The organism is Mesorhizobium sp. M0244 (assembly GCF_040321795.1).
GTDB lineage: Bacteria > Pseudomonadota > Alphaproteobacteria > Rhizobiales > Rhizobiaceae > Mesorhizobium.
Genome location: NZ_JAMYSE010000054.1, coordinates 1 through 45454 on the forward strand (window position 1 = coordinate 1; position 45454 = coordinate 45454).

Consider the following 45454-nt stretch of genomic DNA (forward strand, 5'->3'; position numbering starts at 1 on the left):
GTGTCGCGCAGCGTCCGTTCGATCTGGTTGCGCGAGGCGGCAGCCTCAGCCCGTTCGGCGGTCAGCGCGGCGAGCCTGGCCTCGCTCACGGCAAGCGTCGATGCCGCCTGCTCGAAAGCCGCGCGGGTGCTGGCCTCGCGCTCGGCAGCGCCGGCGTTTTCGGCGTTGAGCGCGGCTTCTTCGGCAGCGAGGCGTTCGAGGATATCCGCATTGTCGCGGACCATGCGCTCCTCGCGGGCAAGGTCGCCGTCGAGCTGTTGCAGTCGGCGGTCGAGCTCAGCCTGGCGGGCGCGGATGCGGCCTGCCTCTTCCTCGATCTGCGCCTTGGCGATCGACAGACGCTGGAAGGCGGCGGCGGCGGCGGCTTCCGCATCGCGCAGGTCCGGCAGCCGGTGGGCGTTGATGCCTTGTTCCCTGGCGGCAGCCATCTGGGCGGCGGCACGGTCGCCGACCAGCGCGGTGGCAATCGCCAGCGCCGAACGCGCTTCGCCTTCCTGCGTCTTGGCCAGCGTCCAGCGCAGATGCAGCAGCGTCGCTTCGGCCTTGCGGATATCGGCCGACAGGTTCTTGAAGCGCGAGGCCTGGCGGGCCTGGCGTTTCAGGCTTTCGATCTGGCTTTCCAGTTCGCCGACGACGTCGTCCAGCCGTTCGAGGTTCTGTTCGGCCGCCTTCAGCCGCAGCTCGGCTTCGTGGCGGCGCGTATGCAGGCCGGAAATCCCAGCCGCCTCTTCCAGCAGCGCGCGGCGCGCCTGCGGCTTTGCCTGGATCAGCTCGCCGATGCGGCCCTGGCCGACCATAGAGGGCGAGCGGGCACCGGTCGACTGATCTGCGAACAGCAGCTGCACGTCCTTGGCGCGGGCTTCTTTGCCGTTGATGCGGTAGAGCGAGCCGGCCTCGCGCTCGATGCGGCGCGAGACCTGCAATTCATCGGCGTCATTGAAAGCGGACGGCGCGGTGCGGTCGCTATTGTCGAGGAACAGCGTGACTTCGGCGGTGTTGCGGGCCGCACGCGTTCCCGAACCGGAAAAGATCACGTCGTCCATACCGGACGCACGCATGTTCTTGTAGGAGCTTTCGCCCATAACCCAGCGCAGCGCCTCGACCAGGTTCGACTTGCCGCAGCCGTTCGGCCCAACGATGCCGGTCAGGCCGCGTTCGATGACGAACTCGCCGGGTTCGACGAAGGATTTGAAGCCGAGGAGGCGAAGGCGCGAGAACTTCATTCGCGCCGGCCCATAGCCAAGTTCCGCAAAAGTCTTCCGCGGCTTTGCGACAAGAACCCGCGGCACAACAAAAAGCCGCGCACGCCGAAGCGCAGCTGCTTCGGCGTCGCCGAAACGTCAGAGCAGAGGGTCGATGATGGCCGACATTTCCGCAATCGACATCGCCCCTTTGTAGGTCTTTCCGTTGATGAAAAAGGTCGGTGTGGAATCGACCTTGAATTCGTCGGCGCCGCGCTTCTGGACGGATCTCACATCGTCCAGAAGTTTCTGGTCCGTCAAGCAGGCCTCGAAGGACTCCTGTGTAAAACCGGCAAGCTTGGCGATTTGCAGCAGTGCGTCCTTGGTATTGTTCACACCAACCCAGTTCGCCTGCTGCCTGAACAGCACGTCGACCATCGGGAAATAATTGTCCTTGGAGCAGCGCGCCAGCATGAAACCGGCTTCGGCGCTGGGATCGAACGGAAATTCGCGCAGGATGTAGCGGGCCTTGCCGGTGTCGATATACTTCGTCTTCAGCTCCGGAAAAGTGGTTTCGGCGAAATGCGCGCAGTGCGGGCAGGTCATCGAGGCATATTCGACGATGGTGACCTTTGCATCGTCCTTGCCGAGCTGCATGTCGGGCAGCGCGCCCGGCTTCAACAAGGCCGCCATGTCCACCGTACCCTGAGCTTCCGGCGCCTTGGCGGCGGCTGGAGCGGCCGGCTTCGCAGCGTCGGCGGGTTTCGTCGAATCGGCGGGGGCCGCAGGCGTCACATCCTGCGCCTCGGCTTTCTCGCCCGAGTCGCTGCATGCGGCAAGCAGAGCCACCGCTGGTATGGCGGCCAGCGAAGACAAGAGGTTTCTGCGGGACAAGGAACGGATCATACGAATCACCTGGCAATAGTTAGATTTTGCAATGCAAAGGCTACAAAAAGCGAGAGTTGGCGCGAATTAAGGCATTGCCGTCCCTATTCCAATCGCCAAATTCCAGCATGCCATCACGATAGCGCGAGATCACGGCTTCTTTTGGCCGAGAATGGTGGCGCCAAGCCGCTCCAGCGAGGCGCGCAGCCCGTCGTCCTCGATCAAACCGACCGTGCCTGACAGCTTCGCCTTCTCGGCCACGGTCAGCGGCCGCAAACTGGGTTTCGGCTTTTCCTTGCCCGTCATTACCGGCTTCTGCACGATCCTGATCCGGCCGATCGCATTGAAACCGAGAAACGCATTGACCCGGTTGATGATCTCGCCGGTCTCGTGCTGCAGATGCAGTGCCGCCACACCCTCGCAGGCAATGACCAGCACCGCCGGCTCGAACGGATCGTCCTCATGCATGCGGCGCGGCCACTGGATCTTTTCCGGGCGCGAGCGGCCGGCAAGCCGCGGCCCGGCAATCTCTTCCCACGACTGGACCAGCCCGATCGACATGCCGGCCCGCTTGCGCAGCACCGGGTCGAGTATCTCGGTTGCGAGATCGCTCACCGGAACGGGATTGCCGAAGGGCCTTTTCCCTGCCATGTGCGTTCTCCAGTCACCAGCTTCAGCACCAGTGGATTAGGGCCGACCGTCGATCAATGGCACTGCACGACCAGACCCGCAAGGCCGTATCCGCAGGCGATGGCGAGATCGCGTTCCGGCTGCTTGGCTGGTACGACGCGCATCACCGCGACCTGCCCTGGCGCGTTCCGCCGCGCGCGCTGGCAGGCGGCGCGCGGCCCGATCCCTATCTGGTCTGGCTTTCCGAGGTGATGCTTCAGCAAACCACGGTCGAGGCGGTAAAATCCTATTTCCGGGCTTTCGTGCAGAAATGGCCGACGGTCGAAGCACTGGCGGCGGCACCGACCGAAGACATCATGAAGGCCTGGGCCGGGCTCGGCTATTATTCTCGCGCCCGCAACCTTAAAGCCTGTGCCGATCTCGTCGCGCGGCAAGGCGGTCGCTTTCCGGACAGCGAGACCGGCTTGAAGGAACTGCCCGGGATCGGCGCCTACACGGCGGCGGCAGTCGCGGCGATCGCTTTCGACCGGCCCGCCGCCGTCGTCGACGGCAATGTCGAGCGGGTCGTCTCACGGCTGTTTTCTATCGCCACGCCGCTGGGCGAGGCCAAGGGCGAGATACGCGGCCATGTCGAGCGCATGGTTCCCCGGACAAGGCCGGGTGACTTCGCCCAGGCGATGATGGACCTGGGCGCGACGATCTGCACGCCGCGCCGGCCCCGCTGCATGCTTTGCCCGGTACGGCAGGATTGCAGCGCGACCACCTCAGGCGACCCCGAACGCTTTCCGGTCCGCCTGCCCAAGGCCGAAAAACCCTTGCGCCGCGGCGCCGCCTTCGTTGCCTTCAGGGGCGACGGCGCCATCCTTTTGCGCAAGCGCGTGGATAAAGGCCTGCTCGGCGGCATGACCGAAGTGCCCACGACCAGCTGGACCGCGCGGATCGACGGCGCCACCACCGATGCGGCAGCCCCATTCCCCGGCGACTGGCGGCGGGCCGGGCGCATTGGCCATGTCTTCACCCACTTCGCGCTCGAACTCGACGTGTTCAAGGCGGAGACCGACAGCGCCGCCCCGGCAGGGCATTTCTGGTCGCTGGCGCATGAAATTTCCGGGGAAGCGCTGCCGACCGTCATGAAAAAGGTAATCGAAGCGGCGATACCGGGCGCGACGAAGAAGCAGCGGCCGCATTGAAAGAGAGAAGAATGACTGAAATCCGCCACATCGTTTTCGACATCGGCAAAGTGCTGATCCACTACGATCCGAACCTGCCTTTCAGCCGCTTGATCCCCGATCCCGACGAACGGAAATGGTTCTTCGACAATGTCTGCACGCATGACTGGAATATCGAGCAGGACCGCGGCCGCAGCTGGGAGGAGGCCGAAGCGCTGGCAATCGCGGAGTATCCCGAGCACGCCGAAAACGTCCGCAATTTCCGCCGGCACTGGCACGAGATGGTGCCTCATGCCTATGAGGACAGCGTCGCCATCATGATCGGCCTGATCGAGAGCGGCCATGACGTGACGATGCTGACCAATTTCGCCGCGGACACGCTTGCCGAGGCCCGCGAGCGTTTCGATTTCCTCAATCGGCCGCGCGGCGTGACCGTTTCCGGCGACATCCGCCAGATCAAGCCGGATCGCGCCATCTATGATCACCACGTCGCCGCGTTCGGCCTCGATCCGGCAGCCACGCTGTTCATCGACGACAGCCAGAAGAATGTCGACGGCGCCAAGGCGGCCGGGTGGCAGGCTGTGCTGTTCACCGACGCCCAGACGCTCAAGGCGGATCTTGAGCGTCTTGGGATCATAGTGTTATTTTAATCACTTCCAGTAACTGGCTGAGACTTCGCATTAACGAATCTGTCGCAACTCAGAAGCCGTCAGGCCCCTGCCCGCTCCATGCCCAGCCGCGCAATGCGGCGAAGCTCGTCGATCGGTGTCAGGCCGCCGCTGCGCTCATAATGCCAGAAGGTCCAGCCATTGCAGGCGTCGAGCCCCTGGACTTCCGCACCGATCTTGTGGATCGACCCGGCACTGTCGCCGATCGCCAGAGTGCCGTCGGCGCGCACCTTTGCCGCCCAGCGCTTCTTGGCGTCGTAGAGCGTGGCGCCGGGTGCCACCAGGCCATTGTCGAGAAGAGTGACGAAGGCGACGCGCGGCTCGGCGCGCTTGCCGGTCAGCACCGTCAGATTGGCGCCGTCGAGCGGCCGGACCGCATCGATCCTGTCCATGGCGGCATCGATATAAGCCTGCTCACGCTCGATGCCGACGAAGTGGCGGCCAAGCCGCTTGGCCACCGCGCCGGTAGTGCCTGAACCGAAGAAGGGGTCGAGCACAATGTCGCCGGGCCTGGTCGAGGCCGTCATGACACGGGCAAGCAACGCTTCCGGCTTCTGCGTCGGATGCAATTTGTCGCCATTGTCGTTCTTCAGGCGCTCGCCGCCGGTGCAGATCGGAAACAGCCAGTCGGAGCGCATCTGAATGTCGTCGTTCGACGCCTTCAGCGCCTCGTAGTTGAATGTGTAACCCTTGCCCTTCTGGTCGCGCGATGCCCAGATCATCGTCTCATGCGCGTTCTGGAAACGGCGGCCACGGAAATTGGGCATTGGATTGGTCTTGCGCCAGACGACGTCGTTGAGGATCCAGAAGCCCAGGTCCTGCATTTTGGCGCCGACCCTGAAAATATTGTGGTAGGAGCCGATGACCCAGATCGTGCCGTTGGGCTTCAACACGCGGCGCGCCGCCAGCAGCCAGGCGCGAGTGAAGGCGTCGTAGGCCTCAAAACTGTCGAACTGGTCCCAATGGTCGTCGACGGCATCGACCTTGGATTGGTCGGGCCGATGCAGATCGCCATCGAGCTGCAGATTGTAAGGCGGATCAGCAAAGATCACGTCGATCGACTTTTCCGGCAGCCGTTCGAGCGCGGCGACGCAGTCGCCCTTCAGGATCGTATCCAGCCACTCGGATTGCTGGGGAGCATCGGAAAGCTCGTCGAGAAGACGCACGGCAGACATTGTGACACCCAAGGCACGCGTTACTGTTTACTCCGCGTTATGGTTACCGATCAGCGTAAATATTCAGTGAAGCAGGCCGCTGAATTTGCGAAGCCCGGCCTGTTGGTGTATGCCGCGCCGCCTGAGCCGTTTGGACCAAAGGCCTCTCGGCATTCCCTTCATCCCGCTTCCCGGATCACCATGCCTCAGCCAGACCTTGTCATCTTCGATTGCGACGGCGTGCTCGTCGATTCCGAAATCATCGCCGCGCGCATCGATGCCGAGCTTTTGACCTCGGCCGGCTACGAGATATCGGCCGAGGAGATTTCCGAGGTCTATGCCGGGCTGACCTTCAAGGACATCATGATGCGGGTCGAGGAAAAGTCCCGTATCCCGTTCCAGGCTTCGCTGATCGACAAGGAGGAACAGCTGGTCGATCGCAGGCTGCGCAGCGACGTGCGTGCCATCGACGGGGCGCATGAGGCGGTCGCCGCGGTAACAGTGCCGCGCTGCGTCTGCTCGAATTCGCGTTCCGAGCGGATCGAATTCATGCTGGAGAAGGTGCATCTTTTGCCGTTCTTTGCCGGCCGGATTTTTTCCTCGCTGGAAACCCCGACCGGGAAAACCAAGCCGGCGCCGGACGTGTTTCGGTTCGCCGCGGAAAAGCTCAAGGCCGATCCTGCCAACACCTTCGTCATCGAGGATTCGGTGCATGGCGTCACCGGCGCCAAAATGGCAGGAATGCGCGTCATCGGCTTCACCGGCGCGGCGCACAGCTATCCCGGCCATGCCGACGCGCTGACCGAGGCCGGCGCCGAAACGGTCATCCGCCGCTGGGCGGAACTGAAAAGCGTGATCGCCGCGCTGTCGGAATGGTCGGCGGACGCCTGAGAGGCCGTCTCCAACCGCCGTGGCGCGAATGCAGCGGCTCAGTTGGTCGCGGCGGTTTTCTTCTTCTTCGGCTTGTTTGTCGCTACTTTCGGAGCGCCCTCGTCATAACCGGCATATGCCTGGTAGTCCTGCGCCGTCGGCTCCGGAATGACGACGTTGGAATCGGTGAAGACGAACTGCGTGGCACTCGAAGGATCGGTGACCTGAACCTGATGGGAGTGAAGCTGCGAATAGAGAACTTCGGTGCCGTGCATCACCGCGATACGGATCGGCATGGTGATGGTGCCGGGGGTGAACATCGGGCCAGGCACGACCTTGCCGGCGACGGCTATCTTCATCGACAAGGAGCCGTTGGCGCGGCTGCAGTCGCGGGTCACATCGGTGATCGAAGCCTGATAAATGATCTTGGCGGAATCGTCCGGCTGGTCGGCGCCTACCGCGTCCGGGGCCGTCTGGGTTGCTTGAGCATCCTGGGCGGCGACGTCGGTTTTCTTCTTCGGCTTCGGACCGCTTTTGGCATAGGTGTTGAAGAAGGCAGTGCCGTCACGCAACGTCACTTTCGGACAATAGGCCTGCAATTGGCTGGAAAGCACCTTGGGGTCCGGTGGCGGTGGTGGCGTCGTATCCTTCTTGCCGAAGCCGAGAATGCCAGTGTCGCCTGATTGGCAGCCCGCGGCGGCAAGCATAAAGCCGGTGAGCGCCAGACCCGCGACAAAACGACCGTTGAATGAATGAAACGCCATGAACTGCACTTCCCTCTCGCAAAGCCGGTGACGTATATCAACCGCGCGGCAAAAATGCGACTGAGCCAGCGCAGAAATCCACCACCCTGCGGCGGGCGAAGATTCCCGGCAGCAATGGAAACGTGACGATGCAATATGTGAGTACCCGCGGGGAAGCGCCCGCGCTTGGATTTTCCGGCGCGGTTCTGGCCGGACTGGCGCGCGACGGCGGGCTTTATCTGCCGAGCGCCTGGCCGCATTTTTCCGTAGCCGAGATCCGCGCCATGCGCGGCCTTGCCTATCCCGATCTGGCCATCCGTGTGCTGTCGCCGTTCCTCGGCGGCGAGATCGCGGCGCCGGTGTTCGAACGGCTGGTGCGCGAAGCCTATGCGACCTTCCGCCATGAGGCCGTCTGCCCGCTGGTGCAGACCGGGCCGAACCGGTTCGTGCTCGAGCTCTTCCACGGCCCGACGCTCGCTTTCAAGGACGTGGCGATGCAGCTTCTCGCGCGGCTGATGGACCATGTGCTGGCCGAGCGCGACCAGCACGCCACCATTGTCGGCGCCACCTCCGGCGACACCGGTGGGGCCGCCATCGATGCCTTTGCCGGGCGCAACCGTACCGACATCTTCGTACTTTTCCCGCACGGCCGCGTCTCGCCGGTGCAGCAGCGGCAGATGACGACCTCGACCGCCGCAAACGTCCATGCATTGGCGATCGAAGGCAATTTCGACGACTGCCAGGGCCTGGTGAAGGACATGTTCAACGACCACGGTTTTCGCGACCGGGTGTCGCTGTCCGGCGTCAATTCGATCAACTGGGCCCGCATCATGGCCCAGATCGTCTATTATTTTTCGTCCGCGCTGTCGCTCGGCGCGCCCGACAGGCCGGTTTCCTTCACCGTGCCGACCGGCAATTTCGGCGACATCTTCGCCGGCTACGCCGCCAAGAAGATGGGGCTGCCGATCGAGCGGCTGATCATAGCCACCAACGACAACGACATTCTGGCACGCACCTTGGCGACCGGCGAATACCGCATGAAGGGGGTCTTTTCGACCACCTCGCCATCGATGGACATCCAGATCTCTTCGAACTTTGAACGCTTGCTGTTCGAGGCGGCCGGCCGCGATGCCTCGACCGTGCGGCACTACATGGACGGGCTCAAGCAGTCCGGCGCCTTCACTATCGAGGCCGGCGAAATCGGCAAGATCCGCTCCGAATTCGACGCCGGCCGCGCCACCATGGACGAGGTTGCTGCTACAATCCGCGCCACACTTGCGGCGAGCGGCTATCTGCTCGACCCGCATACGGCCGCAGCCGTGCATGTGGCCGCCGGCAAGGCCGCCGGCGAGGTGCCGATGGTGGTGCTGGGCACTGCGCACCCGGCAAAGTTTCCGGCGGCCGTCGAGGCAGCCAGCGGCGTGTCGCCTGCCCTGCCCGCATGGCTAGACGGGTTGATGACGGCCGAGGAAAAATACACGGTACTTCCATCCGACCTGAAAATGGTGGAAGGTTATGTCGGCCGCCACACGCGGGCGGCGCGTTAGGGAGTAATTGCCATATGGGTGTTGAGGTAAGCCGTCTGTCGAACGGCCTGACAGTCGCCACCGAAACCCTTCCAAGCCTCGAATCCGTTGCCCTTGGCGCCTGGGTCAAGTCGGGCGCACGCAACGAGCGTGACGAAGAGCACGGAATGGCGCACTTGCTCGAGCACATGGCTTTCAAGGGTACCAAACGGCGAAGCGCCTTCGAGATCGCCTCGGAGATCGAGGATGTCGGCGGCGAGATCAACGCCGCTACCAGTGTCGAGACGACCTCCTATTACGCGAGGGTGCTGAGCGACAACGTGCCGCTGGCGGTCGATATCCTTTCCGACATCCTGCAGGAATCCGAATTCGATCCGCAGGAGCTGGAGCGCGAGCAACATGTGATTCTGCAGGAAATCGGCGCCGCTCACGATACGCCCGACGATGTCGTCTTCGATCACTTTACCGAGACCGCCTTCCGCCACCAGACTATTGGCCGCTCGATTCTCGGCACGCCGGAAACCGTCAAATCCTTCACCTCGAAGCAGCTGCACGACTTCATCGAACGGCAGTACGGCGCCGAGAACATGGTGATGGTGGCGGCCGGCGACATCAAGCACGACGATTTCGTGCGCGAGGTCGAAAAGCGTCTCGGCGGCTTCCGCGGCAAGGCCGACGGCACCATCCCGCAATATGCGCAGTATGTCGGCGGCGATTTTCGCGAAGACCGCGACTTGATGGACGCTCAGATCGTGCTGGGTTTCGAGGGTCGTGCCTATCACGTCCGCGACTTCTACGCCTCGCAGGTCCTGTCGATGATCCTCGGCGGCGGCATGTCGTCGCGGCTCTTTCAGGAAATCCGCGAAAAACGCGGCCTGTGCTATTCGGTTTATGCCTTCCACTGGGGGTTCTCCGATACCGGCATCTTCGGCGTCCATGCGGCGACCGGACAAAGCGATATTGCCGAGCTGGTGCCGGTGATCATCGACGAGTTGCAGAAGGCCGGTGAGAACATCCTGCAGGAGGAGCTTGACCGGGCGCGTGCCCAATATCGCGCCGGGCTGATCATGTCGGCCGAAAGCCCGGCAAGCCGCGCCTCGCAGATCGCCAGGCAGTTGCTTCTGTTCGGCAGGCCGATCGCCAAGGAAGAGCTGATGGAGCGGCTGTCGGCGTTGACGGTCGAGCGGCTGACGGACCTGTCGTCGCGGCTGTTTTCGACCAAGCCGACGCTTACAGCTGTCGGGCCGGTGGGTACGCTCGCGCCCTATGAGGCGATCCTCGATTCGCTTTCGGGCACGCAGACCACTGCCCGCAAGCTCGCCGTCTAAGCCTACCCGAGCCTCGTGTTCGCGCTCCCCTTCTTTCGCCGCGACCTGCCGGCACTGAAGGGCGACCTTGTCACGCTGCGCGTGCCGCTGACCAACGACTATCGCGAGTGGTCGGTGCTGCGCGGCGAAAGCCGCGCTTTTCTTGAGCCGTGGGAGCCGCGATGGACGCCGGACGAGCTCGACCGCACCGCGTGGCGGCATCGTATCGGCCGCTACCGGGAGGACTACGCGCAGGGGACGGCCATCGCGTTCTTCATCTTCGAGAAAAGCAGCGGCAAGCTTGCCGGCGGTATCACCCTCGGCAATATCCGCCATGGCGTCGCCCAAAGCGGCCATATCGGCTACTGGATCGGCGAGCGCTTCAGCGGCCGCGGCCTGATGACCGACGCCGTCAAGGTGGTAACGCGTTTCGCCTTCGAAACGCTGCGGTTGCACCGGATCGAAGCTGCCTGTATCCCCGACAACGCCCGGTCGATCCGCGTGCTTGAAAAAGCCGGATTCCGGCGCGAAGGACTGCTACGATCCTATCTCAGGATCAACGGCATCTGGCAGGACCATTACCTATACGCCCGGATCGCGGACGATTCGCCGGGCGTTGGAACAAAGGGCTGATTTTGACGAATTTTCTGCGCAACGGGTCGCTGCTTGCCTTTATGCTGGCGGCAATCGTCACGCTCTGTGCGGCATCCTCGGCCTTTGCGGTCGAACCGATCAAGATTGCCCGCGACGACGTGGCGCTCGACCTTTCGGGCGCGGTCGAAATCTACCGCAATCAGGGCGAGAATTTCCAGGTCTCGACGGCACCCGGGCCGGACGGCATCGTGCGGCGCATCGAGGTCGAAGCCAATGACGCGCGCTCGACCGGCGACTGGGCGGTGTTCGCGCTCGCCAACACCACCGACCAGCAGCTCGACAGGCTGATTGTCGCACCACATTTCCGCTTGGTGAATTCCGGCCTGTTCTGGCCGGATCTCGGCTCGACCCGCATTGCCGCGATCACGCCCAGCGAGGGCTTTGCGCTCGACCGCCAGACCAGCCCCGACGCCGACGTGTTCCGGGTAACGCTGAACCCTGGAACGGTGATCACCTTCATCGCCGAGCTGGCCTCGCCCAAGCTGCCGCAGGTCTATCTGTGGGACCCTGAATCCTACAAGGACTCGGTCAATTCCTACACGCTGTTTCGTGGCATCGTCATCGGCATCGCCGGCCTGCTGGCGCTGTTCCTGACCATTCTTTTCGTCGTCAAGGGGACCTCGATGTTCCCGGCAACGGCGGCCCTTGCCTGGGCGGTGCTTGCCTATATCTGCGTCGATTTCGGCTTTCTCAACAAGATCATAGAAATCTCACCGGGCAATGAGCAGATGTGGCGCGCCGGAACGGAGGTAGCGCTTGCGGCGACCTTCGTGGTGTTCCTGTTTGCCTATCTCAACCTCAACCGGTGGCACGGCCATTTCAGCTACGGCGCACTGGTCTGGATTCTCGGGCTGGTGCTGATCGCCGGCGTCGCCATCGTCGATCCGGCGGTTGCCGCCGGCATTGCCAGGCTGTCCTTCGCCGCCACCGCGCTGACCGGGCTCGGCCTGATCATCTTCCTCGGTATACGCGGTTACGACCGCGCCATCATGCTGGTGCCCAGTTGGGTGATGGTGCTGCTGTGGCTATGTGGATCGTGGATGGCGATCACCGGTATGCTCGACAACGATATCGCCCAGCCGGCGCTGGGCGGCGGGCTGATTCTCATCATTCTGCTGATCGGCTTCACCGTGATGCAACACGCTTTTGCCGGCGGCGCCCTGCATCAGGGCCTGTTCTCCGACCTCGAGCGGCAGGCGCTGGCGGTTGCCGGATCGGGCGATACTGTGTGGGACTGGGACGTGCTGCGCGACCGCGTCGTCACTCGTCCCGACGTCAGCATCCAGCTCGGGCTGGCGCCCAACAGCCTCGGCGGCCCTGCCCGCAACTGGCTGCCGGTGCTGCATGCCGACGACCGCGACACGTTTCGCACGACGCTCGACGTGGTGCTCGAACACCGGCGCGGCCGGGTGTCGCAGAATTTCCGCCTGCGCGGCGCCGACGGGCACTATCACTGGTTTTCGTTGCGCGCCCGGCCGGTGATCGGATCGGACGGCGAGGTGATCCGCTGCGTCGGCACCATGGTCGACGTGACGGAGCAGAAAAAGTCTGAGGAACGGCTGCTGCACGACGCCGTGCACGACAATCTGACCGGCCTGCCGAACCGCGAGCTGTTCATGAACCGGCTGGAGGCGATCATCTCGATCGCGCGGACGGAAGAGAAGGTCCGTCCGACCGTCTTCGTCATCGACATCGACCGCTTCAAGCAGGTCAATGACGGGCTCGGCATCTCGGCCGGCGATACCATCCTGCTCACCATTGCGCGCCGGCTGCACCGGCTGCTCAAACCGAAGGATTCATTGTCGCGCTTTGCCGGCGACCAGTTCGCGCTGATGCTGCTTTCCGACCAGGACCCGGCCCGCATCGCGGCCGTCGCCGACGCCATCAAACATGCGATCAACAACCCGATCACCTTCGCCAAGCGCGAGATCGTGCTGACCGCCTCGATCGGGCTGATCACCTGGACCTCGGCGCAGACTTCTGCCGAGGACATGGTCAAGGACGCCGAGCTCGCCATGCATCAGGCCAAGCGTTTCGGTGGCGACAGGATCGAGCCGTTCCGGCCCGCCTTCCGCACCGTCGGCACCGACCGGCTGCAGTTCGAGTCCGATCTGCGTCGCGCCATCGAACGGCGTGAATTCACGCTCGCCTACCAGCCCATCGTGCGGCTGGAAGACGGCAGCGTTGCCGGATTCGAAGCGCTGCTGCGCTGGGACCATCCGCGCCGCGGCATGATCCCGCCAGCGGATTTCATCCCGGTCGCCGAAAACTGCGGGCTGATCGTGCAGCTTGGCCTGTTTGCCATGCAACAGGCTGCCGAAGACCTGGCGGGGTGGCAAAAGCAGATCGGCGATGCGCCGCTGTCGGTTTCGGTCAATCTGTCCAGCCGTCAACTCATCCGCCGCGACCTGGTCAGCGACGTCCGCTCGGTGATCGCGCGGGCCAATCTGAAGCCGCGCTGCTTCCGGCTCGAACTCACCGAATCGCTGGTGATGGACAATCCCGAGCAGACCGCTCATGTGCTGACCAAGCTGAAGCAGCTTGGCATCGGCCTGTCGCTGGACGATTTCGGCACCGGCTATTCATCGCTGGCCTATCTGACGCGCTTCCCCTTCGACACCATCAAGATCGACAAGAGCTTCGTCGACGACGCGACGCCGAAACGCGCGGTGCTGCTCAAATCCATAGTCAACATGGCGCATGAGCTCGGCCTTTCGGTTGTCGCCGAAGGCATTTCGGACGAGAGCGATGCGCTGGAGCTGCGGCAGATGGGCTGCGAATACGTGCAGAGCTTCATGTTCGGCGCGCCGATGCCGGGCGACCAGGTGCTGAAGACGCTGAAGGAACAGTACCCGCTGACTCAGGCGTGACAAGTTTCGGGACGTGATGAGGTTCAGGCGTGACCGGCAGCCAGGCTGAGATGCGCGAGATCGATGCCGATCGAGGCAAGTATCCGGTCGTATTTGCGGTCGATGTCGGCGTCGAACAGAAGCTCGGCACTTGCCGGGCAAGTCAGCCAACCATTCTCGACGATCTCGTTTTCAAGCTGGCCCGCACCCCAGCCGGCATAGCCGAGCGCCATCAGAGCCCGCCGGGGTCCGCGGCCGGAGGAGATGGCGCGCAATATGTCGACGGTCGCGGTCAGGCAGACGTCGTCGGACACGGCGAGCGAGGATTCCACCCGGTAGTCGCCCGAATGCAGGACGAAGCCGCGGCTGCGATCCACCGGTCCGCCATTGCGCACGACGAAGTCGCGCGCCGGCGCCGGCAGGCGAATTGCCTCCAGCTCGTTCATGATGCCGAGTTGCACGAGCAGGTCCGGAAACAGCATTTGCTGCGTCTGGTTGATGATCAGCCCCATCGCGCCTTCGTCGCTGTGCGCGCAAATGTAGATGACGGAGCGCGTGAAGCGGTCGTCCTTCATGCCGGGCATGGCAATCAGGAACTGGTCGTCGAGAAAGCCGGGTCCTGCGGCCGTCTTTTTATGGCGTAACAAATCCATGACCACAGCGTAACGCGTTTCCAGGGCGCCGAAAAGATGGGCGGCGCCCGATTTGATCAGGCTCATAAGCCGAAGGTCACGCAAATATGATGCCGGCGGCGTCATGAAATCATTGTGCGGCCATCAACAGACGATCAAATCATCGCCATGCAAAGCTTGAAAATCCTGCTGCTTAGCGTGGCCATTGGATCGGCGACCGGCCTCCCCGCCTCAGCCTCCTCGTCGGCCTGGTACAACAGCGAAGGCGGCAGGGTGCGGCTGGTGACGAGCGGCAAAGCCGACGAGGCCGGGCGTCTCCAGGGCGTCCTCGACATTGCGCTGAAGCCCGGCTGGAAGACCTATTGGCGCGACCCGGGCGATGCGGGCGTGCCACCACAGATAGACGTCTCGGCCAGCACCAACATTGCCGACGCGACGCTTTCGTTTCCGCCGCCGCAGCGCCATGATGACGGCTATGGCAAATGGGCCGGCTACGACCACCCGGTTTCGTTGCCGGTGACGTTCACGCTTGCCGCGCCCGGCCAGCCGGCCGTCATCGATGCGGACATCTTCCTCGGCATTTGCGAAACCATCTGCATCCCGGTGCAGACAAGGCTGACCGTCGATCCCGGCGCCGATCCCGACAACGCCGAGGATGCGGCACTGGTCAAGGCAGGCCTTGCAACCCTGCCCGCCACGGCAACGCCCGATTTCGGCATAAACGTACTGCCGGGCGACCACGAAACGCTGATTGTCGAAGCGAGCTTTCCGGGCACTCCCGAGGCCGCCGACTTCTTCGTTGCCGGCGAACGCGACTACATGTTCGGTGCCCCGGCGCGCAGCGAAAAGGATGGCAAGCTGATCTTTACGGTGCCGATCCTCGACAGGCCGTCGACAACGCCAACCGATGGCGGCCTTCACTACACACTGACAAGTGCCGCTGGCGCGGTCGAAGGCCTGCTGCCTTTTCCGTGATGCCAACGTCTGGACGGTTGCCGGGCGCGCCTTAGTTCGCTATCGCAAGGACACTCCCTTTCCATTCTCAAGCGAGGACCATCATGACGATCTCCGTTGGCGACAAACTGCCCAATGCGACGTTCAAGACAATGACCGCCGACGGTGCAAAGCCGATCACGACGGGCGAGATATTCTTAGGAAAGAAGGTCGTGCTGTTTGGCGTTCCAGGCGCCTTCACGCCGACCTGCAGCAACAATCATCTGCCGGGCTACCTGGATAATTACGACGCTATCCTGGCGCGCGGCGTCGATACTATCGCCGTCGTCTCGGTCAACGATGTTCACGTCATGGGGGCCTGGGCCCGCTTCAGCGGCGGTGAAGGCAAAATCCTTTATCTTGCCGATGGCAATGGCGATTTCGCCAAATCGGTCGGTCTCGACGCCGACCTCTCCGGCGGCGGCATGGGGCTGCGCTCGAGGCGTTTTTCGATGATCGTCGATGACGGCAAGGTCACCTCGCTCAATGTCGAGACAAAGCCCGGCGTCGACGAATCCGGCGCTGCTCACATTCTCGGACAGCTTTCCGTCTTGGCGACAGCATAGGCCAGGGACGGCGGCGGTCGCCTTCGAGCGCTGCGCGTCGAAAGGATGCTGCCTTTGCATCGGCGCATGATCCTTCCGAAAGCCGACCCGGTTTTCAGGGCCATGCGTCGGCCCTTCGGGACTGCTTGCTTCTGGGGACCTGGATTATGTCTGACATCTTTTGGCGCGCTGTCGCGATCGGTATCGGCGCAACCGCGCTTATGGATGTCTGGGCGATTTTCCTGAACAGGGCGTTTGCTCAGCCGCGGCCGAACTGGGGGCTGGTCGGCCGCTGGGTCTGGCATCTCAGGGAAGGCAAGGTCTTCCATGACGACATTGGCGAGGCCTCGCCCTATGCGCATGAATCAGCGCTTGGCTGGGCCTTTCATTATGCTGTCGGCATCGTCTACGGCATCATACTGGTCGTGCTGGCCGGAACGGCCTGGCTCGCCGCGCCGACCTTCCTGCCGGCCTTTGTCCTCGGCATCGTCACCGTCGGCGCCGGCTGGTTTCTGCTGGCGCCCGGCATGGGTGCCGGCTGGGCCGCTTCGAAGCGGCCCAATCCGATGCAGGTCCGCGCCCTCAATCTTGTGTCGCACACGGTGTTCGCGCTCGGACTGTTCGGCACCGCCCTGCTGATCCGATAGGTAATTAACCGTCGCGGCGCTGCGTCGGCCTGTCGATCGGCTGCCATCCATGGATAACGCGACGCGCGCTGATATCGTATGCGAAGTAGTTCCCGCCGCCCGCTGGCTGATCCGCCTCGCGGCTGATTTCCCGACCGCTCAAAGAGAGCAGCAGGAGCGTTCCGACACCTCCGTGACCTATGAAAGCAACGTCGACAGCGGCGTCGGTGCCTAGCACAGTGTCCACCTCGCTTAGAATACGACGCTGGGCATCGATAGCTCGCTCCCATCCACGAATGCTGCTGTTTGGATTGGCGAAGAATTGGTCGGCGACCGCTTCGAATTCCGATGGCGGCAGGAAACCGGTTGCCGATCGGTCATTCTCATGCATCCGTTCCCTCACCTCGACTGCAAGGCGGAGATGCCTTCCGAGTATCTCGGCGGTTTCTATCGCCTTGCGTTCACCCGACGACACGATCCGCCGGATCGACCCAACCCACGGCTGGTCGAGCATTGCAGATGTTCTTGCTCGCCCGATATCGGACAGCCCCCATTCGGGCACGGGAATGTTGGCATCGACCTGAACTTGGGGATGGGTGACATAATACAGAACCGGCATGATCGAGGTTCCCTGCCTGAGAGCGAGCCAGCTCCTGGAACTCAATAGCTCTGGGTCGAGCGCCGCGCCTTCGCGACTGCCGGCTGTTTTGCCTGCTCGGCTGGCTTTGGCGGCGTGGCAGGCTTGACCGGACCTTTCTTGAACGGCGCCATGCCTTCACGCGCGAGTTGGTCGGCGCGCTCGTTCTCGACATGGCCGTCATGGCCCTTGACCCAGTTCCAGGTCACCTTGTGACGCTTGTTGGCCTCGTCCAGCGCCTGCCAGAGTTCACCGTTCTTGACCGGCTTCTTGTCGGCGGTCTTCCAGCCGTTCTTCTTCCAACCGTGGATCCACTTGGAAATGCCGTCCATGACGTATTTGCTGTCGGTATGAAGGTCGACCGTGCAGGGTTCCTTCAACGCATTCAGCGCCGAGATGGCAGCGAGCAGCTCCATGCGGTTGTTGGTCGTCTCCGCCTCGCCGCCGGAAAGCTCCTTGGTGGTGCCGTTGAAGCGCAGGATCGCGCCCCAGCCGCCAGGGCCGGGATTGCCCGAACAGGCACCGTCGGTGAAAATCTCAACGTGTTTGCTCATGCCAATCCATATTCCGAGGGAGACCTGATCGCCCGATGGAATCGCATCCTGCGGATATACTCGGTCGGGTCGCGTTTCATCACCAGCCCGCCATCGGGAACGGTCAGCCAGTCATAGAGCCGGGTCAGCATGAAGCGCAGCGCCGAGCCGCGCGCCAGCATCGGCAGCGCAGCTTTCTCGTCGCCGCTCAACGGCCGCACGCTTTGGTAGCCGGCAAGCAGCGCTGTGCCCTTGGTCAGATTGAAGGAGAAATCCTTCTCGAAACACCAGGCGTTGAGGCAGGTGGCGACGTCATAGGCGTAGAGATCGTTGCAGGCGAAATAGAAGTCGATCAGCCCGGACAGTTTTTCGCCGAGGAAAAAGACATTGTCCGGGAAAAGATCGGCATGGATGATGCCTTGCGGCAGACCCTTCGGCCAGTTCCGCTCGAAGTCGGCGAAATCGGCATCGACCTCGGCGGCCAGTCCCGGCTCGACCTCGTCGGCGCGCGCGCGGGCGGCGTTCCATAGCTTGCGCCAGCCATCGATGGCAAGGGCGTTCGGACGGGTCATCGGGAAGTCCGCCCCGGCAAGATGTAGTGCCGCCAGCGCCTTGCCGACCTCTGCGCAATGCGCGGCCGTCGGCCGCCGCAGCGACAGGCCTTCGAGAAAGGTGATGATGACCGCCGGCCGGCCGGCAAGCGTTCCAATCACACCGCCATCATGCGCGGTGACCGGGAGCGGGCACGAAATGCCCTTTCTTGCGAGGTGGGCCATGAGGCCGAGAAAGAACGGCAGGTCAGCCTTGTCGACGCGCTTCTCGTAAAGCGTCAGGATGTAGGAGCCGCTGCTGGTGTGCAGTAAAAAATTCGAGTTTTCGGTGCCTTCGGCGATGCCCTTGTAGGACAAGAGATCGCCGACCGGATAGTTCTTGAGGAAGGCGCCGAGCTCGCCCTCATTGACGTCGGTATAGACGGCCATGGTCCCTACGCGGCCCCATTGACGAAGGCCATGTCGGCCGCCGTCAGTTCGACATCGCGCAGCACCCGCATCACTGGAAAATCCTCCGTTTCCGTCGCAGTCACCGCCAGCTCGATGGTTACGTCGAAGCGCTGCCGGAAGGCATCGACGATCTCGTCGACGATGATCTCCGGAGCTGACGCACCGGCCGACAGTCCGAGCGTCGAAATGCCGGCAATGTCAGTCCACGGGATTTCCGAGGCGCGCTGCACGAGAAGCGACATCGAGGCGCCGGCGCGCTCGGCCACTTCGACAAGACGCCGCGAATTGGACGAGTTGGGGGCGCCGACGACCAGGAAGAGATCGGCGCCGGCCGCGGTCTCCTTGACCGCCTCCTGGCGGTTGGTGGTGGCGTAGCAGATCGATTCCGCCGCCGCTGCATGCAACTCGGGAAAACGTTGCTGCAGGGCGCGGATGATGCCGGCGGTGTCCTCGACCGACAGCGTCGTCTGGGTAACGAAGCCGAGCGCTTGCGGGTCGGCGGGCACGAAGCTTGCGGCGTCGGCTTCCGTCTCGATCAGCGTGACCGCACCATCCGGCAACTGGCCCATCGTGCCGATCACCTCCGGATGCCCTGCGTGGCCGATCAAAAGCACGTGGCGGCCAAGCCGCTGATGGCGCATCGCCTGCTTGTGAACTTTTGAGACCAGTGGGCAAGTCGCGTCGAGATAGAACAGGTTGCGGGCCTGGGCGTCGGCCGGCACCGATTTCGGCACGCCATGCGCCGAAAAGACGACTGGGCTCTGGCGATGCTCGGGCGGAATCTCGGAGAGCTCCTCGATGAACACCGCACCGAGGCTTTGCAGCCCTTCGACGACGTAGCGGTTGTGCACGATCTCGTGGCGGACATAAACCGGCGCGCCGTATTTCTTCAGCGCCAGCACGACGATCTGAATGGCACGGTCGACGCCGGCACAAAAGCCGCGCGGCTGGCAGAGCCGGATGGTCAGCGGTGGCTTTGTCTGAAGCATGATTGCGGGCCGGTTGATCGGATCGTGACTGAACTCAAGGCGCGAAATGAAGTGTGCTGCCCTGCCCTGTCAAGGGTAGTGGCGGCGATCATTGGTCTTTCGCCGGACGGCGGAACCAGGAGATGAGGACGCCAGCAAGCGCCGCGGCAAGGCCGTACCAGGTTATCGCATATTGCAGATGGCTGTTCGGCAGGTCGATGACGGTGACGCCGCCGACCGGCAGCCCGCCGGGGTTGGACGTGGCGTTCGCATCGATGAAGATCGGCACCAACCCGGCGCCGGCCGGCAGGCCGGCGCTCGAGGCCATCGCGTCACGATCCTTCCAGTAGAAGATGTTCTTCCCAGGATCATTGTCGGGAAGCATCATCGAGGGCTTGGCCGGCAGTGGGTTGCGGGCGAGCCCAGTCACCGTCACTTTGCCCGTCACCTGTCCCCGCGGCCGCTTGGCGGGGGCTTTAAAATCGTAAGGCACGAAGCCGCGGTTGATCAGCACGAAACGGCCATCATCGAGCTGCAGCGGCGTGAAGACATCGAAGCCGGACTGGCCTTCCCAGGTAGCGAGGAAATGCCGTTCGCCTCGATGCAGGAAAGCGCCGGTCACCGTCACCGGCGTGTAGTCCACGTCGCCGGTGGCGCCAAACCGCTTTTCGACTTCGGCCAGCGGCACAGGCGCCGAATGCGTGCGCTGGTCGATCGTCTGCAAAAGACCCTCTTTCCAGTGCAGGCGCTGAACCTGCCAGGTGCCGAGCGCCAGCAGGATCAAAAACAGGACGATACCCAAGCCGAGCGCCAATGCGCGCTTCGGCCGCGAATGGCCGACCACCGAATCGAAGGCCTCGCTCATTCGCCGCGGTCCAGCCGGCCCTCGGCCGCCTGGTTGCGGTATTGCAGCGTCAGCAGCACGCCCTTGATCAGCCTGAGCGCCGCCAGGCAAAGCACCAGCGTCAACGGAATCCATAGCAACAGGTGCAGCCAGAGCGGCGGATTGAGCGTCACCTCCATCCACAGCGCCAGGCCGACGACGATGAAGCCGATGATCAGGATAACGAACACCGCCGGCCCGTCACCGGCATCGGCGAAGGAATAATCGAGGCCGCAATTGGTGCAGCGATTGCCGACCGTGAGGAACCCGGAGAACAGCTTGCCCTCGCCACAGCGGGGGCAGCGGCCATGCAGGCCGGCCGAGATCGGATCGATTGGTGGCCAGATTGCCTTGTCGTCGCTCATGCAATTCCTTGAAGCATGACCTCGTCCGAAAACCGGTCCGCTTTTTGCTACGCTGACCTTCGGTTCGGGATCACGCTTATGCAATCTTACTGCGGTTAGCCGCAAAAGATAAGGCGGCCACGTCGCCGCAGCCGCCTTGTCGATTACCCTCAAGCAGTTGTCAGTGCGGTTCGATCATCGCGCCGTTCGAGGCCCAGACATAGATCGAGGCGAACAGGAACAGCCACACCACGTCGACGAAGTGCCAGTACCAGGCGGCCGCCTCGAAGCCGAAATGCTGCTTGGGCGTGAAGTCGCCCTTCACGGCGCGGATCAGGCAGACAGCCAAGAAGATAGTGCCGATGATGACGTGGAAACCATGGAAGCCGGTCGCCATGAAGAAGGTGGCGCCGTAGATCGAATCCCTGAAGCCGAACGGCGCGTGCATGTATTCGTAGGCCTGCACCATGGTGAACAGCATGCCGAGGCCGACGGTCAGCACCAGGCCGTTGATCAGCCCCTTGCGGTCGCCGTGGATGAGCGAGTGATGCGCCCAGGTCACCGTGGTGCCCGACAGAAGCAGGATGACGGTGTTGTAAAGCGGCAGGTGGAACGGGTCGAGAACTTCGATGCCCTTGGGCGGCCAGACGCCGCCGGTGAAGGCGGTGCGGGCGTATTGATGGACCTCGCCCGGAAACAGGCTGGCGTCGAAGAAGGCCCAGAACCAGGCGACGAAGAACATCACCTCGGAGGCAATGAACATGATCATGCCGTAGCGCAGATGCAGCGACACGACGCGGGTGTGGCGACCCTCATGCGCCTCCTTGATGGTGTCAGACCACCAGGCGAACATTGTGTAGATGACGATCAAAAGGCCAATGAAGAACAGCCACGGATTGGCGATGTTGAAGCCGAAAATCGGGAAATCGCCGCCCTTGAGATACTGCATATAACAGACGCCGCCGATCGCGGTCACCAGCGCTCCGACGGAGCCCAGAAAAGGCCACGGGCTCGGGTCGACGAGATGATAGTCATGCTGTGGTTTTGCGTGTGCGTCTGCCATATCAACCCCCGAGGCTTGCTTCGGTATCTGAAATCTTGTTGCGGCGGCCGTCGGCCGGCACCGATGATGCGACCGGCTTGGTCTTGTCGACCGGGAACATCGTGTAGGACAGGGTAATCGTCCTCAAATCCTTCAATTCCGGCGCGTTGACGATGTCGGGATCGACATAGAACACGACCGGCATGTCCAGCGTCTCGCCCGGCTTCAGCGTTGTGTCGGTGAAGCAGAAACACTCGACCTTGTTGAAGTAAGGCCCGGCCAGTTCCGGCTGCACGTTGAAGGTGGCGCGTCCGGTGATGGGCCGGCTGAATTTGTTCGTCGCGCTGTAATGCGCCTCGGCGGTTTCGCCGATCTTGATGGTGATCGAGCGGGCGACCGGCTGGAATTGCCAGGGAACGCCGACGGTGTTGGCATCGAAGCGGATGGTGATGTCGCGGTCGAGCACCCGATCGGCATATTGCTGGGTCGCCCGTTTGACCGTGCCGCCGTAGCCTGTCGCCTGGCAGAACATCGCATAGAGCGGCACCGCGGCGTAGGCCATGCCGATCATGCCGCCGAAGAAGGCGATGCAGACGCCGGCGACAACGCGGTTCGTATTCTTCTTCGCAGGATCGGTGACTGTTTGCCTGGTCATATTCAGCTCACATCGAGCCGGTGAGACTGTGACCAAATTTCACGATGGTCGCGACATAGAATATGACGACCAGCGCCGCCAGCGCGAAACCGATTGCGGCCGAGCGATTGCGGCGGGCCTTCTGCTGACGTTCGGTCAGCGTGACCAGTTCAAGCTTCTTTTCGACCATGCTCATGCTCCACCGATGGTCAGCGCGCGCGCGACGACGCAATCGCCAAGGTAGGCGGCGAAGATGGTGAAGAGATAGAGCAGCGAATAGCCGAACAAGGCCTTGGCCGGCTTCATCGCCCGATCGTCATCGGCCATTTGCAGCACCTTCCACGCATACCAGACGAAGCCGGCGCCGAGGAGCAACGCAACGATGCCATAGGCCGGCGTGGTGAAGCCGAGAACCCAAGGCAGCACGCCAACCGGTGCGAGGACCAGCGCATAGGCGAAGATCTGGCGTCTGGTCGAGGCCTGGCCAGCGACATTCGGCATCATCGGAATGCCTGCCTTCGCATAGTCCTCCGACTTGAAGAGCGCGAGCGCCCAGAAATGCGGTGGCGTCCACAGGAAGATGATCAGGAACAACACAAGGCTTTCGAGACTGACCGATCCGGTTACCGCCGCCCAGCCGATGACCGGCGGAATGGCACCGGCAGCCCCACCGATGACGATGTTCTGCGGCGTCCAGCGCTTCAGCCACATCGTATAGATGACGGCATAGAAAAAGATGGTGAAGGCCAGAAGCGATGCTGCCAACCAGTTGACCAGCACGCCCAGCGTCATCACCGACAGAACCGACAGCACCAACCCGAAACTCAATGCCTCGCCTGGCCGGATGCGGCCGGCCGGCACGGGACGGCTGGCGGTGCGCGTCATCACCGCATCGATGTCTGCGTCATACCACATGTTGAGCGCACCGGAGGCGCCCGCGCCGATGGCGATCGACAGGATCGCGATCACCGCCAGCAGCGGATTGATGGTCACCGGGGCGGCGACCATGCCGACAAACGCAGTGAACACCACCAGCGACATGACGCGCGGCTTCAGCAGGGCGAAGAAATCGCCCGCCGTCGCTTCCGACATGCGGAAGCCCGGCTCGTCAATCAGTCTGTCTTCGGCAAGGGCCATGCGTACTTAAAGTCCATCATTCCGTTGGCCAAAACCACCGGGCGGGCCGGCGGTTCCGTATTAAGGAGGCAACCGCCTACTTGATCTTCGGCAACTGTTCCCACTGGTGGAACGGCGGCGGCGAAGGCAGCTGCCATTCCAGCGTGGTCGCACCCTCGCCCCAAGGATTGGCGCCGGCGACCCGCTTCTTCTGGAACGCCTCGAAGACGCCGAAGAGGAAGATGACGACGCCGACAGCCGAGATGTACGAGCCGTAGGACGACACCATATTCCAGCCGGCGAAGGCATCCGGATAGTCGATATAGCGACGCGGCATACCGGAGAGACCGAGGAAGTGCTGCGGGAAAAAGACCAGGTTGACGCCGACGAAAGTGACCCAGAAGTGGGTGTTGGCGATCACCGGCGAATACATGTACCCGGTCATCTTCGGGAACCAGTAGTACCAGCCGGCAAAGATGGCGAAGACCGCGCCCAGTGACAGCACGTAGTGGAAGTGCGCGACCACGAAATAGGTGTCGTGCAGCGGGCGGTCGAGGCCGGCATTGGCCAATTGCACGCCGGTGACGCCGCCAACGGTGAACAGGAAGATGAAGCCGATTGCCCACAACATCGGGGTCTTGAGCGAAATCGACCCGCCCCACATAGTGGCGATCCACGAGAAGATCTTCACGCCTGTCGGCACCGCGATGACCATGGTGGCGAAGACGAAATAGCGCTGGGTGTCGAGCGACAGGCCCGTTGTGTACATGTGGTGGGCCCAGACGATGAAGCCCACCGCGCCGATGGCAACCATCGCATAGGCCATGCCGAGATAGCCGAACACCGGCTTTCTCGAAAAGGTCGAGATGATATGGCTGATGATGCCGAAGCCCGGCAGGATCAGGATATAGACCTCTGGATGGCCGAAGAACCAGAACAGGTGCTGGAACAGGATCGGATCGCCGCCGCCGTCCGGGGCGAAGAAGGTGGTGCCGAAATTGCGGTCGGTCAAAAGCATGGTGATGCCGCCGGCCAACACCGGCAACGACAGCAGCAGCAGGAAGGCGGTGATCAACACCGACCAGGCGAACAGCGGCATCTTGTGCATGGTCATGCCGGGCGCGCGCATGTTGAAGATGGTGGTGATGAAGTTGATGGCGCCAAGAATCGAGGAGGCGCCGGCGATGTGGATTGAAAGGATCGCAAGGTCCATGGCCGGTCCGGGCTGGCCCGATGTCGACAGCGGCGGATAAAGCGTCCAGCCGCCGCCGACGCCATAGGCGCCAGGCGCACTCGGGACGAAGGCCGAGATAATCAGCAGGATGAAAGCCGGCGGCAGCAGCCAGAACGAGACGTTGTTCATGCGGGGGAACGCCATGTCCGGTGCGCCGATCATGATCGGCACCATCCAGTTGGCAAAGCCGCCGATCAGCGCCGGCATCACCATGAAGAAGATCATGATCAGGGCATGCGCCGTGGTGAAGGCATTGTACATGCTCTTGCCGCCGTCGATGGCGGCGTCACCGTTCATGCCGTAGACCATCTGTGCGAGGCCGGTGAAGATCTGGATGCCCGGCTCCTGCAATTCCATGCGCATGACGACCGACAAGGCGCCACCGATGCAGCCCGCCATGATCGCGAAGATCAGATAAAGCGTACCGATGTCCTTGTGGTTGGTCGAATACACCCACCGGACCCAGCCATGATACGGCTTGTGGTCGTGGTCGTCGTGAGCTGCAGCGTCTGCCATGGTCGGCTCCGTTCCCTGAATCTTTATCTGGTCGCGGCATTAGTTGCCGGCGGCCGCTACCTTGTTCGTGGCATCGACCGCGGCCATCAGCGCCTTGTTGGCGCCAGGAAGGTCGGTCTTAGCTGCCGCCAGCCAGGTCTTGTATTGCGCATCGGAGACGACGCGAATGGCGATCGGCATGAAGGCATGATCCTTGCCGCAGAGTTCCGAGCATTGGCCGTAATAGAGGCCTTCCTTGTCGGCCTTGAACCAGACCTCGTTGATGCGGCCCGGAACCGCGTCGGTCTTGATGCCGAAGGACGGCATGGCAAAGGCGTGAATGACGTCGGTCGCCGTCACCAGCACGCGGGTCATGGTGTTGACCGGCACCACCATCTCATTGTCGACGGCGAGCAAGCGTGGATAGACGGCGCGATCTTCCTTGCCGGCAGCAGCCCTATCGGCATCCTGAAGAATCGCGGAATTGAAGGAAAGCGTGTTATCGATCTGGTATTCGTAATCCCAGTTCCACTGATTGCCCGTCGCCTTGACGGTCAGCTTGGCTTCTTCCGGCGGCGTGTATTGCGCGGTCAGCAGCTGAAACGAGGGAATGGCGAGACAGAGCAGGATAACGACGGGACCGACAGTCCAGATGACCTCGATCAGCGTGTTGTGGCTGGTGCGCGACGGGGTCGGGTTGACGCTCGCCCGGAACCTCAAAATGCAGTAGGCGATCAGAAAAAGCACCAAGGCGGTGATCACAATGATGAACGCGAACGAATAGTTCCCGAACCACTCGATCTGCCTCATAATGTCGGTCGCCGGAGGCTGAAAACTGGTCTCCCAAGGTTGGGGCTGGGCTGCATGAGCGGATGCAGCGGCAAACAACGTGGCGGCGGCACTAGCTATGATTTTGGCGGTTGCCAGGAATTTTCTCATCGCCCTCGTCATCTCCCAGTTCCTCGCGATCGGACCGCAAGAATGTCGAACAATGCCGGGACGGGAATCCCGGACAATTCAAGGGTGGTTCAAACCATACTCTATTTCCCTCCGCAAGAAAGGAGCGCCGGAACTCGTGCGGCATTTTTGCGCGCAAGCGCGGCGGTGGCTTCGTGCGGTGGCCGCTCGTCGCGAATCACCGAAGCGGCATCCGTGCAGAATGAGCCGCGCGGCGCGCGGAGCCGTCGCAATTAGGGCGAAATTGGCACGGAAAAGCGCATTGTCGCCTTTGTCGGGGCAGATCGCCGGGGTCTCGTCCTTTACTTGGGTTTAGCGCGGCTTAAAGTGCCGTGATTCGCAATGGAGCCGTCATGAACGTTTGGCTTTCGAGAACCTTGGCGAAGGTCATCCTTGTTGCCGCCGCAATAGCCTTGTCCGGCGTCGGCCTGGCCAATGCCGCGCAGCCAAGCGGCACGGTGAAGTCGACGCATGGAGCGTGGTCGATCATCTGCGATACGCCGGCCGGCGCTACGTCCGAACAATGCGTGATGATGCAGAATGTCGTCGCCGAGGACCGCCCGGAAATGGGTCTTTCCGTCGTCGTGCTGCGTACAGCCGACAACAAGGCCGAGATCCTGCGCGTGCTGGCGCCGCTCGGCGTGCTGTTACCCAACGGCCTTGGCCTCAATGTCGACGGCAAGGATATCGGCCGCGCCTATTTCGTGCGCTGTTTCCAGGACGGCTGCTATGCCGAGGTCATCCTGGAAAAGCCGCTGCTCGATACGCTGAAGACCGGGACGTCCGCCACCTTCATCGTCTTCCAGACGCCGGAAGAGGGCATCGGCATTCCCGTCGACCTCAAGGGTTTCGCCGACGGCTTCGCCGCCCTGCCTTGAGACTGCACGTTTGACGTTGAAACTGCTCGATCTGGACGACTTCGAGATATTCAAGCGAATTCGCCTGGAGGCTTTGCGCGCTGCGCCCGAAGCCTTCGCCAGCAGCGCAGCGGAATGGGAGAATCTTCCCGACGAAGAATGGCGGCGGCTGATGAACAACCCGGTCGTCGTCAGCTTTCGGGGCGGGGGACCTGTCGGCATAATGGGCCTGATGCGCCAGCAGGCCAGCAAGATGGCGCACCGCGCGACCGTCGTCATGGTCTATTTGCGCGACAGCGAGCGTGGCGGCGGATACGCCGTCGGGATGCTCAATCTGCTGCTCGATCACGCCCGAGCATCGGGCATAAGGCAGGTCGAGTTGGCTGTAAGCTGAAAATCCAGCGGCCATACGATTCTATCAACGAGAAGGTTTTCACGAAATAGGCTGCATACCCGCCGGCTTTCTTCATGGAGGCCGGGAGATCGACGAAATCATGATGGCACGCCGCTTGATTTAGGATCGTAGTGTTCCACCGTGAAGTTGCCGAACGGCGCCCCGGCGCCTACATGCCGTAAAATCAATTATTGAAGGGCCTGCGCCATGAACAGCCTGATCGGCCAATTCGACATTTCCGACGATCGTATCAAGCAGATCGTCGCCGAGACCATCAATGGTGCCGACGACGGCGAACTGTTCCTCGAATACAGCGAAAGCGAAGCGCTGATGTTCGACAATGGCAAGCTGAAGACCGCGAATTTCAACACCGACCAGGGTTTCGGCCTGCGCGCCGTCGCCGGCGAAGCCAGCGGCTACGCCCATTCCAGCGATCTCTCCGAGGCCTCGCTGCTGCGCGCCGCCGATGCCGTTTCGACGGTGAAGAGCGGCTATTCCGGCATGCTTGCCGCGGCGCCCGCCCGCACCAACCGACACCTCTACGGCGAGGAAAATCCGATCCCCTCGCCTTCCTTCGAGACCAAGGCCAAGCTGCTCCAGGAAATCGACGCGTGGCTGCGGTCCGAGGATCCGCGCGTCAGGCAGGTGACGGCATCGCTCGCCGCCTCGTGGCAGCATGTCGAGATCGTGCGCGCCGACGGCCAGATGGTGCGCGACATCCGCCCGCTGGTCAGGATCAACGTGTCGGTGGTGGTCGGCAACGGTGACCGCCAGGAGAGCGGCTCCTACGGCATGGGCGGCCGCAAGGATTTTGGCGAATTCCTGGTCGAGGACAGTTGGAAGCACGCGGCCAAGGAGGCACTGCGGCAAGCGCTGGTCAATCTCGAAGCGGTTCCCGCACCTGCCGGCACTTTCGACATCGTGCTGTCGAGCGGCTGGCCGGGCGTCATGCTGCACGAGGCCGTCGGCCACGGGCTGGAAGGCGATTTCAACCGCAAGAAGACGTCGGCCTTTGCCGGCCTGCTTGGCCAGCAGGTGGCGGCGAAAGGCGTCACCGTCGTTGATGACGGCACCATGCCCGAGCGGCGTGGTTCGCTTACCGTCGACGATGAGGGCACGCCTTCGGCCCATAACGTGCTGATCGACGATGGCAAGCTCGTCGGCTACATGCAGGATCGCCAGAACGCGCGGTTGATGGGCATGAAAGCCACCGGCAACGGGCGACGCCAAGGTTACGCGCACGAGCCGATGCCGCGCATGACCAACACCTACATGACAGCAGGCGACATGGAGCCGGAGGAAATCATTGCCTCGGTCAAGAACGGCATCTATGCCGTGTCGTTCGGCGGCGGCCAGGTCGACATCACTTCGGGCAAGTTCGTGTTCGGCTGCACCGAGGCCTACATGATCGAGAACGGCAAGGTGACGCAACCGATCAAGGGCGCCATGCTGATCGGCAACGGGCCGGACGCCATGCATCGCGTTGCGATGATCGGCAACGACATGAAGCTCGACACCGGCATCGGCATGTGCGGCAAGGCCGGACAGGGTGTGCCGGTCGGCGTCGGCCAGCCGCATCTCAGGATGAACCAGATGACGGTCGGCGGCACCAGGGTTTGATGTGGCTGGCGCGTTCCGGTAACATCGCCTTCCAAACGATGTTTCCGGATGCCGGTGTCTTCGACCATGTCCAAAGCCAAAATCGTGATCCTAACAGGCGCCGGCATTTCGGCGGAATCGGGCGTCGCCACGTTCCGGGATCCCGACGGGGTCTGGGCGAAATACGACCTGCAGGACGTGGCCACGCCGCGAGGTTTTGCGCGCGACCCCGTAAAGGTGCAGGATTTCTACAATATGCGCCGGCGGCAGATGGGCAGCGTCGAGCCGAATGCGGCGCACGCCGCGCTGGCCAAGCTCGAGCAGAAACTCCCAGGCGACGTCCTCGTCGTCACGCAGAACATCGACGACCTGCATGAGCGCGCCGGTTCGCGCAAGCTGATCCATATGCATGGAGAATTGGGCCATGCCCTTTGCCTGAGCTGCGGGCAAAGCAGCGCCTGGGCCGACGACATCGCTGTCCATTCGGCCTGTCCAGCGTGTGGCGCAAAAGGTCAATTGAGGCCTGACGTGGTCTGGTTCGGCGAAATGCCTTACCGCATGGAGGAGATCGGCGAGGCGCTGACGCGCTGCGACCTGTTCGTGGCCATCGGCACCAGCGGGAGTGTCTACCCGGCAGCAGGTTTCGTGGAGGAGGCACGCGCGGCCGGAGCCGTAACAGTCGAACTCAATCTGAAATGCGCCGGCTGGGCCTCCCGTTTCGACGAGCGGATGGAAGGGCCGGCGACACAAGTGGTGCCCACCTTCGTCGAGCGCGTCCTTTCAGGCGCAGGCTAGCGCCGTCTGGCTATGCAGCCTTGAATTCGGCGCGATCAGCATCTTTGTTATGTCGGGAGAGGAAACTGTGATGGGTGCCGGAGACAAGCTAGAAGTCACCAGTTCGACCGACGATCAAGTCACACTGCCTGTTCCAGTCTTGCCCTTAACGCGACCAGAGGATGTGTTCGGTCTCTGCCCAACAGAGGCAAGCCGAAGACCTTGAAGGAAATGGAAAAGGGCGTGCTCGTCGAAGCACGGCGTCGTCACACGCGCGAGTGATCTAGCGTCTTCGCCTCGGCTTCTCCAGCAATGCCACCGCCTCGACATGCGGCGACCACAGGAACTGGTCGATCGGCGTCACGCTCTTCACGACGTAGCCGCCATCGAGGAGGACGCGAAGATCCCGCGCCAGTGTTACCGGATTGCAGGAGACCGCGGCAACGAGCGGCACGTCGGAACGAGCGATCTGCTTCGACTGGTCCTCGGCGCCGGCGCGAGGCGGGTCGAAGACAATGCCGTCGAACGCGTTCAACTCCTTGAATGTCAGTGGTCGCCGGAACAGGTCGCGACGTTCGCTGGTCACCCGCTTTAGGCCGCCGGCGAAACGGAAGGCCCGGTCGAGCGCCGAAAGTGCTGCCGCGTCCCCTTCCACCGCCTGGACTTCCGATCTTGCAGCCAGGCGCAGCGCGAAGCTGCCGCAGCCGGCGAAGAGATCGGCAACCTTTTTGGCGCGCGCGAGATGCTGGCCGACAATGTCGGCCATCGTTTGTTCGGCAGCCTCGGTCGCCTGCAGGAAGGCGCCCGGCGGCACTGCGACAGCGACGCCGCCAAACACCATCACCGGTTTTCTCGGCTCGATGATGATCTCGCCATCGACCGAAAGCCTGGCCAACCCCTCGGCGATGACGAAGTTCGAGGCGACGCGGCGCTGGTTCTCGCCGAGCTTGCCGGATTCGTGAACCGCCACATCGAGGCCGGAACCGGTGACCGTGACCGCCATGCGGAACGATTTGGTCGTCGCGCAGACCAGTCCGGCAAGCGCCTTCAAACGCTCGAGCGCAGCGACGATCTGCGGCAGCGAGATCGGGCATTCCTCGATGGAGATGATTTCGGACGACAGCGCGCGAACGAAGCCGAACTGCATTCCCGCCTCGCTCCGCCGGGCGGTGAAGACGACGCGGCGGCGCGTCTGCGGCGCGCACGCCACCAGCGCGCCGACATCGCAAGCGATGCCCTTGCTCTTCAGCGCGTGCACAACCTTTTCGCGCTTCCATTGGTGATAGGCTTCAGTCTCGAGATGCTGGACGGCGCAGCCGCCGCATTCGCCGAAATGGCGGCAGGGTGGATCGACCCGCAGCGGCGAAGCTTCCAGCACCGACATCAATGTGGCGCGGTCCTTTTCCCGCGCGGCGGTGACAGTCTCTCCTGGCAGCGCGAACGGAATGAAAACCTCGCCGGTTTCCGTCTCGGCGATGCCGTCGCCCTGAGAGCCCAATTTTGCGATCGTGAAACGAGTGCTCATCGCTTCTGGATCCCGGCGTGCCCTATCTTGGCGTACTTGGTCGCGACGTCCTTGATGCCGCCGAGCAGGAACTCGCGGTTGCCATCGCCGCCCTCTATCGGCGACAGATGAAGTCCCAGCGAGCGCCAGCCGGGAATGGTGTCGAGCCAGTCCTGCATCAGGCCGGCAACGCGCGCCGCATCATAGGGGTCCTTCAGCAGGCCGCCCTTGCCGATCGCCTCGCGGCCGGCCTCGAATTGCGGCTTGACCAGAAACACTGCTTTTGCGCCATTCCTGGCCAAGGCAAGCGCCGGCGGCAGCGCCAGTTTCAGCGAGATGAAGCTGACATCCGAGACGATGAAATCCGGCACACGGCCGCCGAGATCGGCACTGGTCAGTTCGCGCGCATTCAGGCCCTCAATTACCGTCACGCGCGGATCGCCGGCAATGTCGGGGTGCATCTGGCCGTGCCCGACATCGATCGCCGTGATATGCGCCGCGCCGCGTTCGAGCAGTATCTGCGTGAAGCCGCCGGTCGAGGCGCCGACATCGAGCGCTTCGCTACCGGTGGGGTCGAGGCCGAAATGGTCGAGACCAGCCTTCAGCTTCAGTGCGGCGCGCGACACGTAACCTTGTGCCGGATCGTCAACGACGATGTTGCACTCAGGCAGAACGGTCTGGCCAGGCTTGTGGGCGACGACGCCATCGACCGTGACGGTGCCGCGCTCGACCGCGTCGCGGGCACGCGAGCGGCTGGCAAACAGGCCGCGCTGGACGAGCAATTCGTCGAGCCGCTGGCGTATGCTGGCTGGCGGAAGGGAAGTCATCGGCCTTCATGGCGAAAGCCAACGATGATGGCAAGGATATTGGCGATGAGACAAGGCATAGTTGGAAAAGCGGGTGAACGCATCAAGCCGCTCCGCTGTTTGTCGAACCTCGCACCAAGCCCGACGCAATGCTAAGGAAGAGATGCCGTTTTGCCGTCGAAACGCGAGGAGGAAAAATGCTGACGGGAACCTGCCACTGCGGCGAAGCCCACTGGACCTTGGAGGGCGATCCCGGTTCGATCACAGCCTGCAATTGTACACTTTGCCGTCGCTATGGCACGCTCTGGGCGTACGACTATGTTGACGAACGCATCCGCCTTGCGGGGTCCGTAAGCGCCTATACGCGCGTTGGAAGGGCTCATCCTTCGCTTGAGATTCTCTTCTGTCCAACGTGCGCTTGCGTCCTGGCCTGGCGCGGTTTGCATCCCGATGCCGCCGGTCGCTACCGCATCGCCGTCAATGTGAGGCTTGCGCCGCCCGAGGCTGTCGCCGACCTCCCAATCGACCATTTCGACGGTCTCGATACATTCGATGATTTGCCGAGGGATGGCCGCTATGTACGGGATATGTGGTTCTAGCTTCTAGAGCCTTTCGGGACCATGCTCTAGAAGATCGTCCGCGAAACCCGCCGCTCGACGGCCGGCGCCAAACCGTCGTTACCGTCGCTGGACGCTTGTGTGCCTGGTTGCTCGGCGGAAACGGATGCCGTGGGCACAATGTCGGGCACGACGACGAATTGCGGCGCCTGCTTGTAGGAGAAGCCGCCGCGGATTTCGCCGATCTTGCCGGCAACGATGCCCATCACCGCCTGTTCGAGTTTGCGGTCGTAGCGCGTTTCGGCCGTAGCCGACGCGGCGAAGATGGCCGTAAGCGCAATGCCACCCAAAAGCGATCTCATTGGTCTTGTTTCCCCTGCCTGGTTGCCTTCCTAGCAGGGCAGCGTTGAAAAACGGCCAAAAGACACGGTAAGCAAATCGCCAAACGGCAGCGTAAACAGCATCTTACGACTGTTCGCCGGCAATTTGATTCAAGCAGTTGAGATTTTGATTCAGGCTACCATTTTGCAGCCAAGCGGAATCTCTTGGCGTTGCTGAAACGCGGCTAAAAAACTAGGCGCGCTGGGCCTGCGCGATATGCCCCAGCGCCACGAACACCGTGCGCACGATGCCAGCGCTGTCGAGCCCGGCATCGGCATACATCTTTTCCGGCTTGGCATGGTCGACGAAAGCGTCGGGCAACACGAGCGGGCGCACCTTGAGGCCGCTCTCCAGCAGCCCTTCATGAGCGAGGAACTGCAGCACGTGGCTGGCGAAACCACCGACAGCGCCCTCTTCCACCGTCACCAGCACCTCATGCGAACGGGCCAGCCGTCGGATCAGATCCTCGTCAAGCGGCTTGGCGAAGCGGGCATCGGCGACCGTGGTCGAAAGCCCGGCCGCGCCAAGCTCCTCGGCCGCGGTCAGGCAATCCTGCAGCCTGGTGCCGAAGGAAAGCAGCGCAACCTTGGTGCCTTCCCTGACGATCCGGCCCCTGCCGATCTCCAGTACCGAGCCGCGTTGCGGCATCTCGACACCAACGCCGTTGCCGCGCGGATAACGGAAGGCTATCGGGCCGTCATCGTAGCTTGCAGCGGTGCGCACCATGTGGCGCAGTTCGGCCTCGTCGGCCGCCGCCATAACGACGAAACCGGGCAGCGTCGCCAGGAAGGTCGTGTCGAAGGCGCCGCAATGGGTGGCGCCATCGGCGCCGACGAAGCCGGCGCGGTCGATCGGAAAACGCACCGGCAATTTCTGGATCGCCACGTCGTGGACGACCTGGTCGTAGGCGCGTTGCAGGAAGGTCGAATAGATCGCGGCGAAAGGTTTGAAGCCCTCGGTGGCCAGGCCGGCGGCGAAGGTCACCGCATGCTGCTCGGCGATGCCGACATCGAAGGTCCTCGTCGGGAACACTTCGCCAAACAGATCCAGCCCGGTGCCGTTCGGCATGGCGGCGGTGATGGCGACGATGCGGTCGTCCTCTCGGGCCTCCTGGATCAGGCTTTCGGCAAACACCTTGGTATAGCTCGGCGCATTGGCGGGCGCCTTGGCCTGGGCGCCGGTAATGACGTCGAATTTGTTGACGCCGTGATATTTGTCGGCGGCCGCTTCGGCCGGGGCGTAGCCCTTGCCCTTCTGGGTCACGACGTGGATCAGCACCGGGCCGTCGGCATTGTCGCGGACGTTCTTCAGCACCGGGATCAGGTGCTCGAGGTTGTGACCGTCGATCGGGCCTATGTGGTAGAAACCCATTTCCTCGAACAACGTGCCGCCGGTGACGTAGCCGCGCGCGTGCTCGACCGCTCGCTTGATGGCGCGATCGGCGCGCTCGCCGAGATAGGAAGTCAGCTTCTTGCCGAAATCGCGCAAGCCCAGATAGGTCTTGCCCGACGCCAGACGGGCCAGATAAGCGCTCATCGCGCCGGTCGGCGGAGCGATCGACATGTCGTTGTCGTTCAAGATGACGATCAGCCGGGCATCGAGCGCGCCGGCATTGTTCATCGCCTCATAAGCCATGCCGGCCGACATGGCGCCGTCGCCGATGACGGCAATGACGTTGTTGCGGCCGCCGGTGAGGTCACGCGCCATTGCCATGCCGAGGCCGGCGGAAATCGAGGTCGAGGAGTGGGCGGCGCCGAACGGATCGTATTCGCTCTCGGCGCTGCGGGTGAAGCCGGACAGCCCGCCCTCCTGCCGCAGCGTGCGGATGCGGTCGCGGCGGCCGGTCAGGATCTTGTGCGGATAGGCCTGGTGGCCGACGTCCCAGATCAGCCGGTCGTCCGGCGTGTTGAAGACGTAGTGCAGCGCGACCGTCAACTCGACCACGCCAAGGCCGGCGCCGAGATGCCCGCCGGTGTGGGAAACGGCGTCGATCAGTTCGGCGCGAAGCTCGGAAGCCAGCTGCGGCAGGTCGCCTTCGGCAAGCGTGCGCAAATCGGCCGGGACGCGGACCTTGTCGAGAAGCGGCGTATCTGGCTTTGCGTTCACTGTTTGCGGGCCTGGTCAGATTTTCTGTTCATCGTGAAATATGCCGCTGGTCGGCGAATGTAAATGTGGCGGTAACGCGCATCAGCTTTCGGGCAGCGGGATGAACTCTTGCTCGTCTCCAGGAACGATATCGAAGCGGCCTGTCTTCCATTCTTCTTTCGCCTGCTCGATGCGTTCCTTTGACGACGACACGAAATTCCACCAGATGTAACGTTTCGAGCCGAGCGAGGCGCCGCCAAACAGCATGAAATGGGCGCCGCCCTCCGATGAAACAACGATTTCGTCACCGGGCCGCAAGACCAGCAGCCGCTCGGCCGGGAAGCGGTCACCGGTGATCGAAACCTCGCCTTCTAGCGTGTAGATGGCGCGCTCCTCGGCATCGGCCGGGATTTTCACGCTGGCACCCGGCGCCAGCCTGAGATCGGCATATAGCGTGTCCGAAGCGGTGGCGACCGGGGAGCGCAGCCCGGAAAACGCACCGATGACGACGCGCCCACTGACGCCCTCGGCATCGATTTCGGGCAGGCGCAAGGCCGCCGTGTTCTCGAAGACCGGCGCGACCTCCTCCTTGCCGTCCGGCAGCGCCAGCCAGGTTTGCAGGCCGGAGACCGACATTGGCGCGCCGCGCAATTCTTCCGGTGTCCGCTCCGAATGGACGATGCCACTGCCGGCGGTCATCAAATTCACGTCGCCGGGCTGGATCACCACCTCGGTGCCGAGCGAATCGCGGTGCCTGATCTTGCCGTCGAACAGGTAAGTCACCGTCGACAGGCCGATATGCGGATGCGGACGGACATCGAGCGCCTGGCCGGCCCGCAAAACGGCCGGACCCATGCGATCGAAGAAGATGAAGGGGCCGACCAGCCGGCGCCTGGCGGTCGGCAAGGCACGGCGAACCTGAAAACCGCCAATGTCCTTGGCGTTCGGAATGACCATCAGCTCGATCTGATCGCTGGCGAAGGCATCGCCCATCTGCGGATCGTTTCCGGGAAAAAAGCTCACACGGTCCCCTCAGGCGAAGCGAAGTGCAGATTTGGCCTTCGCCTTGGCCGCCACCTCTTCGCGATTGCGCCGATGCTGCGTCGTCTCGAGGCTGTCGAGCAATTCGCGCGCCGATGCGGCAATGGCCTCGACGGCATGGTCGAACGCATGCTGGTTCTGTTTCGACGGTCGCGTCGTTCCGCTCAGCTTGCGGACAAACTGAAGTGCGGCATCGCGGACCTCGTCATTGGTTGCCGGCGGATCGAAATTGAACAGGGTCTTGATGTTTCTGCACATCGTTCGCAATCTCCTCTCGTCCTGGAGCCGTTTCAAACGGGATGAGTTTTATCCTCAATCATGGTCATATCCAAAAGCCGGTAAACAAAATTGTCGTTCGAGGCCGTGCCTCAATCCGCATCCAGCGGCTCTGTCCCCACCGGCTTGCCGTCGCGCGACAGCCTGATCTTTTCGACCTTGTCCTCGGCGGCCTTCAGCAGCCGGTCGCAATGCGCCTTCAGCGCCTCGCCGCGCTCGTAGATGCGGATCGACTGGTCGAGCGGCACGTCGCCGCGCTCCAGATCATCGACGATCCTCTCCAGCGCGTCGAGTGCCTGCTCGAAGCTCATCGCCTTGACGTCTTCGTTGGTCTCACCAGCCATAGCTTATCCCTTCATCAGCCGCCCGACATGGGCGGCGACTGAAAATGCCAATCCCTGCAGATCGTAGCCGCCCTCGAGCAGGCTGACGAGCCGGTTGCCGCTATGGCGCCCGGCGCGTTCGAGCAACTGGCCGGTCGCCCAGTCGAAATCATCCTCGGTCAGGTTGATCTCGGCCAGCGGATCGCGGTGGTGGGCGTCGAAACCGGCGGAGATGATGATGAGGTCGGGTGCGAAATCATCGAGCGCCGGCAGGATGCGCGACAGAAAGGCGTCGCGGAAACCGTCGCTGCCGGTCTGCGGCGCCAGCGGCGCGTTGACGATGTTGCCGGCGCCGGTTTCGCTCACGGCTCCGGTGCCGGGGTAAAGCGGCATCTGGTGCGTCGAGCAATAGAGCACCGACGGATCGTCCCAGAAAATGTCCTGCGTGCCGTTGCCGTGATGCACATCCCAGTCGACGACGGCAACGCGATCGACGCCATGGTTCTTCTGCGCGTAGCGTGCCGCGATCGCCGCGGTGTTGAACAGGCAAAAACCCATGGAGGTCGTCTTTTCGGCATGATGACCAGGCGGTCGCGCGGCGACGAAGACATTGTCTGCCCGGCCCGTGAAGACGTCGTCGACAGCGGCGTTGGCGGCGCCGATCGCGGTCACTGCCGCCTGCCAGCTCTTCGGGCTGGCGGTGGTGTCGGCATCGATACGGGCGATGCCGGTGTCCGGTATCGCTGCGCGGACACGTTCGACGAATTCGGGCGGATGTGCGTAAAGGATGGTTGCCTCGTCGCCTTCCGGCGCTTGGACGCGATCGAGTGCCGAGAAAGCCTCATCGTCAAGCACACGCTCTATGGCGCGCAGACGGTCCGGCCGCTCCGGGTGACCGGGCGGAGTTATGTGCTCGAGGAAAATCGGGTGGGTGTAAAGTCTGGTGACCATGCCCCGATATAGGCGCGCCTCGCCGATTTGGCCATGTTTTCGCGCATTGGTGACGCGATGTTCAACAGGGTTTAGGCAGCCGGGGTCGGCTGGGCCTAGCGCGAGCCGCCAGAGATCGGCGAAAAGAATGAGCTCAGGCCGGTAATTGGTCAATCTCGGGCTGCATCGACGACTGTTGATCGGGCTGATGCAGCCTGCCGGTCCGATTGAGCAACCCTTCCAGAAGAACCTTGAACGCCTTCACTGCCTTCTTCGACGTCGCTTCGGGATCGTCCGAATTTGCGATCCATTGCGCGGCATGCAGCGAGGCGCCGCTGACCAGCCTTGCCGCGGTTTCGGGATCGACGGCAAGAATGGTCCCCTCGTCGCTCAGTCTTTGCAGGCTCTCTGTCATCGAGCGGATGCATGCGCTCTGGCTTGGCCACTGCGATGGATCGCCGAGCACCGCCGGCCCGTCGCGAAGCACAATACGCTGGATCTCCGGCTCCAGCGCCATCTCGATATAGGCGGTGCATTCGTCGACAAAGCCCTGCCAGAGGTTGTCCGCCTTGGCCGAAACGACCTTCAGCCGGGCCGACATTTCCGCGTCGATCTCGGCGATGACCGCCTGGAGAAGGCCCTTCTTGTCGCCGAAGTGATGATAGAGCGCACCGCGCGTCAGCCCGGCCGATGCCGTGAAATCATCCATCGAGGCTTCGGCATAGCCGAGCGTGCCGAAGGCCTGGCGCGCCGCGCCGATCAGCTTTGCGCGGGTTTCGGCAATCATCTCCTTGCGTGGTCTGTGCATGCTTTGGCCCTATTAACATACGCTTCGTATGCCCATTGACATACGCGGCGTATGATCTATTCAGACTCATACGTTACGTATGTAATCGCCGAACCGCCCGTTGTCGAGGAGCCAGACCATGCAAAATCCCTATTCCCAGATCTTTCGCGCGCCCGGCGCCAAAGGCTTCGCCGCAGCCGGCTTCGTTGCCCGGCTGCCGATGGCCATGGCTCCGATCGGGATCGTCGCGATGCTGTCGCAGACCGATGGCGAGTACTGGCTGGCCGGCGCCGTCTCCGCGACATATGCACTGGCCAACGCTTTCGTCGCGCCGCAGGTATCGCGACTGGTGGACCGCCTCGGCCAGACGCGGATTGTGGTGCCGACCACCGTGATTTCCACGCTCGCTTTCGCGATCCTGATTGTGGCGGCCAATCAGCACTGGCCGATATGGACACTATTCGTGTCATCGCTGCTGGCTGCCGTTATGCCCAGCATCCCGGCAATGGTGCGCGCGCGCTGGACGGAGATCTTCCGCAACCGCCCCGAGCTGAACACTGCGTTCGCCTTCGAGTCGGCGGCGGACGAGCTGGTCTACATCGCCGGAGCATCGCTGTCGGTCGGCCTGAGTGTCACGCTGTTCCCGGAAGCGGGAGTGCTCGCCAGCACATTGTTCCTCGCCTTCGGTTCGACGGCGTTCATCCTGCAGCGCTCGACCGAGCCGCGAGCCCGACCGGTGGAACATGGTTCGGGCGGCTCGGCAATCCGCCTGCGGCCGGTCCAGATCCTCACCTTCGCCCTGATCTTCATCGGCGCGACCTTCGCAACCACGGAGGTGAGCACGGTGGCGATCACCAAGGAGCTTGGCCAGCCGGGAGCCGCCAGCTTCGTCATCGGCGTCTACGCGCTCGGATCGTTCGTCGTCGGCATCATCATAGGCGGCTTGAATCTGAAGGTGCCGCTGCAAAATCAGCTTGCCATCGCAATCGCCATCATCGCCCTCACCACACTGCCGCTGCTCGTTGCCGACACCGTGCCGCTGCTGGCACTGGCCGTCTTCGTCAGCGGCGTGGCGATCTCGCCGACCTTCATCACCGCATTCGGCCTGATCGAGCGGCGCGTGCCCGAGGCGATGCTGACCGAGGGCGTCACTTGGGTGATGACCGGCATCGGCATCGGCATGGCGCTCGGCTCCTTCGCCGCCGGCTGGGTGGTGGACGCTTTCGGCGCGCAGAACGGGTTCTGGGTATCGGTGGCGTCGGGCACAATCGCATTGGTCATCGTGCTCGCCGGCCAGCGCAGCCTTGCCGCGCCGGACTGCGACATGGCCGCATGCGACGCAGCCGCGGTGGCTGCGGAATAACCTCGATTGCGTCGTCCGGCTCCGGTTTGAAGGGCCGGACGTCCCTCTTTCGAACGCGGAACCGCAAATCAGCCGCGCCACTAAAGCGCGTCGCGTTTGACCGGCCTCATACGACGCGCTTTAGGCTGTTGTTTTTATGCATGTCGTTATCGCAAAACCGCTGCACACTTTTGCGCAACATGCATTAGTCGGCCGCTTCGGGGCCGCTTGCATATTGTTCGTCCGTCACCTGCTCCATCCAGGTGACTGCACTGCCGTTAACGGACTCCGCTACGGCCACATGGGTCATGGGAGCCCCCTTCGAGGCGCCATGCCAGTGGCGGACATTTGGCGGGATCCACACTACGTCGCCGGGCCCCACCGCCTCGATGGGGCCGCCTTCGCTTTGCACCCACCCCAAGCCCGAGGTGACGATCAGCGTCTGGCCAAGCGGATGCGTGTGCCAGGCGGTGCGGGCACCCGGCTCGAAGCTCACAGTAGCTCCGCCGATCCGTGCCGGCACCTCGGCCTGAAACCGCGACTCTATCCGCACCAGGCCGGTGAAGTTTTCGGGCGATCCCGCAGCCGCGGCGCCCGGCTCGTGGTTCTGCACAGAAAGCCCGCCGGCGCGGGTTCCCCCGGTCGCCGCGGCCTCGCGAGCCTCGAAGACGGTACGCATGACCGGCACCGCCGACATCGCGTTGGGCCAGCCGGCGTAATAGGCGAGATGCGTCGCAACTTCGGCGACCTCGGTTCGCGCCAGGCCGTTGTCCATGCCGCGATTTAGGTGGAAGGGCAGCTGCTCGGCTTTGCCCGTCGCGATCAGCCCGGCAACGGTGACAAGGCTGCGGTCGCGGGCGGAGAGCTGCGGCCGCCGCCAGAGGTCTCCGAACAGTACCCGATTGGTATATTCCGCGAGCGCGGGAACGACCGGACCGGTCGACGTGTCGACGCTTGCCGCCCTTGCGGCCTCGGAAGCTTGATCCAGTTCCAGCGGCCCGCCCGTGTCCGCCGCGACCGGCTCGATACCGCGTGCATCAAAGACCTGCTTTGTCGCGCTGACGGCCGAAATGGCATTCGGCCAGCCGGAGTAGAAGGCGAGATGGGTGATGATCTCGCCGATCTCGCCTGGGGTCACGCCATTGTCGAGCGCGCGGCCGACATGCCCGCCAACCTGCGCGATGCGCCCCGACGCAATCAGGGCCGAGACGGTGACGATGCTGCGATCGCGAGGCTTGAGCTCGACGCGCCGCCAGACATCGCCGAACAGCAGGTCATCGGTATAGTCTCCGAGGCCGGGCGCCACGACATAGACGTCCGGCGGGGCGATCCGGCCCGCCGGACGCTCCTGCGCATCGCCGGCCGAGGCGGCGAGCGACGAGATTACCATGGAAGCCGCGAGTTTCTTCATGAGGAAATTCTCCATTCCTGATCCCGATTCGTCATTTCGCAGACGAGCGCTCCTGGGCGACCGCTCGGATCGCCAGGGCGAAACCGGCGGCAACGCTCATATCGCAGGCAGGCCCATAAGCAGCTTGTCGAGTGTGATGGGATAGTCGCGCACACGCACGCCGGTGGCGTTGTAGATCGCATTGGCGACGGCGGCGCCGACCCCGCAGAGGCCGAGTTCGCCGACGCCCTTGGCCTTCATCGGCGACGAGATCGAATCGGTCTCGTCAAGAAAGATCACCTCCTGGTGCGGGATGTCGGCATGGACCGGCACCTCATAGCCGGCGAGATCGTGGTTGACGAAAAAGCCAAGGCGCTTGTCGATTGCAAGCTCCTCCATCAACGCCGCGCCAACGCCCATGGTCATTGCGCCGATGACTTGGCTGCGCGCCGATTTGGGATTGAGGATACGGCCGGCCGCGCAGACCGCGAGCATCCGCCTCACGCGGATCTCTCCGGTGGCGACGTCGACACCGACTTCAACGAAGTGAGCAGCGAAGGTCGATTGCTGGTACTGTTTGGCGAGGTTGCCATATTCTATCGCGTCCTCGGCGACGAGGCCTGCTTCGCCCGCTGCTTCGGCGAGCGAGACGCTGCGATTGCCCAAGCGGACATTGCTGTCCTCAAAGACTGCGTCGGCGGAGTTGAAGCCAAGCTTTTGCGCCACCGCCTCGCGCAGCTTGACGCACGCGGCATAAACGCCGGCTGTTGAGTTGTTGGCGCCCCATTGCCCACCCGAGCCGGACGAGACCGGGAAGCTCGAGTCGCCAAGCCGCACCACTACTTTGTTGAGCGGCACGCCCATCATCTCCGCCGCGGTCTGGGCGATAATCGTATAGCTGCCGGTCCCGATGTCGGTCATGTCGGTCTCGACCGTGACGACGCCACGATGATCGAGCCGGACGCGTGCGGCAGACGTCGTCAAGAGGTTGTTGCGGAAACCCGCGGCGACACCCGCACCAATCAGCCAGCGCCCCTCGCGGACCGGGCCGGTCTGGGTGTCGCGCACCTTCCAGCCGAAGCGTTCGGCGCCGATACGCAGGCACTCGACCAACTGGCGCTGCGAGAACCGGCGATCCGGGTTCTCAGGATCGACCTGGGTGTCGTTGAGGATGCGGAATTCGACCGGATCCAGGTCTAGTCTTTCCGCCATCTCGTCCATCGCGATCTCCAGCGCCATCAAGCCCGGCGCTTCACCTGGCGCACGCATCGCATTGCCTTCGGGCAGATCGAGCACAGCGAGCCGCGTGGCGGTCATGCGGTTGGCCCCGGCATAGAGCAAGCGAGTCTGCTGGACTGCATTTTCGGGCCCACCACCGGGCAGGTCGCCGGACCAGCTTTCATGACCGATCGCGGTGATCTTGCCGTCCCGGGTCGCGCCGATGCGGATACGCTGGATCGTTGCCGGCCGGTGCGTGGTGTTGTTGAACATGAAGGGACGCGCAAGCGCCACCTTCACCGGCCGTCGAGCGGCACGAGCACCAAGGGCTGCAAGCACCGCATCGGATCGTACGAACAGCTTGCCGCCAAAGCCGCCGCCGATGAACGGCGAGATAAGGCGGATATTCTCCTTGGGGATGCCCAGCGTCTTCGCCATGTCCCCCGTGCTCCAGGCGATCATCTGGTTCGAGGTCCACAGCGTGAGCCTGTCCGCGTCCCAGACGGCGATCGAGGCATGCGGCTCCATCATGGCGTGCCCTTGATCAGGCGTGGTGTAGGTCGCATCAAGCCGGATTGGCGACGCAGCGAACGCGCCGGCGAAGTCGCCGACCGCGGTATCAGGAGCGGCCTCATCCGGCACGACCGCGGAACCCTTGGCGCTCGCGAGATCGAAGGCGCCCTGGGCTCGGACATAGTCGACGCGGACCAGTTGCGCCGCGGCGCGCGCCTGTTCGAACGTCTCGGCGACGACGACCGCGATCGCCTGATGGTAATGCTGGATATCGGGACCGCCGAGCAGCTTGGCCGTGTTCCAGTCACCCTTGCCAAGTTTGCCGGCATTTTCAGCCGTGACGATAGCCAGCACACCTGGCGCGGCCTTGGCTTTGGTCAAATCGATCGAGGCGATACGGCCCTTGGCGATGGCCGAGCCGACCACATAGCCATAGGCCTGGTTGGGTACGGTATCGTGCCATTCATAAGCATAGGGCGCGGCGCCAGTGGTCTTGAGCGGACCGTCGATCCGGTCGGTAGACTTGCCGACGACCTTGAGCTGGTCGATCGGGTTGGTCGTGGCGGGAGTGTCGAATCTCATGGCTCAGCTCCTTGCTTCCGCCAGCACCGCGGCGAGCGTGCGCTCGACCAGCGGCAGCTTGAATGCATTCTCATGCGTCGGCTTGGCATCGGCGAGCAGCTGCGCCGTCACGGCCTTGGCGCCGCGTGGCATCTCGACCTCCGCCGCCTCGTCGCGCCACGGCTTGTGCGCCACGCCGCCAAGAGCGACACGTCCGGTGCCGTCGGGCTGCACGATGGCGCCGACGGAGACCAGCGCGAAGGCATAGGAGGCGCGGTCGCGTACCTTGCGATAGATGTGCGTGCCGCCGGCCGGTTTGGGCAGTGTCACCGACGTGATCAGTTCGCCGGGCTGCAACGTCGTCTCGATTTGCGGTGTGTCACCGGGCAGCCGGTGGAACTCGGCGATCGGGATGCTGCGCGCCTTGCCGTCGGATTGTACTGTTTTCACCACCGCATCGAGAGCCCGCATCGCCACCGCCATGTCGCTCGGATGAGTGGCGATACATGCGTCGCTCGTACCGACGACCGCATGCTGGCGGCTGAAGCCGCCGATCGCGGCGCAGCCGCTGCCGGGCTGGCGTTTGTTGCACGGCTGGTTGGTATCGTAGAAATAAGGGCAGCGGGTGCGTTGCAGCAGGTTGCCGGCGGTTGTCGCCTTGTTGCGCAGCTGGCCCGACGCGCCGGCGAGCAGCGCGCGAGAGAGCAGGCCATAGTCGCGCCGCACCCGCTCATTCGCGGCGAGATCGGTGTTGCGCACCAGCGCACCGATCCGCAGCCCGCCGTCCGGCGTCGTCTCGACGTTGTCGAGCGCCAGGCCGTTGACATCGATCAGGTGCGTCGGCGTTTCGATTTCGAGCTTCATCAGATCGAGCAGGTTGGTGCCGCCGGCTATCAGCCTGGCGCCTTGGGCTCGCGCCGCGGCAGCTGCTTGCGCAGGAGAACTCGCACGCTCATAGGTGAAGGATCTCATGCCGGCCTCCCCGCGACTTCGGTGATCGCCTCGACGATGTTGGAATAGGCACCGCAACGGCAGATGTTGCCGCTCATCCGCTCGCGCAGCTCGACGGCTGTGGTCTGCGGTGTCGCGGTCAGATCCTCGCTCACATGGCTCGGAATGCCGGCCTCGATCTCGGCCAATACCGCCACGGCCGAGCAGATCTGCCCGGGCGTGCAATAGCCGCACTGATAGCCGTCATGCTTGACGAAGGCGGCTTGCATGGCGTGTAAATTTCCGGGCGCGCCCAGCCCCTCGATGGTGGTGATGCTGTCGCCTTCGTGCATCACGGCAAGCGTCAGGCATGAGTTGATCCGTTGCCCGTCGACCATCACCGTGCAGGCGCCGCACTGGCCGTGATCGCAGCCTTTCTTGGTTCCGGTGAGGTGCAGATGTTCACGCAATGCGTCGAGCAGCGTTGTCCGCGTATCGAGATCCAATTCGCGGGCCTCGCCGTTCACTGTGAACGACACTCGCGAAACAACCGGAAGATTGCCGGGCGACGGCTCCGCCGATTGCGTTTTCCCATCTTGAGCGAACGCAGGCTTCGCCGCCGCCACGGCTCCCGCGATCATCAGGTTCCGTCTGGTGATATTGAAGTCTCCGAAGGTCGTCATGTCGCTTTCGATCCTCTTCTCTGTCAGAGCGAGCACATCGATAGAGGCCCCGGGAGGGCCTGCTCGTGAGATTTGACGGCAACATTTTTTTGCTGGTCGCCACGATCGGGACGAAGATGTCCCCGGAAATACCTAGTCCCTATGATTGCTGGGCCTGAGGGCGGCCCGTCATCCGATATGCAACGGTACGAGGGTTAAGCCGGCTGGCCGGCGCAGAGCCTCATGCA

At 63.1% G+C, this 45454-nt stretch carries 46 protein-coding genes and 1 pseudogene; 16 read left to right on the top strand and 31 right to left on the bottom strand.

Going from position 1 to position 45454, the window contains the following annotated elements; all coding sequences use genetic code 11:
- From NKJ08_RS25655 to NKJ08_RS25665, 3 genes are all read right to left on the bottom strand, one after another.
- A partial coding sequence (locus tag NKJ08_RS25655) for an AAA family ATPase (RefSeq protein ID WP_352783983.1) occupies positions 1 to 1223 on the bottom strand: 1223 nt, incomplete at its 3' end.
- A 117-nt stretch (positions 1224 to 1340) separates the two neighbouring features.
- The gene (locus NKJ08_RS25660) at positions 1341 to 2087 is read right to left on the bottom strand and encodes a DsbA family protein (RefSeq protein ID WP_352526996.1); all 747 of its coding nucleotides are present in this window, start codon (positions 2085 to 2087) and stop codon (positions 1341 to 1343) included.
- A gap of 129 nt (positions 2088 to 2216) precedes the next feature.
- Positions 2217 to 2717 (bottom strand): DUF721 domain-containing protein, encoded by a 501-nt coding sequence (locus NKJ08_RS25665; RefSeq protein WP_352526995.1) that lies wholly within the window; start codon positions 2715 to 2717, stop codon positions 2217 to 2219.
- 56 nt (positions 2718 to 2773) lie between these two features.
- Between NKJ08_RS25665 and mutY the strand changes: the two genes are divergently transcribed.
- Together mutY and NKJ08_RS25675 are read left to right on the top strand one after the other, a co-directional pair.
- On the top strand, positions 2774 to 3886 hold the full coding sequence (gene mutY, locus NKJ08_RS25670; protein ID WP_352526994.1) for an A/G-specific adenine glycosylase: 1113 nt from the start codon (positions 2774 to 2776) through the stop codon (positions 3884 to 3886).
- An 11-nt stretch (positions 3887 to 3897) separates the two neighbouring features.
- Entirely contained in the window at positions 3898 to 4515 is a 618-nt protein-coding gene (locus NKJ08_RS25675) for an HAD family hydrolase (RefSeq protein WP_352526993.1), read from the top strand.
- A 59-nt stretch (positions 4516 to 4574) separates the two neighbouring features.
- Here the strand turns inward: NKJ08_RS25675 and NKJ08_RS25680 are convergent, their stop codons facing one another.
- Positions 4575 to 5708 carry a site-specific DNA-methyltransferase gene (locus NKJ08_RS25680; protein WP_352526992.1) on the bottom strand — a complete coding sequence of 378 codons (1134 nt, stop codon included), beginning with the start codon at positions 5706 to 5708 and terminating at the stop codon, positions 4575 to 4577.
- A 180-nt stretch (positions 5709 to 5888) separates the two neighbouring features.
- On the opposite strand from NKJ08_RS25680, the gene NKJ08_RS25685 reads away from it, so the two are divergent.
- Positions 5889 to 6578: an HAD family hydrolase gene (locus tag NKJ08_RS25685; protein ID WP_352526991.1), complete on the top strand. Its 690-nt coding sequence runs from the start codon at positions 5889 to 5891 to the stop codon at positions 6576 to 6578.
- Between the two features lie 38 nt (positions 6579 to 6616).
- Here the strand turns inward: NKJ08_RS25685 and NKJ08_RS25690 are convergent, their stop codons facing one another.
- Positions 6617 to 7321 (bottom strand): hypothetical protein, encoded by a 705-nt coding sequence (locus NKJ08_RS25690; RefSeq protein ID WP_352783987.1) that lies wholly within the window; start codon positions 7319 to 7321, stop codon positions 6617 to 6619.
- Positions 7322 to 7449: 128 nt separating this feature from the next.
- On the opposite strand from NKJ08_RS25690, the gene thrC reads away from it, so the two are divergent.
- Genes thrC through NKJ08_RS25710 form a run of 4 tightly spaced genes read left to right on the top strand, consistent with a single transcriptional unit; the run spans position 7450 to position 13657 of the window.
- Positions 7450 to 8847, top strand: coding sequence for a threonine synthase (gene thrC / locus NKJ08_RS25695; RefSeq protein ID WP_352783989.1), 1398 nt, complete (start codon positions 7450 to 7452; stop codon positions 8845 to 8847).
- 14 nt (positions 8848 to 8861) lie between these two features.
- A complete protein-coding gene (locus NKJ08_RS25700) occupies positions 8862 to 10154 on the top strand; it encodes a M16 family metallopeptidase (protein ID WP_352526988.1) in 1293 nt (430 codons plus the stop codon).
- A 15-nt stretch (positions 10155 to 10169) separates the two neighbouring features.
- Complete coding sequence (locus tag NKJ08_RS25705; RefSeq protein ID WP_352526987.1) at positions 10170 to 10766, top strand: GNAT family N-acetyltransferase; 597 nt, start codon at positions 10170 to 10172, stop codon at positions 10764 to 10766.
- 2 nt (positions 10767 to 10768) lie between these two features.
- Positions 10769 to 13657 (top strand): EAL domain-containing protein, encoded by a 2889-nt coding sequence (locus NKJ08_RS25710; protein ID WP_352783992.1) that lies wholly within the window; start codon positions 10769 to 10771, stop codon positions 13655 to 13657.
- Between the two features lie 23 nt (positions 13658 to 13680).
- Here NKJ08_RS25710 and NKJ08_RS25715 read toward each other — a convergent pair whose 3' ends face one another.
- A complete protein-coding gene (locus NKJ08_RS25715) occupies positions 13681 to 14289 on the bottom strand; it encodes a YqgE/AlgH family protein (RefSeq protein ID WP_352527066.1) in 609 nt (202 codons plus the stop codon).
- A 147-nt stretch (positions 14290 to 14436) separates the two neighbouring features.
- Here NKJ08_RS25715 and NKJ08_RS25720 point away from each other — a divergent pair, with 147 nt between their 5' ends.
- The 3 genes from NKJ08_RS25720 (at position 14437) to NKJ08_RS25730 (ending at position 16453) form a co-directional block, all read left to right on the top strand.
- On the top strand, positions 14437 to 15243 hold the full coding sequence (locus NKJ08_RS25720) for a protein-disulfide reductase DsbD domain-containing protein (RefSeq protein ID WP_352777889.1): 807 nt from the start codon (positions 14437 to 14439) through the stop codon (positions 15241 to 15243).
- Between the two features lie 83 nt (positions 15244 to 15326).
- Positions 15327 to 15827: a peroxiredoxin gene (locus NKJ08_RS25725; protein WP_352526984.1), complete on the top strand. Its 501-nt coding sequence runs from the start codon at positions 15327 to 15329 to the stop codon at positions 15825 to 15827.
- Positions 15828 to 15973: 146 nt separating this feature from the next.
- A complete protein-coding gene (locus NKJ08_RS25730; RefSeq protein ID WP_352783994.1) occupies positions 15974 to 16453 on the top strand; it encodes a DUF2938 domain-containing protein in 480 nt (159 codons plus the stop codon).
- 4 nt (positions 16454 to 16457) lie between these two features.
- Here the strand turns inward: NKJ08_RS25730 and NKJ08_RS25735 are convergent, their stop codons facing one another.
- The 12 genes from NKJ08_RS25735 to coxB all read right to left on the bottom strand — a co-directional run bounded on the left by NKJ08_RS25735 (position 16458) and on the right by coxB (position 26258).
- Positions 16458 to 17051, bottom strand: coding sequence for a histidine phosphatase family protein (locus NKJ08_RS25735; protein ID WP_352783996.1), 594 nt, complete (start codon positions 17049 to 17051; stop codon positions 16458 to 16460).
- 41 nt (positions 17052 to 17092) lie between these two features.
- Positions 17093 to 17623 carry a ribonuclease HI gene (rnhA, locus tag NKJ08_RS25740; RefSeq protein ID WP_352783998.1) on the bottom strand — a complete coding sequence of 177 codons (531 nt, stop codon included), beginning with the start codon at positions 17621 to 17623 and terminating at the stop codon, positions 17093 to 17095.
- Positions 17620 to 18582, bottom strand: coding sequence for a homoserine kinase (locus NKJ08_RS25745; protein WP_352784000.1), 963 nt, complete (start codon positions 18580 to 18582; stop codon positions 17620 to 17622). Before NKJ08_RS25745 ends, rnhA begins: the two co-directional genes overlap by 4 nt.
- 5 nt (positions 18583 to 18587) lie before the next feature.
- Positions 18588 to 19592, bottom strand: coding sequence for a 4-hydroxy-3-methylbut-2-enyl diphosphate reductase (gene ispH, locus NKJ08_RS25750; protein ID WP_352526980.1), 1005 nt, complete (start codon positions 19590 to 19592; stop codon positions 18588 to 18590).
- 88 nt (positions 19593 to 19680) lie between these two features.
- Positions 19681 to 20436 carry an SURF1 family protein gene (locus tag NKJ08_RS25755; RefSeq protein WP_352526979.1) on the bottom strand — a complete coding sequence of 252 codons (756 nt, stop codon included), beginning with the start codon at positions 20434 to 20436 and terminating at the stop codon, positions 19681 to 19683.
- Positions 20433 to 20819 carry a DUF983 domain-containing protein gene (locus NKJ08_RS25760; RefSeq protein WP_352526978.1) on the bottom strand — a complete coding sequence of 129 codons (387 nt, stop codon included), beginning with the start codon at positions 20817 to 20819 and terminating at the stop codon, positions 20433 to 20435. The genes NKJ08_RS25755 and NKJ08_RS25760 overlap by 4 nt, the downstream gene beginning before the upstream one ends.
- Positions 20820 to 20979: 160 nt before the next feature.
- Positions 20980 to 21861, bottom strand: coding sequence for a cytochrome c oxidase subunit 3 (locus tag NKJ08_RS25765; RefSeq protein ID WP_352526977.1), 882 nt, complete (start codon positions 21859 to 21861; stop codon positions 20980 to 20982).
- Position 21862: 1 nt separating this feature from the next.
- The gene (locus NKJ08_RS25770) at positions 21863 to 22495 is read right to left on the bottom strand and encodes a cytochrome c oxidase assembly protein (RefSeq protein ID WP_352526976.1); all 633 of its coding nucleotides are present in this window, start codon (positions 22493 to 22495) and stop codon (positions 21863 to 21865) included.
- 7 nt (positions 22496 to 22502) lie between these two features.
- A complete protein-coding gene (locus NKJ08_RS25775) occupies positions 22503 to 22670 on the bottom strand; it encodes a cytochrome c oxidase system small membrane protein (protein WP_502896141.1) in 168 nt (55 codons plus the stop codon).
- Positions 22667 to 23611: a heme o synthase gene (locus NKJ08_RS25780; RefSeq protein WP_352784004.1), complete on the bottom strand. Its 945-nt coding sequence runs from the start codon at positions 23609 to 23611 to the stop codon at positions 22667 to 22669. Before NKJ08_RS25780 ends, NKJ08_RS25775 begins: the two co-directional genes overlap by 4 nt.
- 76 nt (positions 23612 to 23687) lie before the next feature.
- Complete coding sequence (gene ctaD / locus NKJ08_RS25785) at positions 23688 to 25340, bottom strand: cytochrome c oxidase subunit I (protein WP_023716920.1); 1653 nt, start codon at positions 25338 to 25340, stop codon at positions 23688 to 23690.
- A gap of 39 nt (positions 25341 to 25379) precedes the next feature.
- Complete coding sequence (gene coxB / locus NKJ08_RS25790) at positions 25380 to 26258, bottom strand: cytochrome c oxidase subunit II (RefSeq protein ID WP_352784006.1); 879 nt, start codon at positions 26256 to 26258, stop codon at positions 25380 to 25382.
- 371 nt (positions 26259 to 26629) lie between these two features.
- Between coxB and NKJ08_RS25795 the strand changes: the two genes are divergently transcribed.
- From NKJ08_RS25795 to NKJ08_RS25810, 4 genes and pseudogenes are all read left to right on the top strand, one after another.
- Entirely contained in the window at positions 26630 to 27154 is a 525-nt protein-coding gene (locus NKJ08_RS25795; RefSeq protein ID WP_352526974.1) for an invasion associated locus B family protein, read from the top strand.
- Positions 27155 to 27164: 10 nt separating this feature from the next.
- Positions 27165 to 27651 (top strand): annotated as a pseudogene (locus NKJ08_RS25800) (GNAT family N-acetyltransferase).
- Positions 27652 to 27734: 83 nt separating this feature from the next.
- Positions 27735 to 29147 (top strand): metalloprotease TldD, encoded by a 1413-nt coding sequence (gene tldD / locus NKJ08_RS25805; protein ID WP_352777884.1) that lies wholly within the window; start codon positions 27735 to 27737, stop codon positions 29145 to 29147.
- Positions 29148 to 29213: 66 nt separating this feature from the next.
- Positions 29214 to 29921 carry an NAD-dependent deacylase gene (locus tag NKJ08_RS25810; RefSeq protein WP_352777882.1) on the top strand — a complete coding sequence of 236 codons (708 nt, stop codon included), beginning with the start codon at positions 29214 to 29216 and terminating at the stop codon, positions 29919 to 29921.
- A gap of 262 nt (positions 29922 to 30183) precedes the next feature.
- Here the strand turns inward: NKJ08_RS25810 and NKJ08_RS25820 are convergent, their stop codons facing one another.
- Both NKJ08_RS25820 and NKJ08_RS25825 read right to left on the bottom strand, forming a co-directional pair.
- Positions 30184 to 31425: a class I SAM-dependent RNA methyltransferase gene (locus tag NKJ08_RS25820; protein WP_352777880.1), complete on the bottom strand. Its 1242-nt coding sequence runs from the start codon at positions 31423 to 31425 to the stop codon at positions 30184 to 30186.
- Complete coding sequence (locus NKJ08_RS25825) at positions 31422 to 32231, bottom strand: TlyA family RNA methyltransferase (protein WP_352784009.1); 810 nt, start codon at positions 32229 to 32231, stop codon at positions 31422 to 31424. The genes NKJ08_RS25820 and NKJ08_RS25825 overlap by 4 nt, the downstream gene beginning before the upstream one ends.
- Positions 32232 to 32407: 176 nt before the next feature.
- Here NKJ08_RS25825 and NKJ08_RS25830 point away from each other — a divergent pair, with 176 nt between their 5' ends.
- Positions 32408 to 32809: a GFA family protein gene (locus NKJ08_RS25830; RefSeq protein ID WP_352526969.1), complete on the top strand. Its 402-nt coding sequence runs from the start codon at positions 32408 to 32410 to the stop codon at positions 32807 to 32809.
- A 26-nt stretch (positions 32810 to 32835) separates the two neighbouring features.
- On the opposite strand, the gene NKJ08_RS25835 is transcribed toward NKJ08_RS25830, so the two are convergent.
- From NKJ08_RS25835 to NKJ08_RS25865, 7 genes are all read right to left on the bottom strand, one after another.
- On the bottom strand, positions 32836 to 33129 hold the full coding sequence (locus NKJ08_RS25835; protein ID WP_352526968.1) for a hypothetical protein: 294 nt from the start codon (positions 33127 to 33129) through the stop codon (positions 32836 to 32838).
- A 211-nt stretch (positions 33130 to 33340) separates the two neighbouring features.
- The gene (gene dxs, locus NKJ08_RS25840; protein WP_352526967.1) at positions 33341 to 35254 is read right to left on the bottom strand and encodes a 1-deoxy-D-xylulose-5-phosphate synthase; all 1914 of its coding nucleotides are present in this window, start codon (positions 35252 to 35254) and stop codon (positions 33341 to 33343) included.
- 81 nt (positions 35255 to 35335) lie between these two features.
- Entirely contained in the window at positions 35336 to 36256 is a 921-nt protein-coding gene (locus NKJ08_RS25845; protein ID WP_352526966.1) for a pirin family protein, read from the bottom strand.
- 9 nt (positions 36257 to 36265) lie between these two features.
- Entirely contained in the window at positions 36266 to 36532 is a 267-nt protein-coding gene (locus NKJ08_RS25850) for a DUF2277 domain-containing protein (protein ID WP_352526965.1), read from the bottom strand.
- A gap of 110 nt (positions 36533 to 36642) precedes the next feature.
- The gene (locus tag NKJ08_RS25855; protein WP_352526964.1) at positions 36643 to 36894 is read right to left on the bottom strand and encodes an exodeoxyribonuclease VII small subunit; all 252 of its coding nucleotides are present in this window, start codon (positions 36892 to 36894) and stop codon (positions 36643 to 36645) included.
- Positions 36895 to 36897: 3 nt separating this feature from the next.
- Positions 36898 to 37824, bottom strand: coding sequence for a histone deacetylase family protein (locus NKJ08_RS25860; protein WP_352526963.1), 927 nt, complete (start codon positions 37822 to 37824; stop codon positions 36898 to 36900).
- A gap of 133 nt (positions 37825 to 37957) precedes the next feature.
- Complete coding sequence (locus NKJ08_RS25865; protein WP_352526962.1) at positions 37958 to 38611, bottom strand: TetR/AcrR family transcriptional regulator; 654 nt, start codon at positions 38609 to 38611, stop codon at positions 37958 to 37960.
- A 118-nt stretch (positions 38612 to 38729) separates the two neighbouring features.
- Between NKJ08_RS25865 and NKJ08_RS25870 the strand changes: the two genes are divergently transcribed.
- The gene (locus NKJ08_RS25870; RefSeq protein WP_352526961.1) at positions 38730 to 39953 is read left to right on the top strand and encodes an MFS transporter; all 1224 of its coding nucleotides are present in this window, start codon (positions 38730 to 38732) and stop codon (positions 39951 to 39953) included.
- A gap of 184 nt (positions 39954 to 40137) precedes the next feature.
- On the opposite strand, the gene NKJ08_RS25875 is transcribed toward NKJ08_RS25870, so the two are convergent.
- The 4 genes from NKJ08_RS25875 to paoA form a co-directional block, all read right to left on the bottom strand.
- Entirely contained in the window at positions 40138 to 41343 is a 1206-nt protein-coding gene (locus NKJ08_RS25875; protein ID WP_352526960.1) for a (R)-mandelonitrile lyase, read from the bottom strand.
- A gap of 96 nt (positions 41344 to 41439) precedes the next feature.
- The gene (paoC, locus tag NKJ08_RS25880) at positions 41440 to 43635 is read right to left on the bottom strand and encodes an aldehyde oxidoreductase molybdenum-binding subunit PaoC (protein WP_352777874.1); all 2196 of its coding nucleotides are present in this window, start codon (positions 43633 to 43635) and stop codon (positions 41440 to 41442) included.
- Positions 43636 to 43638: 3 nt separating this feature from the next.
- The gene (locus NKJ08_RS25885; protein ID WP_352526958.1) at positions 43639 to 44586 is read right to left on the bottom strand and encodes an FAD binding domain-containing protein; all 948 of its coding nucleotides are present in this window, start codon (positions 44584 to 44586) and stop codon (positions 43639 to 43641) included.
- Entirely contained in the window at positions 44583 to 45239 is a 657-nt protein-coding gene (gene paoA / locus NKJ08_RS25890) for an aldehyde dehydrogenase iron-sulfur subunit PaoA (protein ID WP_502896142.1), read from the bottom strand. The genes NKJ08_RS25885 and paoA overlap by 4 nt, the downstream gene beginning before the upstream one ends.
- Positions 45240 to 45454 lie beyond the last annotated feature (215 nt).

Coding starts and splice junctions, on each gene's coding strand:
- NKJ08_RS25660 (WP_352526996.1), bottom strand. CDS start 2,087: ATGATCCGTTCCTTGTCCCGCAGAAACCTCTTGTCTTCGCTGGCCGCC.
- NKJ08_RS25665 (WP_352526995.1), bottom strand. CDS start 2,717: ATGGCAGGGAAAAGGCCCTTCGGCAATCCCGTTCCGGTGAGCGATCTC.
- mutY (WP_352526994.1), top strand. CDS start 2,774: ATGGCACTGCACGACCAGACCCGCAAGGCCGTATCCGCAGGCGATGGC.
- NKJ08_RS25675 (WP_352526993.1), top strand. CDS start 3,898: ATGACTGAAATCCGCCACATCGTTTTCGACATCGGCAAAGTGCTGATC.
- NKJ08_RS25680 (WP_352526992.1), bottom strand. CDS start 5,708: ATGTCTGCCGTGCGTCTTCTCGACGAGCTTTCCGATGCTCCCCAGCAA.
- NKJ08_RS25685 (WP_352526991.1), top strand. CDS start 5,889: ATGCCTCAGCCAGACCTTGTCATCTTCGATTGCGACGGCGTGCTCGTC.
- NKJ08_RS25690 (WP_352783987.1), bottom strand. CDS start 7,321: ATGGCGTTTCATTCATTCAACGGTCGTTTTGTCGCGGGTCTGGCGCTC.
- thrC (WP_352783989.1), top strand. CDS start 7,450: ATGCAATATGTGAGTACCCGCGGGGAAGCGCCCGCGCTTGGATTTTCC.
- NKJ08_RS25700 (WP_352526988.1), top strand. CDS start 8,862: ATGGGTGTTGAGGTAAGCCGTCTGTCGAACGGCCTGACAGTCGCCACC.
- NKJ08_RS25715 (WP_352527066.1), bottom strand. CDS start 14,289: ATGGATTTGTTACGCCATAAAAAGACGGCCGCAGGACCCGGCTTTCTC.
- NKJ08_RS25720 (WP_352777889.1), top strand. CDS start 14,437: ATGCAAAGCTTGAAAATCCTGCTGCTTAGCGTGGCCATTGGATCGGCG.
- NKJ08_RS25725 (WP_352526984.1), top strand. CDS start 15,327: ATGACGATCTCCGTTGGCGACAAACTGCCCAATGCGACGTTCAAGACA.
- NKJ08_RS25730 (WP_352783994.1), top strand. CDS start 15,974: ATGTCTGACATCTTTTGGCGCGCTGTCGCGATCGGTATCGGCGCAACC.
- NKJ08_RS25735 (WP_352783996.1), bottom strand. CDS start 17,051: ATGCCGGTTCTGTATTATGTCACCCATCCCCAAGTTCAGGTCGATGCC.
- rnhA (WP_352783998.1), bottom strand. CDS start 17,623: ATGAGCAAACACGTTGAGATTTTCACCGACGGTGCCTGTTCGGGCAAT.
- NKJ08_RS25745 (WP_352784000.1), bottom strand. CDS start 18,582: ATGGCCGTCTATACCGACGTCAATGAGGGCGAGCTCGGCGCCTTCCTC.
- ispH (WP_352526980.1), bottom strand. CDS start 19,592: ATGCTTCAGACAAAGCCACCGCTGACCATCCGGCTCTGCCAGCCGCGC.
- NKJ08_RS25755 (WP_352526979.1), bottom strand. CDS start 20,436: ATGAGCGAGGCCTTCGATTCGGTGGTCGGCCATTCGCGGCCGAAGCGC.
- NKJ08_RS25760 (WP_352526978.1), bottom strand. CDS start 20,819: ATGAGCGACGACAAGGCAATCTGGCCACCAATCGATCCGATCTCGGCC.
- NKJ08_RS25765 (WP_352526977.1), bottom strand. CDS start 21,861: ATGGCAGACGCACACGCAAAACCACAGCATGACTATCATCTCGTCGAC.
- NKJ08_RS25770 (WP_352526976.1), bottom strand. CDS start 22,495: ATGACCAGGCAAACAGTCACCGATCCTGCGAAGAAGAATACGAACCGC.
- NKJ08_RS25775 (WP_502896141.1), bottom strand. CDS start 22,670: ATGAGCATGGTCGAAAAGAAGCTTGAACTGGTCACGCTGACCGAACGT.
- NKJ08_RS25780 (WP_352784004.1), bottom strand. CDS start 23,611: ATGGCCCTTGCCGAAGACAGACTGATTGACGAGCCGGGCTTCCGCATG.
- ctaD (WP_023716920.1), bottom strand. CDS start 25,340: ATGGCAGACGCTGCAGCTCACGACGACCACGACCACAAGCCGTATCAT.
- coxB (WP_352784006.1), bottom strand. CDS start 26,258: ATGAGAAAATTCCTGGCAACCGCCAAAATCATAGCTAGTGCCGCCGCC.
- NKJ08_RS25795 (WP_352526974.1), top strand. CDS start 26,630: ATGAACGTTTGGCTTTCGAGAACCTTGGCGAAGGTCATCCTTGTTGCC.
- tldD (WP_352777884.1), top strand. CDS start 27,735: ATGAACAGCCTGATCGGCCAATTCGACATTTCCGACGATCGTATCAAG.
- NKJ08_RS25810 (WP_352777882.1), top strand. CDS start 29,214: ATGTCCAAAGCCAAAATCGTGATCCTAACAGGCGCCGGCATTTCGGCG.
- NKJ08_RS25820 (WP_352777880.1), bottom strand. CDS start 31,425: ATGAGCACTCGTTTCACGATCGCAAAATTGGGCTCTCAGGGCGACGGC.
- NKJ08_RS25825 (WP_352784009.1), bottom strand. CDS start 32,231: ATGACTTCCCTTCCGCCAGCCAGCATACGCCAGCGGCTCGACGAATTG.
- NKJ08_RS25830 (WP_352526969.1), top strand. CDS start 32,408: ATGCTGACGGGAACCTGCCACTGCGGCGAAGCCCACTGGACCTTGGAG.
- NKJ08_RS25835 (WP_352526968.1), bottom strand. CDS start 33,129: ATGAGATCGCTTTTGGGTGGCATTGCGCTTACGGCCATCTTCGCCGCG.
- NKJ08_RS25850 (WP_352526965.1), bottom strand. CDS start 36,532: ATGTGCAGAAACATCAAGACCCTGTTCAATTTCGATCCGCCGGCAACC.
- NKJ08_RS25855 (WP_352526964.1), bottom strand. CDS start 36,894: ATGGCTGGTGAGACCAACGAAGACGTCAAGGCGATGAGCTTCGAGCAG.
- NKJ08_RS25860 (WP_352526963.1), bottom strand. CDS start 37,824: ATGGTCACCAGACTTTACACCCACCCGATTTTCCTCGAGCACATAACT.
- NKJ08_RS25865 (WP_352526962.1), bottom strand. CDS start 38,611: ATGCACAGACCACGCAAGGAGATGATTGCCGAAACCCGCGCAAAGCTG.
- NKJ08_RS25870 (WP_352526961.1), top strand. CDS start 38,730: ATGCAAAATCCCTATTCCCAGATCTTTCGCGCGCCCGGCGCCAAAGGC.
- NKJ08_RS25875 (WP_352526960.1), bottom strand. CDS start 41,343: ATGAAGAAACTCGCGGCTTCCATGGTAATCTCGTCGCTCGCCGCCTCG.
- paoC (WP_352777874.1), bottom strand. CDS start 43,635: ATGAGATTCGACACTCCCGCCACGACCAACCCGATCGACCAGCTCAAG.
- NKJ08_RS25885 (WP_352526958.1), bottom strand. CDS start 44,586: ATGAGATCCTTCACCTATGAGCGTGCGAGTTCTCCTGCGCAAGCAGCT.